43 protein-coding genes are annotated in these 44077 nt (G+C 59.5%); 20 read left to right on the top strand and 23 right to left on the bottom strand.

Annotated features, from left to right (window positions below):
* The 4 genes from GRI89_RS14100 to GRI89_RS14085 all read left to right on the top strand — a co-directional run.
* Positions 1 to 729 (top strand): 4-hydroxybenzoate 3-monooxygenase (locus GRI89_RS14100; protein WP_159796968.1); only part of this gene is annotated, 729 nt, incomplete at its 5' end.
* A gap of 132 nt (positions 730 to 861) precedes the next feature.
* Positions 862 to 1230 carry a cupin domain-containing protein gene (locus GRI89_RS14095; RefSeq protein ID WP_159796965.1) on the top strand — a complete coding sequence of 123 codons (369 nt, stop codon included), beginning with the start codon at positions 862 to 864 and terminating at the stop codon, positions 1228 to 1230.
* 1 nt (position 1231) lies between these two features.
* Positions 1232 to 1666 (top strand): nuclear transport factor 2 family protein, encoded by a 435-nt coding sequence (locus GRI89_RS14090; protein WP_159796962.1) that lies wholly within the window; start codon positions 1232 to 1234, stop codon positions 1664 to 1666.
* Between the two features lie 23 nt (positions 1667 to 1689).
* On the top strand, positions 1690 to 2436 hold the full coding sequence (locus tag GRI89_RS14085; RefSeq protein ID WP_159796959.1) for an SDR family NAD(P)-dependent oxidoreductase: 747 nt from the start codon (positions 1690 to 1692) through the stop codon (positions 2434 to 2436).
* Positions 2437 to 2524: 88 nt separating this feature from the next.
* Here the strand turns inward: GRI89_RS14085 and GRI89_RS14080 are convergent, their stop codons facing one another.
* The 6 genes from GRI89_RS14080 to GRI89_RS14055 all read right to left on the bottom strand — a co-directional run bounded on the left by GRI89_RS14080 (position 2525) and on the right by GRI89_RS14055 (position 8069).
* Positions 2525 to 3583: an aromatic ring-hydroxylating oxygenase subunit alpha gene (locus tag GRI89_RS14080; RefSeq protein WP_159796956.1), complete on the bottom strand. Its 1059-nt coding sequence runs from the start codon at positions 3581 to 3583 to the stop codon at positions 2525 to 2527.
* Entirely contained in the window at positions 3580 to 4170 is a 591-nt protein-coding gene (locus tag GRI89_RS14075; RefSeq protein WP_159796953.1) for a malonic semialdehyde reductase, read from the bottom strand. The genes GRI89_RS14080 and GRI89_RS14075 overlap by 4 nt, the downstream gene beginning before the upstream one ends.
* Positions 4171 to 4248: 78 nt before the next feature.
* On the bottom strand, positions 4249 to 5403 hold the full coding sequence (ribB, locus tag GRI89_RS14070) for a 3,4-dihydroxy-2-butanone-4-phosphate synthase (RefSeq protein WP_159796950.1): 1155 nt from the start codon (positions 5401 to 5403) through the stop codon (positions 4249 to 4251).
* Positions 5404 to 5408: 5 nt separating this feature from the next.
* Positions 5409 to 5885: a flavin reductase family protein gene (locus GRI89_RS18395; protein WP_159796946.1), complete on the bottom strand. Its 477-nt coding sequence runs from the start codon at positions 5883 to 5885 to the stop codon at positions 5409 to 5411.
* A 128-nt stretch (positions 5886 to 6013) separates the two neighbouring features.
* On the bottom strand, positions 6014 to 6805 hold the full coding sequence (locus GRI89_RS14060) for an alpha/beta fold hydrolase (protein WP_159796943.1): 792 nt from the start codon (positions 6803 to 6805) through the stop codon (positions 6014 to 6016).
* A 94-nt stretch (positions 6806 to 6899) separates the two neighbouring features.
* Positions 6900 to 8069, bottom strand: a complete 1170-nt coding sequence (locus GRI89_RS14055) for an LLM class flavin-dependent oxidoreductase (RefSeq protein ID WP_159796940.1) — start codon at positions 8067 to 8069, stop codon at positions 6900 to 6902.
* 121 nt (positions 8070 to 8190) lie between these two features.
* Between GRI89_RS14055 and GRI89_RS14050 the strand changes: the two genes are divergently transcribed.
* From GRI89_RS14050 to GRI89_RS14035, 4 genes are all read left to right on the top strand, one after another.
* Positions 8191 to 9369 (top strand): serine hydrolase domain-containing protein, encoded by a 1179-nt coding sequence (locus tag GRI89_RS14050; RefSeq protein WP_159796937.1) that lies wholly within the window; start codon positions 8191 to 8193, stop codon positions 9367 to 9369.
* Between the two features lie 125 nt (positions 9370 to 9494).
* Complete coding sequence (locus GRI89_RS14045) at positions 9495 to 10193, top strand: GntR family transcriptional regulator (RefSeq protein ID WP_159796934.1); 699 nt, start codon at positions 9495 to 9497, stop codon at positions 10191 to 10193.
* Between the two features lie 50 nt (positions 10194 to 10243).
* Positions 10244 to 10783: an SDR family oxidoreductase gene (locus GRI89_RS14040; protein ID WP_201290941.1), complete on the top strand. Its 540-nt coding sequence runs from the start codon at positions 10244 to 10246 to the stop codon at positions 10781 to 10783.
* 17 nt (positions 10784 to 10800) lie between these two features.
* Positions 10801 to 11661, top strand: coding sequence for a MaoC/PaaZ C-terminal domain-containing protein (locus GRI89_RS14035; RefSeq protein ID WP_159796931.1), 861 nt, complete (start codon positions 10801 to 10803; stop codon positions 11659 to 11661).
* 16 nt (positions 11662 to 11677) lie between these two features.
* Here GRI89_RS14035 and GRI89_RS14030 read toward each other — a convergent pair whose 3' ends face one another.
* The 3 genes from GRI89_RS14030 to GRI89_RS14020 are packed head-to-tail and all read right to left on the bottom strand — an operon-like array spanning position 11678 to position 14783.
* Complete coding sequence (locus GRI89_RS14030) at positions 11678 to 12775, bottom strand: MBL fold metallo-hydrolase (RefSeq protein WP_159796928.1); 1098 nt, start codon at positions 12773 to 12775, stop codon at positions 11678 to 11680.
* A 15-nt stretch (positions 12776 to 12790) separates the two neighbouring features.
* Positions 12791 to 13564 (bottom strand): enoyl-CoA hydratase-related protein, encoded by a 774-nt coding sequence (locus GRI89_RS14025; protein WP_159796925.1) that lies wholly within the window; start codon positions 13562 to 13564, stop codon positions 12791 to 12793.
* Between the two features lie 10 nt (positions 13565 to 13574).
* Positions 13575 to 14783, bottom strand: a complete 1209-nt coding sequence (locus GRI89_RS14020) for an acetyl-CoA C-acyltransferase (RefSeq protein WP_159796922.1) — start codon at positions 14781 to 14783, stop codon at positions 13575 to 13577.
* Between GRI89_RS14020 and GRI89_RS14015 the strand changes: the two genes are divergently transcribed.
* From GRI89_RS14015 to GRI89_RS13985, 7 genes are all read left to right on the top strand, one after another.
* Entirely contained in the window at positions 14782 to 15723 is a 942-nt protein-coding gene (locus GRI89_RS14015) for a 3-hydroxyacyl-CoA dehydrogenase family protein (RefSeq protein WP_201290940.1), read from the top strand. The genes GRI89_RS14020 and GRI89_RS14015 overlap by 2 nt on opposite strands.
* 95 nt (positions 15724 to 15818) lie before the next feature.
* Positions 15819 to 16562, top strand: a complete 744-nt coding sequence (locus GRI89_RS14010; RefSeq protein WP_159796919.1) for a GntR family transcriptional regulator — start codon at positions 15819 to 15821, stop codon at positions 16560 to 16562.
* A gap of 208 nt (positions 16563 to 16770) precedes the next feature.
* Positions 16771 to 17604, top strand: coding sequence for a fumarylacetoacetate hydrolase family protein (locus GRI89_RS14005; RefSeq protein WP_159796916.1), 834 nt, complete (start codon positions 16771 to 16773; stop codon positions 17602 to 17604).
* Between the two features lie 90 nt (positions 17605 to 17694).
* Entirely contained in the window at positions 17695 to 21165 is a 3471-nt protein-coding gene (locus GRI89_RS14000; protein WP_159796913.1) for an indolepyruvate ferredoxin oxidoreductase family protein, read from the top strand.
* A gap of 78 nt (positions 21166 to 21243) precedes the next feature.
* A complete protein-coding gene (locus tag GRI89_RS13995) occupies positions 21244 to 22224 on the top strand; it encodes an alpha/beta fold hydrolase (protein WP_159796910.1) in 981 nt (326 codons plus the stop codon).
* 109 nt (positions 22225 to 22333) lie between these two features.
* Positions 22334 to 22834: a nuclear transport factor 2 family protein gene (locus GRI89_RS13990; RefSeq protein ID WP_159796907.1), complete on the top strand. Its 501-nt coding sequence runs from the start codon at positions 22334 to 22336 to the stop codon at positions 22832 to 22834.
* 17 nt (positions 22835 to 22851) lie between these two features.
* Positions 22852 to 23286 (top strand): VOC family protein, encoded by a 435-nt coding sequence (locus tag GRI89_RS13985; RefSeq protein ID WP_159796904.1) that lies wholly within the window; start codon positions 22852 to 22854, stop codon positions 23284 to 23286.
* Positions 23287 to 23401: 115 nt separating this feature from the next.
* Here the strand turns inward: GRI89_RS13985 and GRI89_RS13980 are convergent, their stop codons facing one another.
* From GRI89_RS13980 to GRI89_RS13965, 4 genes are all read right to left on the bottom strand, one after another.
* Positions 23402 to 24532 carry a cupin domain-containing protein gene (locus GRI89_RS13980; RefSeq protein WP_159796901.1) on the bottom strand — a complete coding sequence of 377 codons (1131 nt, stop codon included), beginning with the start codon at positions 24530 to 24532 and terminating at the stop codon, positions 23402 to 23404.
* A gap of 323 nt (positions 24533 to 24855) precedes the next feature.
* Complete coding sequence (locus GRI89_RS13975; protein ID WP_159796898.1) at positions 24856 to 26595, bottom strand: CocE/NonD family hydrolase; 1740 nt, start codon at positions 26593 to 26595, stop codon at positions 24856 to 24858.
* A 9-nt stretch (positions 26596 to 26604) separates the two neighbouring features.
* Positions 26605 to 27099, bottom strand: a complete 495-nt coding sequence (locus GRI89_RS13970) for a cupin domain-containing protein (RefSeq protein ID WP_159796895.1) — start codon at positions 27097 to 27099, stop codon at positions 26605 to 26607.
* 155 nt (positions 27100 to 27254) lie between these two features.
* Entirely contained in the window at positions 27255 to 28004 is a 750-nt protein-coding gene (locus tag GRI89_RS13965; RefSeq protein WP_159796892.1) for an NAD(P)-dependent oxidoreductase, read from the bottom strand.
* A 345-nt stretch (positions 28005 to 28349) separates the two neighbouring features.
* On the opposite strand from GRI89_RS13965, the gene GRI89_RS13960 reads away from it, so the two are divergent.
* The 3 genes from GRI89_RS13960 (at position 28350) to GRI89_RS13950 (ending at position 31153) form a co-directional block, all read left to right on the top strand.
* Positions 28350 to 28934, top strand: a complete 585-nt coding sequence (locus tag GRI89_RS13960; protein ID WP_159796977.1) for a TetR/AcrR family transcriptional regulator C-terminal domain-containing protein — start codon at positions 28350 to 28352, stop codon at positions 28932 to 28934.
* A gap of 181 nt (positions 28935 to 29115) precedes the next feature.
* Positions 29116 to 30093 carry a quinone oxidoreductase family protein gene (locus tag GRI89_RS13955; RefSeq protein ID WP_159796889.1) on the top strand — a complete coding sequence of 326 codons (978 nt, stop codon included), beginning with the start codon at positions 29116 to 29118 and terminating at the stop codon, positions 30091 to 30093.
* Between the two features lie 49 nt (positions 30094 to 30142).
* Positions 30143 to 31153, top strand: a complete 1011-nt coding sequence (locus tag GRI89_RS13950; RefSeq protein WP_235913392.1) for an NADPH:quinone oxidoreductase family protein — start codon at positions 30143 to 30145, stop codon at positions 31151 to 31153.
* 9 nt (positions 31154 to 31162) lie between these two features.
* On the opposite strand, the gene GRI89_RS13945 is transcribed toward GRI89_RS13950, so the two are convergent.
* From GRI89_RS13945 to GRI89_RS13915, 7 genes are all read right to left on the bottom strand, one after another.
* The gene (locus GRI89_RS13945) at positions 31163 to 32005 is read right to left on the bottom strand and encodes an SDR family oxidoreductase (protein ID WP_159796886.1); all 843 of its coding nucleotides are present in this window, start codon (positions 32003 to 32005) and stop codon (positions 31163 to 31165) included.
* A gap of 11 nt (positions 32006 to 32016) precedes the next feature.
* Entirely contained in the window at positions 32017 to 33828 is a 1812-nt protein-coding gene (locus tag GRI89_RS13940; RefSeq protein WP_201290938.1) for an acyl-CoA dehydrogenase, read from the bottom strand.
* A 51-nt stretch (positions 33829 to 33879) separates the two neighbouring features.
* Positions 33880 to 35550: a class I adenylate-forming enzyme family protein gene (locus GRI89_RS13935; RefSeq protein ID WP_159796883.1), complete on the bottom strand. Its 1671-nt coding sequence runs from the start codon at positions 35548 to 35550 to the stop codon at positions 33880 to 33882.
* A 171-nt stretch (positions 35551 to 35721) separates the two neighbouring features.
* Positions 35722 to 36387 carry a GntR family transcriptional regulator gene (locus tag GRI89_RS13930; protein WP_159796880.1) on the bottom strand — a complete coding sequence of 222 codons (666 nt, stop codon included), beginning with the start codon at positions 36385 to 36387 and terminating at the stop codon, positions 35722 to 35724.
* 1 nt (position 36388) lies between these two features.
* Positions 36389 to 37168: an SDR family NAD(P)-dependent oxidoreductase gene (locus GRI89_RS13925; RefSeq protein WP_159796877.1), complete on the bottom strand. Its 780-nt coding sequence runs from the start codon at positions 37166 to 37168 to the stop codon at positions 36389 to 36391.
* 46 nt (positions 37169 to 37214) lie between these two features.
* Positions 37215 to 37991: an SDR family oxidoreductase gene (locus GRI89_RS13920; protein WP_328598269.1), complete on the bottom strand. Its 777-nt coding sequence runs from the start codon at positions 37989 to 37991 to the stop codon at positions 37215 to 37217.
* Positions 37988 to 39295: an acyl-CoA dehydrogenase family protein gene (locus GRI89_RS13915; protein ID WP_159796874.1), complete on the bottom strand. Its 1308-nt coding sequence runs from the start codon at positions 39293 to 39295 to the stop codon at positions 37988 to 37990. The genes GRI89_RS13920 and GRI89_RS13915 overlap by 4 nt, the downstream gene beginning before the upstream one ends.
* Before the next feature lie 235 nt (positions 39296 to 39530).
* On the opposite strand from GRI89_RS13915, the gene GRI89_RS13910 reads away from it, so the two are divergent.
* A complete protein-coding gene (locus GRI89_RS13910) occupies positions 39531 to 40466 on the top strand; it encodes a phosphotransferase (protein ID WP_159796871.1) in 936 nt (311 codons plus the stop codon).
* Between the two features lie 10 nt (positions 40467 to 40476).
* Here the strand turns inward: GRI89_RS13910 and GRI89_RS13905 are convergent, their stop codons facing one another.
* Positions 40477 to 41052 (bottom strand): hypothetical protein, encoded by a 576-nt coding sequence (locus GRI89_RS13905; protein ID WP_159796868.1) that lies wholly within the window; start codon positions 41050 to 41052, stop codon positions 40477 to 40479.
* A gap of 109 nt (positions 41053 to 41161) precedes the next feature.
* Here GRI89_RS13905 and GRI89_RS13900 point away from each other — a divergent pair, with 109 nt between their 5' ends.
* Positions 41162 to 42322: an ABC transporter substrate-binding protein gene (locus tag GRI89_RS13900; protein WP_159796865.1), complete on the top strand. Its 1161-nt coding sequence runs from the start codon at positions 41162 to 41164 to the stop codon at positions 42320 to 42322.
* Positions 42323 to 42449: 127 nt separating this feature from the next.
* Here GRI89_RS13900 and GRI89_RS13895 read toward each other — a convergent pair whose 3' ends face one another.
* Together GRI89_RS13895 and GRI89_RS13890 are read right to left on the bottom strand one after the other, a co-directional pair.
* Positions 42450 to 43379, bottom strand: a complete 930-nt coding sequence (locus GRI89_RS13895; protein WP_159796862.1) for an electron transfer flavoprotein subunit alpha/FixB family protein — start codon at positions 43377 to 43379, stop codon at positions 42450 to 42452.
* Positions 43379 to 44077 (bottom strand): electron transfer flavoprotein subunit beta/FixA family protein (locus GRI89_RS13890; protein ID WP_159796770.1); only part of this gene is annotated, 699 nt, incomplete at its 5' end. The genes GRI89_RS13890 and GRI89_RS13895, both read right to left, overlap by 1 nt.

Raw genomic sequence — 44077 nt, 5'->3', positions numbered from 1 at the left:
CGCATCGACTGCCGGATCATCGCCGGGTGCGACGGGTTCCACGGGCCGAGCCGCAAGGCGATCCCGGCATCGGTCGGCAAGGAGTACCTGCGCGAGTATCCGTTCGGCTGGCTCGGCATCATGGCCGACGTGCCGCCGTGCAACCACGAGCTGATCTACGCCAACCACGAACGCGGCTTCGCGCTCGCCAGCATGCGCAGCCCGACGCGCAGCCGCTATTATGTCGACGTCCCGCTGACCGAGAAGGTCGAGGACTGGAGCGACGAGCGGGTGTGGGACGAACTGGCCATCCGCCTTGGCCCCGAGGCGGCCGCGCACATGACCCGCGGGCCTTCGATCGAAAAGTCGATCGCCCCGCTCAGGAGCTTCGTCTTCGCGCCGATGCGCCACGGCAGCCTGCTGCTGTGCGGCGATGCCGCCCACATCGTTCCGCCGACCGGCGCCAAGGGCCTCAATCTCGCTGCCAGCGACGTGCACTATGCCGCCGAGGCGTTGGTCCGGTTCTTCAGGGCGAACGATGCCGATGCCGTCGCCGGCTATTCGGACAAGGCGCTGGCACGGGTGTGGAAGTCGGAGCGGTTCAGCTGGTCGTTGACCCGGCTCATGCACCGCTTCCCCGAGGACGGGCCGTTCGAGCGGGCGATGCAGGTCGCCGAACTCGACTACATCGCTTCGAGCCGCGCGGCGCAGACCGCCATCGCCGAGAATTACGTTGGGTTGGCAGTTTGATATGGCCAAATCCATTGATCACCCGTAAATCTGTGATATATCAGAATGAGCGATTGCTAGGGCGTGAACCGCTTATGGGCGCATTCAGGCCCATCACCCTATTTATCACCCTTCAGAATTGGGCACCGAATAATGGAACAATTGGTTGAGGTAATAAATCTCTGGGCGGATGAGGAAGGTGTCTCTCACTTCCGTGACATCAAGATTCCACTAAATGCCCACCCGATGGGTGGTGCGCTCTCGGAGCCTCTGAAGACGTCTGGCTTGTGGTTTCGGCAGACCGAAGAAAACCAGGATCTTGGCTGGCATCCAGCTCCGCGACGCCAGCTCGTCGTTACCCTGAGCGGTGGGGTCGCCGAGTTGACCGCAAGCGATGGCGAAGCGCGTCTCATCCACCCAGGCGACATCGTGCTGGTCGAGGACACCTTTGGACAGGGCCACAAGTCAAAGGCGTTCGATGGCCTCCCACGCAACAGCATCTTCATCGCGCTGGAGGACTGAAATGACCACGATCGACGATCTGGCCTGTAAGATCGAATGTTCGGACCTTCTGGTGCGGCTATGCTCCGCCCTCGATGAGGGGCGCAACCAGGATGCTGCGGGCATGTTTACTGTCGATGCTTGCATCCATACTCCCGGAGGCGAGGTCCTTGAAGGTTCCGCCGCGCATGGATTCCTGGAGAGACGTCCGGCGTCAATCGCCACGCGCCATATCATGTCTAACCTGCTGGTAACGCCCACTGGTGTCGGCGCGGCGACGGCTACAGCCTACATTTTGGTTTACCGGGTTCCGAGGAGCGAGGGCGATACCTTGCCTCGCGTCCTTCCGGGGACCCCCCAGGCAGCCGGAGACTGGAGCATCGACCTGACGAAGACTGCGTCTGGTTGGAAGATCTCGCGTTACGCGGCCAGTCCCGTGCTCGAGCCCGCCAAGTAACCGCAGGAAAACTGGAGTTGAAAATGGGCAGATTCACAGATCGCTCCTATGTCGTGACCGGCGGATCAAATGGCATCGGTAAGGCAACCGCTTTGCGGATTGCAGAGGAAGGCGGCAAGGTTCTGGTCACCGGCTTGAACCCAGAGCGTCTCGCTGCCGTATCCAACCTGCATCCAAATATCACAGGGGTTCGCAACAACGCCCGGGAGCAAGCTGAGGCGGATGCGCTGGCAGAAAAGGTCAAACAGCAATTCGGGAAGATCGACGGGGTGTTTCTGAATGCAGGCATCGGTATTCCTTCACCTCTTGGCTCGATAACCCTGGACAGCTTCCGGGAGACTTTCGAACTAAACGTTGCTGGCGTGCTTTTCGGTGCGCAGTCGCTGGCACCGCTGATGAAGAGTGGCAGCTCGATGCTGCTTACCTGTTCAGGCGCCAAGTTGAAGGGAACGCCGGAAGCGGCGCTCTATGCCGGTTCGAAAGGTGCAATCCGTTCCATTGCTCTGGTTCTTGCGCGCGCATTGCTTGCTCAGGGCATAAGGGTGAACACGATCAGTCCTGGCCCGATCGCCACGGATTTCCACGGCGGTGGTGCGCTTCCGGCTGAACAGCAGGCCGAGATGGAGGCAGTGCTCAAAAAGATGATACCGTTGGGACGAGTCGGCGGGGTCGAGGAGGCGGTTGCTGTGGCCACCTTCCTGCTGTCGCCGGAATCCAGCTTTGTGACCGGGGCCGATTACCCCGTCGATGGCGGCGAGGCGCAGCTCTGATCGCGGATGAATAGTGCCCGCCTTCGGCCTCGTCGTTCTACGGACGATCGCTGCAACCGGGAGCAATGTCCGCCTTCTGTGTATGTGATCAGCCGCGTTCGGCCTTCAACAGCTTATCGACCAACTTGCGCATCAGGAACGGCCCCTTGTCTTGCGGCAAGAAGTGTTTCGTGTGGTCAGCCGACGTCAAATTCCAGATCTGCTGCTGCGCCTCGATCATTTGCCGGTCTTCCTCGAATGCGGCGTTGACCACTGCCATTCTTCGAGTCACGTGAGCGTCAGTTTCGGACGTGTTCCCGGACAGGCCGGTTGCGTAGAAATATGCGGTTCTGTTTGCACCTACCGGGGTGACGGCTTGCTGCTCGAAATTGCGCATCAGCGGTTCAATGCCGAGTGGGCGCTGTCGATTGCAGGCTGCGGCGGTTCCCGCCGCGTGCCGTTCGCCTTGCATGACGAATATTCCCGGAAAGGTGAAATCGATCTCGATCCAGGTATCCACCTTTAGCTCTGGCTTGCCGGGCAGCTCGGCTTCCTCGAACCAGCGCTCGAACCTGAGTCCCCGATCGCGGTGCGTTATTCGCGGCGCAGTTTCCGCCCAATCTGCGCCCGTCGCCCGCTTCAGGGATTCCCTATGCACGAAATCGACATGTGAAAGATCGCACAGGTTGTCGTGCAACAGTTGGTAGTGGGCATCGTACTCGATTTGAGATGCCATCATCGGGCGTCCAGGGGCGTTAATGCCGATGGCTCGCGGAACTTCGATGGCCGCTTCTCCACCCGGCTCGCCGGTCCAAACCCAAATCCAATCGTCCCGCTCAGTAACGGGATACGTCCGAAGCCTGCAGTCGGGGGCCGGCTGCACCAATGGCATGTCAACGCACTCACCTCGGGTACTGAATGTCATTCCGTGGTACATGCAGCGGATTGTGTCGCCGTGCACCTTTCCCCTGGACATTGGTGCATGACGATGCGGACATCGATCCTCCATTGCGTGCAGGACGCCTTCCCCATCGCGCCAAACGACAATTGGCTGCCCGATGATGACGCGGCCAAGCAACCCTTTCGGCTCCGCTACTTCGTGGCTCCAGCCAAAGACATACCAGCTGTTCTGAACAAACATGGATCTTGGTCTCGCGCTGAAACTCATGCTTCAATGCAGGCTTGGTCGAAGTCCAGGCGCGGGTTTCTGGGAAACAGCTTTTCGGGATCGCCGTATCCCAGATTGCACAGGAAGTTGGAACGCCAGCGCCCGTCAGGGAAGAACTCCCGGTCCAGTGCAGCATTGTCGAAACCGGAGATCGGCCCCGCATCGAGACCAATCGCACGGGCGGCAAGGATCAGGTAAGCGCCTTGCAACGAGGAATTGCGGAACGCGGTCTCCTCTATCAGGTCCGGTTTGCCACGATAGATTGCCTGTGCGTCAGCATGGGGAACCAGTTTCGGCAGGAACTCCGGAAAGTCGGTATCCCACGCGATAATCGCGCAGCATGCAGATCCAAGGACTTTGGCCTGGTTCGTTGGTACGCAGCAATTGGCTATGCGTGCCTTGGCGGTGTCACTCTTGGCGAAGACAAACCTGCCTGGATTGGCGTTGGTACTTGTGGGTGCCCACTTGAGGAGATCGTAGAGCTGCCTCAGGTCCGTATTCGCGATTGGGCGCTCCGACCAGATATAATGCGTTCGGGCAGTTCGGAACAAGCGATTGAGAGCCTCATCATTCACCGGTGACGACATTCCGATTTCCTGTCCCCTCGTAATTGCCTCTGCCCAGACATCTGATCAGGTAATCTGGCATCGACAGGGAATTCACGTTTATTCCGCTGCTTCTAGGTCAGCAGGGAAATGAAGAGGCGGGATTGGTCTCTGCCCCACGATCGACAAACCGTAGCCTGCGAGAGCAATCGGGCTCGTCGGGGAATTCGAAAGCGAGATCATCTCGTGGACGCCTAGCTCAGCGAGCACCTGCGCGCCCATGCCGTAGTCGCGCAAGGCATGCATTTCCACTGGATCCAATCCCTCTTGCCGTGCTTGCATGACCGTTGAGATATAGTCGGGTGTGGCTCGGTTCAGGACGACGATGACGCCCGATCCCGCTTCTGCGATTATTTCCATTGATCTCAGCAGCAAGCCCTCGCGGTCGCCTTTTCCGCCGAGACAATCCGAGATCAAGCTCATCTGGTGCATCCGCACCAACGTTGGACTTGTTGCGTCCAGTTTGCCTTTGACGAGCGCAAGCGTCTGGGCCTTGGTTGCCTTGTTGGAGAATCCGATGGCGTTCCAACTGCCGCCAAAATGGGACTCGAAAGCAAACTCGGATATCTTCTCGATATTGCTGTCAAATTTCCGGCGATAGGCAATCAGATCGCGAATTGTGCCAATACGAAGGCCATGACGCTCGCTGAACTGGATGAGATCCGGCATTCTGGCCATCGTCCCATCGTCTTTCAGAATCTCACATATGACGCCTGAGTGATCAAGTCCCGCGAGCCTAGCGACATCGACTGCCGCCTCAGTATGTCCCGCGCGCGTGAGCACCCCGCCGGCTCGTGCCGCAAGTGGAAATACGTGACCAGGTGTGACGATATCATCAGGTCCCATCGCCGAATTGACTGCGACGGCAATGGTGCGTGCACGATCTGCCGCAGAAATTCCAGTAGTCACGCCCGCTCGCGCTTCGATCGAGACCGTGAAGGCTGTTTCATGCCGGGTCCCGTTCATAGGACTCATGGGCCTGAGGCCGAGTTGCTCAACTCGCTCCGTTGTCAGGGCGAGACAAATCAGTCCGCGGCCATAGGTGGCCATGAAGTTTATAGCATCAGGCGTTGCCATTTGCCCAGGTATGACGAGATCTCCCTCGTTCTCCCGATCTTCGTCGTCCACCAGGATGAACATGCGGCCGTTGCGAGCTTCGTTGATTATCTCCTCGGGAGTCGACAATTCGAATTTCGCTTTGGTTGGGGCTGTCATGTCACCTACGCCTGTAGTTCTTGTGGGGACCGCGAGGAAAAGCTGCCGTAATTCCCATGCGAGTAGAGGAGTGATGCACGCTCCTCATCTCCCAATGAAATTGCCTCAATACTGCCGACAATCATCCAGTGGCTCCCGGCGCTGACAATGTCTTCGACGGAACATGCAAACGACACCAATGCGGATGACAGCAGGGGAGCCCCGTTAGGAGCAGCCAACCATTCACCTCGAGCGAACTTCTCAGCAGACGATGCCCGGCTGGCAAAGTGGGCTGCCACGGCCCGATCGTCCGAGGCCAAGACATTCACAGCAAAACGTCCGCTTGCCTTGATACCGGATGCCGTCTGACTCTTCTGGTTCAGGCAAACAAGTAGTGAGGGAGGCTGATCTGACAACGAACAGACTGCGGTCGCAGTACAACCGAGCCGATCGCCTGCGTGGTCACACGTAACGACATGGACCGACGCTGCAAGTCGCCTCATGCCTTCTCGAAAGAGACTAGAATCGACCACTTCGCACTCCCTTGCTCGCACGGAGAACGTCAATTTCTGCACGCGGCTGCGTTGGTATTGCGACGCCGAACGAACTGCCGATCCTGCGTGGTCCAGCCCTAGCCGCATACCTGTGCTTGCATTGCGGCGACAAACGCCTCCGGAGCGGTGTTTTGGATATCGTGCGTTGCCCCCTCGATGCGCACGACATGCGCATGGGGCACCGTAACCTGGAATTGATCGGCAAAGCTTTGCTTCAGGATTTCGTCTTCGGATCCAATCAGCAAGGTGGTTGGGACTTTGCCTCGGTGCGCAAATTCCTCGAGCGCGGAATTGTCGCCGGGGTAATCGGTCTTGGCCATCATCTTGAACCGCTTTCGCATTTGGTCGCGGAAGAAGTTGGCATCGGCCCAGGGCTTGCGCGGGTGTGGGGGAGGGGCAGGGTAGCCAGAAACGTCGGGGGCAGGGGCACCCGCTCGCAGGGCCTGAATGAACCCCTCGTCTGGATTGTGCAGATCCTCCTGCCGGTGGAAGACCATCGGTGCTTCCAGCGTAAGGGATTTGACCCGCTCGGGAAATTGTGCAGCGAGCCAGTAGGCATTTGCCCCGCCCATCGACGTGCCAATGAGATGGTAGCGAGCGATCCCAAGATCGGCGATTACCTCGGCAAGCACGATTGCCAGATGCCGCTGCTTCATTTCGGCTGCAAGCGCGGGGGTATCCCCCCAACCTGGAGGGTCCAATTCGATAACCCGATAGCTTTCGGCAAGGATATCCTTCGCCGTTGACATCTCCAAACCAGCGGATCCCGGCAGGCTGACGATTACATCGCCACTGCCTGCTTCGGCATAGGGAATGTCATATCCGAAGCACGCAACGCTATGCCGGGTGAACTTGCTGCCTGGAGCCATTGTTTGTCCTCTCATTCTCTTTGCGGGAGCTCGGATGGCCCGGTCAGACCTGGCCAACATGAGAGACCCGCCGAAGGTTGCACCGCCTCTGTGTTTAGGCGGCGGCTGGAGCCTTCAAGACGTCGGCCTTGTTCACGATCGGAATGACCTTTTCCCAAAGGGCATAGTTCCGCGCGATCTGCGCCTCGTCCATTGTCGGCGCGTGATAGGCCATAATGTTGCCCGCGCCGAGCCGACGGCACTGATCGATGATCTGCTCGGCAACGCTTTCAGGCGAACCGGTGATATATTCGTCGGGGCTGACCTGGAGCGCGCCGGTGGGGTCAACCTTTGGCGCTCCCGGGGTCAGATTTTTTTCCGCACGCGGAACCGCGGCGGCGTCCATGACCCCTGAATCCTTTACCGAACCTGCCGGTTTCATGGCGTCCTGTATGGCGACGCCTTCTTTTGCCAAGCGTGCGAACATGTCCTGGAATATAGACGCCATGCGCGCCTTGTTGCTCGCTTCGAGCTCTGCGGCCAATGCCTCGGCATCCGCCTGGGTATCCCAGATCAAGACCTGCCTGCGGACCCCGATATCGTCCGGCCCCACAGACCTGCCATGTTGGGCAGCCTCCTCACGATAGGCATCGAACGCGATCGCAGCAGTTTCAACCGGCTGATACCCCGTGCAGACCTTAAAGTTCCGCTGCGCAGCATCCCGGCAGGACCTTTCAGAGTAGATCGTCATCCAATGCCGGCGGCGTTGCTCCTTGCGTGGGCGGGGCATGACCGGAACGGCCTCGAGGTCAAAGAACTTGCCCTTGAGAGTGACGAACTTCCGCTCGTATGCGGACTGCAGGAAATCGAGTACTTCGATGTACATCGGACGGACGTCCTCTACCGGGATGCCCACGAAGCGGAATTCAGGCGGCACCCCACTCGCCACACCGACCTCAAGCCGGCCATGCGTAAGGTAGTCGAGCATGTTGAGTTCTTCCGCAAGCCGCCAGGGCTGGTGGAATGCCAGAACATTACCCATGACGCCGATCTTCATCTTTTCGGTCTTTGCCGCCAATGCAGCGATCAACAGGTTCGGACAGGGGCTCATTGCAGCTATGAAATGGTGTTCGCTGTAGAACACGCCTTCGAAGCCGCGCCCTTCGAGGCTGACCATAAGATCCAGGTTGTGATCGAAGGCCCGTTGGACCACCTCGTGGTCATCATAGTCAGGGGCGGCTTTGCCTGGCACCTGATTGAAATCGAAATCCCAAACCTTGATCACGACGAACTCTCCTGCTCCAACTCTCGATTCTGCCATTGATATATCAGTTGCAGCCACTCGCGCAAGGTCCTATTCGACCGAAGCGTACCAGAAGAAGCGGAGCGGGGGGGGGGGGAGTCGAATGCGGGCACTAGGTCAGGAAGTCGCTGGGATCATCGCTCGTCACGTCGACAAAGGAAGTATCAGCGGCGCGATCACCCTGTTTATGCGAAACGGGGTAGAGGAATTGATCGATGTGCAAGGCACAGCCGATGTCGATCCATCCTTCCAGCTTGAAGCCGACAGCATCTTTCCGATTTTCTCGCTGACAAAGGTTGTGACAGCAGCCTGCGTTGCCCAGCTCGTTGCCGAGGGGCGCCTCTCCGTCGATGATCCCGTTTCGCGCTGGATTCCATCCTTTTCGTCCACTCGCAGGGTTCGCTACTTGGTAGAGGGTGAGGCTCCTCCGGAATTCTATCCCGGATTCGGCCCACTGCCGGCGCAGCCCCAATATCTTTTCATTGACGCCAGCGAGGAGATCAGAGTCCACCACCTCCTAACCATGACGTCTGGACTGCAAACGATCGGGATATTCAATCCCGATCTGCCCGCGATCGAACCGGAAGACGACCTCGCTTCGTGGGTCAAAAAGCTTGGCTCCGTGAGTCTGGATTATGAGCCAGGATCTCGTTGGAGCTATAGCAACGCAGCCGGGTTCGACATTCTTGGCCGCATCGTCGAGCTTGTCAGCGGGTCAAGCTTCGCCGACTTTGCCACGAAGCAATTCTTCGATCCCCTCGACATGCGGGACACCATGTTTGGCTTGGGACATGCCGATCAAGAACGCATTTTGCCCTGCGGGTCGCTCATGCATGTTCCGGTATTGCGCCCTGGATATCTTTCGGGATCGGCGGGCTTGATCTCAACCGCGCGGGATTATGCGCAATTCGTTGATTTGCTTCTGTCTGGTGATCGCCATGCGGCATCAATCCTGGCTCCCGAAGCGCGCAAGATGATCAGGCGCAATCAGATCGGAGCGCTTGGTTTTCCTGGTGTCCGGGCGGGGCAGTACGCAACCCTCGATCCAAAAACAGTTCCCGGGCTAACCTATGGATACGGGGTGGCAATCGTCGAAGCCGCTGTGGCCGACATTTCGCTTCCGATCGGCAGCTTCGGTTGGGACGGGATTGGCACCCGTCGCGCCTGGGCCATACCGCAGCTGGACGCGGTACTCGTCATGTTGGTGCCCGGCATTGGCGCAGTCGCAGACGAGACACATGCAGAAATTGAAGCTGCTGTCTGTAAATTTCGCAGCGGCTGAAAAGAGGCATGATATATCAAATTTGATTGTCTTTCGTGGTGAAGGGTGCTGGCAGATTGCATGACCGTGTGGCCAGTTGATGGAATTTGGTGGCTCCAGTAGTTGTGGACCTTGAAGGAGCGATTATGGCAGTTGGATCCCGGGCACGAGGTAGCAAGCAGGCGTCCGATCAAGGCGAGCGTCTGAGCCTTGCAGACGAATGCTACCTGGCTTTGCGCAAACTGATTGTGCATTGCGATCTCGCCCCAGGCGTACGCATCACCGAGAAGGAATTGGTGGCCCGAACAGAATTTGGGCGCACGCCGGTGCGCGAGGCTCTTGCCCGTCTCGACCTTGAAGGCCTTGTCGAAACCCTGCCGCGAAGCGGTTATCGAGTCACCGAAGTCACGCCGAAGACAGTGCGCGATCTTTACGACGTCTTTAAGCTGGTTGGGCCACTAATGGTTCGCCGTGCTGCCGAGAATTTTACCGAAGAACATTGGCAACGGCTCAAGAAGATCGTCCAGTCGAGGAATGTTCATAACGATGTCGACGCGATCATGGACCAGTCAAATGCTGCCTTTGGCCTTTTCGCCGAAGCATCCGACAACCGCGACCTGATCTTTCTCAACAAGCGCCTGATGAGCGAGCAGCACCGAATATTCACCCTTTATCTGCTGACGGAGCGGGGCAAGGAATGGTCGGATGCGCAGCTGGAATTCTGGAACGACCTGTCATGGCTCCGCGACCCGGATACCGCGGAGGCACGCATTTCTCTTGGTATTACGACCTCGTATTCCGGCATCCTGAGCGAGATTTCCGACCAGAAAGCCGTCACGCTCTGAGGCTTGCGGTCATTCGATCGGCCGAGCGCGCCGCCTGAACCGACGATCCGGTGTCCGAATGCGAATGCAATGCCGCAAATGATAAGGGGCCGGTCGATATCCTGGTCAACAATGCCGGGTTAACCCGCGACAGCCACATCGGCAAGATGGATGAGGACGATTGGGATGCCGTCGTCGACGTCGTGCTGAAAGGCGCCTTCCTGTGCACGAAGGCCGTCCTGCCTTTCATGATTGAGCGTCAATGGGGACGGATTATCAACATTGCCTCACGCGCGTATCTGGGCAATCCGGGACAGGCCAACTACTCGTCGGCCAAGGCGGGGTTACTTGGCCTCACGCGCTCGATGGCCCTGGAAAACGGACGTCACAACATCACTGTGAATGCGGTGGCTCCCGGAATTGTCGATACTCCGGCGGTCAGGGGCCTAAGACATTTCGAAAAGATAAAGGCGAATGCAGAGGCCAGCTTGCCGCTGCCTCGCCTAGGCCGGGTGGAAGACGTAGCTGCTGCCATAACGTTCTTGGCTTCGGAGGCTGCCGGGTACATCACCGGCGACGTCCTGCATGTCACCGGTGGTCGTTACGGTTAGGTACTGAGGAACTTCGAATGATCGATCCGCACCACCTGGTCGGCCTGCCTCCAGAAACCATCCGCCATCGTTTCGAGCGCCGCGATACGATCCTCTATGCTCTGGGTGTCGGCGCCGGTCAGCAGGGTGACGAGCGCGAACTATTCTACGTTTGCGAAGACCGCCTCGTCGCATTGCCGACGATGGCGGTCGTCCTTGCCTATCCGGGCTTCTGGCAAATGGAACCACGCTACAGCATCGACTGGAAGCAGATCCTGCATGCGGAACAATCGTGTGATTTCTATGCGCCTTTGCCGATTGAAGGTCATGTTCGGGGTGAGCTTCGCATTGATGCGATTGTCGACAAGGGAGCGAACAAAGGAGCTTTCCTGCGCGCCGAACGGCTCATTTACAGTGAGCCAGACAATCGGTTGATCGCGCGGGTCCGGCAAATTTCCTATCTTCGTGGAGATGGCGGCTGCGGGTCGGCGGGGCAGCAACTTGAAATCCTGCCGATAGTCCCGGACGGGCCACCGGACGTGCAGGTCACGCTTGCGACCCGGCCCGAACAGGCCCTGTTGTATCGGCTTTCGGGGGACGGCAATCCGCTGCATTACGATCCCGAGGTTGCGAAGGCGGCAGGATTTCCCTCGCCGATCCTGCACGGGCTGTGCACCTATGGCTATGCCTGTCGAGCAATTCTCCAGGCGGCCTTGCCGGATAACGGGTTCAACTTGCGCAAGTTGCAATGCCGCTTCACCGCACCGGTATATCCTGGCGACCGTCTTGAGGTGGAGATCTGGAAAACCAGCGACAGCGCGCGCGCCTTCAGGGTAAGTGTTCCCGCGCGGAAGACGATCGTACTTGATCGTGGCGTGGCAGTCTTTGCTGAACCCTGAAACGGCTGCTTCGCACCTACTGATTGCCTCGATCATCGGAACCTGCCGATGATGGGCAGGTCGTCAGAGTACTTATCCCTTCCGTGGGTGACCGCCGCAGGCAATACTGCGCCAGATCTTCGCTGACCTCGATTTGTCCCAGGTATGCGCGACGCACCTGCGCCACGTTCTGGTCGGTGCCGACGATGTCGGTCTCCGGTCCGAAATGATTGAGAATCAATGCACGAACGCCCATTCCCTGCGCCAACTCGCCGAGTTGGTCGGCGGGAATGTGCTGCCGGGTCGAATGGTTGATCAGCAATTCGAGACGCGCCTGGTTGGCGTTTGCAATGACAGGATCGACGTCAGCGGACACTGATGCCGCCCGCGCCATCATTGCGCGAATGGCCTCCACATTCGAAGATTCCGCCACGACGACGTCCGCGTTCCGCAGTATTTCGGTCCATGCCCCGTCGGGGCCGGTGTCGCCCGTGAACACGATGACGCCGGCATCGGTCTGGAGGCGATAGCTATAGGACTTCTGCGTCTCCCGCTGGTTGGCGGGGAGAAGCTGGTAATGTGAGTTCTCGATCGCTTCGACAGTCAGGCCATCTGTGTCCAGTATCACACCGTCTGTGGAAATCTCGTACACTTCGAAAGTGCCGGCAGGATCCGGGATTTCGCCCGTGAAAAGTTGGAAATTCTCGAGCGGGCCAGCAAGCGCATAGGCCACGGCTTCATCGACCATGGCCCGGATGCCGGGAGGACCGTAGATCGCAAGGGGCTCTTCCCGACGGGCCTCACCCATTCGTGCTAGCAGTCGTGCCCCGACGATGTTGACGAGGTCCTGGCTGTGGTCGGCATGATTGTGCGTGATGAAGACGGCATTGAGCATCTGTGCCTGTACACCGGCAAGCGTCATCTGGCGCGATGTACCGATCCCTGCATCCATGAGGTAATATGCTTCGCCAACGCGCACGAGCGAAGCGGCCTGGCTGCGGTTGGCGCGGAGTGTCGGGCCTCCTCCTGTGCCAAGGGTAACTATCTCGACAGTGGCGGTGTCTTCCTGTGCAGCAACAGTCGAACTGGCCAGCGAGGTGGCTATTGCGGCGGCAATGATCGCCTTCTTTAGCATCGAATATCCTCTCAACTATCGGCCCGTCCAAATCGGAGCCCGCTTCTCCACGAAGGCTCGCGGGCCTTCCTTGAAGTCTACGGTTGTCCGGACATTGTCTTGGGCGGCCAGCCCACGCTCGAACAGCTCGTCATCGTCAAGATCGAGCGCCATTCGAGCAACATTGAGGCTCTCTCGGACCGCGATCGGCGCGTTGGCGCAAATGCGCTCCGCCAGCGTCAGCGCGCCTGCAAGCGCGTCACCCGCCGGCGTGACGGCATTTATTAGTCCGAGATCGGCGGCGCGTTGGGCCGATATCCTGTCGCCGGTTGCAATAAGCTCCAGCGCGAGCGCCTTCGGTATGGCGCGTACTAGACGATATACACCGCCGGCCGCGGCAACCAGTCCGCGAGTAACCTCGGGAAGCGCGAATGACGATGGCTCCGATGCGACAATCATGTCGCAGGCTAGTGCCAGCTCGCAGCCACCGGCGAGCGCGAAACCCTCCACCGCGGCGATCCAGGCCTTTTCGCGCTTGTGTTTAACGAATCCGGCAAATTGTCCTTCAGGCGTGTACAATCCGTCGATGTTACCGTTAGCGACCTCTTTCAGGTCTGCTCCGGCTGAGAATGCCACCCCTCCGGCACCTGTCAGTACGACGGCCCAGACATCCGGATCCCGCTCGGCACGCTTGACCGCTGCATCGAGCTCGATCGCTACTTGCGAGTTCACCGCGTTGCGCGCGTCTGGCCTGTTGATAGTCACCAGCGCGACATGCGGGCGCGCGATTTCATAAAGTACGGTGTCCATCGCACTTTCCTCAGTAGATTTCGAAAAGGCCCGCGGCCCCCATTCCGCCGCCGACACACATGGTCACGACCCCGTAGCGCGCGCCGCGACGTTTGCCTTCGAGCAGGACGTGACCGACCATGCGTGCGCCGCTCATGCCGTAGGGATGCCCGATTGCGATGGCTCCGCCCGAGACGTTCAGCCGGTGATCTGGAATGCCGAGGCGGTCGCGGCAGTAGATCACCTGGCTCGCAAATGCTTCGTTCAGCTCCCAAATTCCTATGTCATCGACCGTGAGACCGTGACGATCTAGCAGGCGCGGTACTGCGAATACCGGGCCGATGCCCATTTCATCGGGAGCGCAGCCGGCAACGGCAATCCCGCGATAGGCGCCCAGCGGCGTAAGGTTGCGTCGGGTAGCTTCTTGTGCGCTCATTAGCACCAACGCCGCAGCTCCATCGGACAGCTGGCTGCTGTTGCCAGCGGTTACCGAACCACCCCCTTCAAGAACATGGCCGCCCTTGTACGCCGGAGGAAGCTGCCCAATCGATTCCTTGGTCGTGCCTTCGCGCAAACCCTCGTCCACGCCCACAGTTACTTCCTTGCGGGAGGATTGACCTGTCGCCTTGTCGGTTACGACCATGGTTACTGTCATCGGAGAGATTTCTTCGGCCAGGGTGCCGGCACTGGTCGCGGCTATTGCACGCGCTTGTGATTGAGCACCCAGTTCGTCTTGAGCATCGCGGCTGACACCGTAGCGGCGGGCCACCATTTCGGCCGTCTCCAGCATGCTCATGTAAAGATCGGGCTGCCGCTCGATGAGCCACGGATCCTGGGCCCTGTAGAGGTTCATCTTGTCGTTCTGGACCAGCGAAATGGATTCCACGCCGCCGCCTACGACGACGCCCATGCCGTCATGAATAATCTGCTTAGCGGCGGTAGCAACGGCCATCAGGCCCGACGCACATTGGCGATCGATGCTCATGCCCGCGACTGAAACCGGCAGGTCTGCGCGCAACGCCGATTGACGCGCGATATTGGAGCCGGTGGAACCTTGCTGCATGGCGCAGCCCAGGATCACATCCTCGACCTCGGCCGGATTCACGCCAGCGCGTGCGAGCGCGTGCCGGATGGCATGACCCGCAAGGGCTTGCGGCTGGGTATCGTTGAACGCGCCGCGGTAGGCCTTGCCGATCGGGGTGCGTGCGGCAGACACGATGACAGCTTCAGTGTTGGACATGATCTGGCTGAGTCCGGTTTGCTACGGTTGCCCGTTTCTGCGAATCGTCATACAAGACCGTCATACTGAAATTCAAGTCCGAGGTGACGATATGCAAGGAATTCGCGTTGGAGTTGTAGGTGCAGGTTTGATGGGAGCGGAGATTGCACTGGTCTTTGCGTTGGCCGGATCGCGTGTAATCATTTCCGATCGTTGCGACGAGGCGCTGGAAAAGGCTCGCAAACGTGTGGCGACAATCGTCGACAAGGGGATCGCTGCCGGCCGCTACGACGAGTCCGCGAAGCTGGCGCTGGATCGCCTGAGCTATTGCACCGGGTGTACGGACCTGGCCGGCAGCGAAGTGCTTACCGAAGCAGTGTTCGAAGATCAGGCGGTCAAGTTCGATGTTTTGCAGGCGCTAGCTGAAATCAGCAATCCGGACACCTTGATCGCGACAAACACTTCTACCATCCCGATTTCTACGCTGGCGGCGGCGTTGCCGCCGGATCGGCGTGGACGCTTTATCGGAACACACTACTTTTCGCCGGTATCGCGGATGCCTCTGGTCGAGGTCATTCCCGGTTTCGAGACCCTGCCGGAGACTGTGGCAGAGACCCGGTCGCTGATGGAGAGCATCGGCAAGAGCGCAATTGACGTAAAGGATGTGCCCGGTTTTGCCGTAAACCGCATGCTGCACGCCATGATCATCGAGGCGGTCCGATTGGTCGAAGAGGGAGTAGCGACGCCAGAGGATATCGACATGGCCGCTAAGCTCGGTCTCGGTCACGCTATCGGACCGTTCGCGCTGATGGACGCGGTTACCTCGACGCTCTGCGTCCAAGCACAGGAGATCATGCAGGAAGCCTACGGCGAGCGCTTCCGCCCTCCTGCATTGCTGAAGCAACGCGTCCGTGCTGGCTTTGGAGGAGGCAAAGGCAAGCCCGGCTGGCTGGCTTCCTGACTTGCCGGCCGCACTTCCGGTAGCAGAGTGAGCGGTTTGCTTCACAAGCTAGATTGTGCATTGAAGCATCCATACCCGGCCATTGAAACCGAGTGGTGCCGGACAACAACAAAAGGCCGATTATGTCCGTTGCCCATGACACCGACGTCCTAGCCACCATCGGTCGTGATGAGGAACGCGAGAAGCAACACTCTCCCTTTGAACGAGTGCATCGCGGCATTCTCCGCGGACTATATGAGGGCAGGTTTGTTCCCGGCCAGCGGCTGGTGGCGCCCGACCTGATGCGGCAATTCGATGTTGGGCGCGGGACGATCCGCGAAGTGCTGCAGCGCCTGGCTTCGACGGGGGTTATCCGCATCCTTCCGCAAAAGGGCGCGCAGGTTCGACGAATGACCCGCCGCGAAGTAGTGGAGATCCTGGACCTGGTCGAGGTCATGCTGGGGTTGGGCGCCCGTGGTAGCGCTGGTGCAATGGCCGACCCTGAGCGCCGCGCGCAGCTGCAGAGGGAATACGAGATACTGATGGCGTGCAAGTTCGATGAGGATTTTGCCGGGTTTCTTGCGGCGCGCGAAGCCTATTATCGCTCCGTGATTGCGATGGGCGGCAACCGCGAGTTGCAAAGGATCTTTCCCGCGATCCAAGTACACATCATGCGGGTGCAATTGCGAGCCTTTGATCATGCGGCCGACGCCGCGAATCCGGCAGACTACCGTTTGCTCCACGAAGCGATCGTGTCGGGCGATGCCCATGCGGCCGAGCATGCTGGGCGGCAGCACGTCCAGCGAACCATCGGACGTATCGCCCAGCTTCCCGATCGCGCATTCGAACCAGGCGAATAGGACGTCCTGCACTTGGTCGTTGTAGGCTAGGCGTGGATCCTGCCGCTTCGATTCCCCTGCTGCCAGATCAATGCCAGTTTTGCGTCTCCTGACCTCAATCGATCTGATATATCACCTTGCAAGAGTCTGGTGGCGCGTTGTATGAGACCCTAGGAGGGGAAGGGATCTCCTGTTCCCCACGCCATGCCGGCGGCTTTGGGAGAGTACGATGAAATTTGCGCGGGTTTCCAACGGTTACGGGTACGCGACCGCGAGAATTCAGGGCGGAGTCGCGTATCCCTGCGAAGATTGGCGCACAGGCGATCCAGCGCGTGATAGCTTTGTGCCGCCGACCCTCGACCCCGCCAGCGCGCAGAACGCTGCCGCAATTCCGCTTTCTGAACTGAGCTTCCTTCCGCCGATTGGTGGCAGCAACAAGCTGATCTGCCTCGGTCTCAATTATCGTGATCACGTTTCGGAAGTCGGGAACGAAAATGTCTCGCCCTATCCTTCGCTCTTCACGAAGTTCCCCGACACCATGGTCGGCGCCGGATCGCCCATTGTAAGGCCGACCGTTTCCGATGCTTTCGATTACGAAGGCGAAATTGCCATCGTGATCGGCAAGGGCGGTCGGCACATCCGGAAGTCGGAGGCGCTGAGCCATCTCTTTGGGTTCACCATCCTCATGGATGGCAGCGTGCGCGATTACCAGGGGCATTCGGTAACGGCGGGTAAGTGCTTCTATGCCTCGGGCTCGGTGGGGCCGTGGATTGTGACTTCCGACGAAATCCCAGACTACCGCAAGCTGACTCTGAAGACGCGCCTGAACGGCGAAGAGGTCCAGTCGTCGGTTGTGGAAAACATGATCTACGATATCCCAACCGCCATCGAGTATATTTCGCGGTGGACGCCATTGGCACCCGGCGACGTGATCTCTACGGGCACTCCGGCTGGTGTCGGCTTCGCCCGGACTCCGCAACTCTACATAAAGCCGGGCGACCTGGTGGAAGTGGAGGTGTCCAGCATCGGCGTACTGGCCAACACGGCGGTGGCTGAAGCTTGAGGGAGTCATGGCGCGTCACCGCACAACCATCAGGGCGGTGCCAGGTCGCTGGCCAGTCGCAGCCGTTCTACCGCAGTCCTCTCTCGTTCCATGGAAAACAGGCGCGCAATCGACTGGAGTTTGCAAGCAATGACCGTCCAGCTAAACGACCGCTATACAAGGCGCGACGGTTCAATCCTGATTACCGGGGTTCAGGCACTTGTTCGGTTGATGATCCTGCAGGCCGAGCGTGACAAGGCAGCTGGTATCAAATCCGGCGGCTTCGTCAGCGGTTATCGTGGCTCACCCTTGGGCACGCTGGATACAGCTTTCCAGGGTGCCAGGGACAGCATGGCAGGCCTCGACATAAAGGTCATGCCGGCCGTCAACGAGGAACTCGGGGCCACCGCCATTGCAGGCACCCAGCAAATAGAACAGTCGCCCGGTGCGCGTGTCCAGGGAGTTTACTCGCTCTGGTACGGCAAGGGGCCGGGATTCGACCGTGCTTCGGATGCGATCCGGCATGGCAATTATCAGGGTAGTTCACCCTTTGGCGGGGTGGTGCTGGCTGTCGGCGATGATCACCTCGCGAAGTCGTCCTCCATAATCTGCTACAGTGACGACACTGTCGCCAGCGTCCAGGTGCCGCTTTTCTATCCCGCAGATCCTCGAGAGATCGTGGAGTTTGGCCTGCATGGATTCGCATGTTCGCGCCACACCGGTTCTTGGATCGCGCTCAAGATCCTGACTGAGGTCGCGGATTCCACACGCGCAGTTGACGGTAGTGAACTTGCTGACGATCCTGTCCTGCCTCCGGTTGTGGCTCCTCCGGGGGGGCTGCACAATCGTTGGCCGATGACTCCGCAGGATCAGGAAATGCTACAGCAGGCCTATCGCCTGCCAGCTGTACTGGAATATGTCCGGGCGAACCGGCTCGATCGAAGCATATTGCGTGACGACGGCTCGCGCATCGGCATTGTCGCTGCCGGCAAGTCTTGGCTCGACGTACGGGAAGCGATGCGCTTGCTCGGGCTGGACGAGGCTGCGCAAAGGAAGCTGGGCATTGCCTTCTACAAGCCGGCCCTGATCTGGCCGCTCGAGCCGGAGGGAATGCGGACATTCGCACTTGGACTTGAGCAGCTCGTGGTCGTCGAAGAGAAGACCGGTCTGATCGAGCAGCAGGCCAAGGCCATTTGCTACGGTCGTGACGGTGCGCCAGAGATTGTTGGCAAGCGCCACAGCGACGGAACGGTGCTATTCCCGACAACACTGGATTTGACGCCGGAAAAGATTGCCTGCGAACTTGGTCGACTGCTCGGGGCGCTAGGTGCCGGGCTGGAGGATCGGGTTGATGAACTGGCAGGGCTTCTTGCAGCACAGGCGGAGTTTGCGATTCCGCCAGCCATTCGAAAACCGTTCTTCTGTTCTGGCTGCCCGCACAACCGCTCAACCGTGGTGCCTGAAGGAAGTCGTGGCACTGCCGGTATCGGCTGCCACGGGCTGGCAGCCTATAACCGGCCACGTACGACCAGCTTTGCCCAGATGGGGGGCGAGGGCGTGCACTGGGTTGGACTTTCGCAGTTCACCGACGAGAAGCACATGTTCGCCAACATGGGAGACGGCACATATTTCCATTCGGGGCTTCTGGCGATTCGGCAGGCCGTGGCCGCAAATATCAATCTTACGCTCAAGATCTTGTACAACAGTGCCGTCGCCATGACCGGAGGGCAGGCTGTCGATGGCGAGTTGTCGGTTGCTCAACTCCTCCAGCAGTTGCGTGCGGAAGGGGTCAAGACGATCATCGTATCGACGGACGATCCGGATCGTTATACTGCGGGTGATCCGGTGCGGGGCCTGGCTGATCGCATAGAGCATCGTGACGATCTCGATGCGGTGCAATTGGAACTGCGCGATACGCCGGGTGTCAGCGTGCTGGTCTACGAACAGATGTGCGCCACCGAAAAGCGGCGCTTGCGCAAGCGGGGCAAGCTGGCCGAGCCTGCGCAGCGAGTGTTCATCAATGAACTCGTTTGCGAGGGCTGCGGCGACTGCTCGGCAAAGTCGAATTGCCTGTCGGTAGAGCCGGTCCAGACCGGGTTCGGCACCAAGCGGCGCATCAATCAGTCAAGTTGCAACAAGGATTTCAGTTGCCTCAACGGCTTCTGCCCCAGTTTCGTCACCGTCGAGGGTGGGCAGGTGCGCAAGCCCAAGGCGATTGCGCCTATCCCGGATTTACCGCTGCTCGTTGAGCCGGGAATACCCATGCCTGCCCACCAACGGCTGCTTGTGGCGGGTGTCGGCGGTACAGGCGTGGTCACAATCGGTGCCTTGCTGTCGATGGCTGGGCACATGGGCGGGCGCAAGGTCGCAGTTCTTGACCAGGTCGGCATGGCCCAAAAGGGCGGGGCCGTGACAAGCCACGTGCATATCGGCGGAGATGAGATCACCGCGCTGCGCATTCCTCCCGGAGAGGCTGACCTCGTCGTCGTCTGTGATGAGATCGTCGGCAATGCACGGGACGTGATTGCCGCCATCAACCCCGTTAGCACCAACGTCTTGGTAAACTCCGACGTCGCCATCACAGGAGACTTTACGCAGGATCCATCGGCTATCCCCGACGGTACATTTCTGGCGCGGCGCATTGCCAAGGTCGCCGGAGAAGGGCGGTTCGTGGCGTTTCCCTTCACACGACTTGCTGAAAGGTTGCTGGGTGATGCCATCGGGTCAAATCTGATGATGGTAGGCTTTGCTTTCCAGAAGGGCTGGATGGTATTGGACCTCACGGACTTTGCCGCCGCAGTACAGCTTAATGGCGTCGGGGTAGGCATGAACATGGCGGCGTTCGAGTGGGGCCGGCGGCTCGCTGTCGACACTGCATCAGTCTTGCGTGCAGCTGGCCTTGGCGAACCCGAACCCGAAGTGCCGGAACAGGTCGTCGAACAGCGGGCCCTGTTCCTCACCGACTATCAGGACAGGTCTTATGCGGATCGATACCGCGCCCTGATCGCCAAGGTTGCCGCCAAGGATCAGGAACTGGGCGGCGATGGTTCGCTGACGATTGCTGCCGCCCGCTCCCTTTTCAAGCTGATGGCCTACAAGGACGAATACGAAGTTGCTCGGCTTCAGCATTCTGCCGCGTTCGATGACTCACTCAAGACGCAGTTCGATGGCGATTACAAGCTGTACTTTCACCTTGCTCCGCCCCTCTTCGCTCGGCGCGACAAGGCAACCGGACATCTCCGCAAAGCCCGGTTCGGGCCATGGATGATGCACGCATTTGGACTGCTAGCCCGGCTCAAGGGTCTGCGCGGGACAGCATTAGATCCCTTTGGTCGCACGGCTGAGAGGAGGATGGAGCGTGCCCTGATCGTAGAATACGAAAAGCTTCTTGATGCGATGATGCGGCGGGTCGGGCTGGACAACCTTGCGGCTATCACCGAAGTCTTGGCCTTGCCTATGACGATCCGTGGCTTCGGGCATGTCAAGGAAGCTGCGGTCGCAGCCTATCGATCAAGGCTGGCTGCGGCCCTTGACGAGCTGGACAGCCAGTCAGGTCCCCTGAACATGTCGCAAGTGGCCTAGGGTGGGTTTCTCGCGCGACACCCTTACGGCGGAAGGCCGCGCAACGTTGACCTGCACTGGCCGTGAGGCTTGGCGCTTGTGATCAAGAAGAAGGTCGACGCAAACAACCTTTCTATCGCCTATTTCGAGGCGGGGAGGGGGGCACCGGTTGTTCTCCTGCACGGATTCCCCGAGCTGGCCTATTCCTGGCGTTCGCAGATCGCTGCACTGGCCGCCAAGGGCTGGCAAACGATTGCTCCGGACCTGCGCGGATACGGCGACACTGGGCCTGTCGGAGATCTGGCCGCTTACTCCATGCGGAATCTTGCCCTCGATGTGATCGGGCTGCTGGACTCGCTGGAGATCGCACAGGCCGTGATCGTGGGGCATGACTTCGGCGGCATGCTTGCCTGGTGGATCGCACGAGAACATTCCGATCGCGTACTTGGCGTAGCCAGCCTCAATACCCCCTATACCCATCGCGGCACGGTCGATCTGGCCGAGACGATGCGCCGGTACCGGGGCGAGGACAACTACATGGTTCGCTTCCAGGTGCCAGGCGAGGGAGAACGCCTGCTTGAGGCCGACGTGGCGGCGACCTTTCGTGGACTGATGCGCCGATCATCCCTCACATTGGCAGAATTCGATAGCGCCCCCGCTCATCTGCGATGCTTGCCGATGACGCTGTTTGTCGGCGAACCAGAGGTCATGGGTGAGCCGATCATGAGCGAAGCAGAATTGCAGGTCTACATCGATGCGTTCAGTCGGAACGGGTTTGCCGGGCCGCTGAACTGGTATCGAAACCTGCATCGCAATTGGCTCGACAGCGAAGGCACGACCGATCTCATCGATGTGCCCGCGTTGATGATCTCTGCCGCCGACGATTTCTTTCTGCCACCCGCCACGACGATTGGCATGGAACGGTATGTTAGAAGACTGGAACGGCATGTGATCGCCGATTGCGGTCACTGGACGCAACACGAGCGTCCCGGCGAACTCAACGCCCTTTTGCTCGGTTGGCTGGATCGTTCGGGTTGGCAGTCGCTTGACCCGAGTCCCCGTCCGCTTGATTTATTTTAATCATATCAAATTACGTGTTCCCCATTCGCTCCTCGCGCGCTAGAATTTGCCTGAAAGGCAGATGACGTTTTCGTACGGGAGACGCCGCTATCTCGGGGAGGTTCGCCAAATGCGCATGATCGATGAAAGAACCGTGCGGTTCGCAGCAGAGATACAGCTTTTTATTGCGGACTACTGGGCAGATGTTGATCGCAACCGCGGGCAAGGGGCGCCTCAATTCTACACCGAGGACTGCGTGCTCAACGTCGGGTCTGACAAGACTTTCAAAGGCCATGCGGGGATTGTGGATTTCTATCGCTATCGTGCGGAACGCGGAGTTCGCACGACCTGCCACATGACGTCGAACTTGCAGGTTTGGCCGCATGGTGAAGATCGTGCCCGTACTTGCTTCGTGGTGACGAACTATGCTTCGGATGGGCCGCCACCGATCACCGGACTTGGTGGGCCCAGCCTGGTTTCACGCGTGGAATGTGATCTTGTGCGCAGCTCGGAAGGGCGTTGGAGCATCAAGACGCTGTCAGCTGAGCCCTTGTTCATTGGCAACGAGCCCTACACGGTAGCAGTCCTGGTGGAAGGCCGGCACGATGACAAGGTAGCAAGCGACGCTTGATCGAGAGGAGACGGCGCATGGCGGCTAAGGTACACCACGTGGGGATTTCGGTGCCGGATCTCGATCGTGCGGTGAAATTCTTTGCCGATGTATTCGGCGTGACATCGGCAAAGGTCGAATCCGATGAAGTGCGCAATCTCTACCTCGAGTTCGAGAACTTCACGCTTCAGATTACCGAGGACCCGGGGCGACTTTACGGAGAGACTTTTGGCCGTCTCGATCATATTGCGATCACGGTGGATGACCTAGATACGACGGTCCAGCGATTGCAGGACCACGATGTCGCGATGGTCTGGGAAAAGCCAGTGCGGGTGGGGGATGTGCGCTGCAACTTCACCCGTCGTCAGGGTGGTGTAGGAGTCGTCTTCCAGCTGTCAGACGAACACGGAGCAACCCACCCGTCGCAGGAATTCCATCCCGGGATGATGACCGATCTGATCGAAGAGCCTTGATGCGCTGGGTTTCGAGGCCGCAGCATCGAAGTCGATGACTAGGGTTCACCTCAGCAGTGCTCTGATAGGCCGCCGCCCGCAGGGACGGCGGCCGATCTGATCGGAGTGCTCCAGGCTAATGGCCTGGTCCGTGGAAGGTGAAGCCGTGAGCTTCTATGATTTGCGGGAATTCGGGCTTGCCACCCTCGGTCAGGCCGATTTCAAACCCGCGATCGTGTCCACCCGGCGTGTTGATGGAGAACACGAAGCTCTCGCCTTCGCCCAGATGAGTAAAGGCATGGGTCCCAAAGCGCGGCGCAAATCCAAAGGCTCCCGGGCTCACTCGTTCGGCAGTCTGGTTGCCGATCCTTAGCCGAATATCACCCCGCAGGATGATGAAGGTCTCTTCCTCAGTTGGCTGATGGTGTGCCGGGACGTCGACGCCGCCATGGATAATATTGCAGAATGCGGACGCCGCGCCGCGCGATTCCTCTGGCGAAAGCAGGAGGCGCGCTTCTTGCCCCATCGCAGCGATATTGCGGCATTCCCGTGGATCCACGACCAGCTTCGGGATGGGCTCTAGCTGCGCCCAATCTGCACGCAGCGCGACAAGGTCATCCAACGTCGAAATCTTCCGGTCAACACGGTGCTGTTGGCAATTCACGCGATCATCGTTGGCGAGTGGTTGGCTGTCTGTCAGCTTGAGCCCAAGTGGCTCGAGCAATGCCCATGCCTCACGCACGGTATCAGCGCCGCTTTCGGCATATTTCGCCTTAGCCAATGCGAAGCCTCGTTCGATGCCGGCTGGCAAGTGGATCACAAATACTTCGGCGGGGGCATTCGACCGGTTCGCGACTGCTTGCGTTGTATGCGGGGGGGCAAAACCAAAGCCCGCATTGCCAAGCACTGCTGTTTTCGAACCGATTGTCAGTTCTACCTCTCCGCCGGCGACAACCCAGTAAGCATCGCCATGATCAAGTCCGTGCGCGGGAATTTCCGCTCCAGGCGCAAGCACGATGTTGTGGACGCTGTTGCGGCCACTGCTTTCTTCACCGCGCAGAACGCATTTGATGTCCAGGCCGGAGAAGCTCAAATCTTCGCAACCGGCCGTGGAAGCGAGGATCTTTGGGTTGCCATCGGTTCCGGCCCAGGCGTCACGCAGTGCTTCGAGATCCTTCTTCGTCCTGACTGTAATGCTCGACAACGCGACCGGGGCATTCGTCCGCCTTTCAGTGCGCTCAACTACCGCTTGATCCGGATAACCCATCGAACTCTCCATCTTTCATCTCTCTCTCGAGTCTGATATATTAGACGACGCAAAATTGCGCAAGCGCATCGGCCTTCACCGCGCCCCCGCCAGTTACGATGCGATGCGCGCCATCGCCGATCCGATGCGCGTAAGGTCCACGCGAGCGTTCCGGTCACGCCCGGTGAGGTTAGAAACCGAGAGACCGGTAAAAATCGGCGTTGGCGAACTCAGGTGCCGTTATGGGGCCGGCCACCGCTACGATCTTTGCGCCGGGTCCACGCGCTTCCTGCAGAGGTCTATCAGGTCCAGCAGTTGTTCGTCGGCGTAATCGTTAGCCATCGTTATCGCTCTCGTTGCGGGATGACCGGAAGCAGAATGTGTGAGCGATGCTCCGCATCGCCGTAGATGATCTGGACCGCCGACTTTAGTTGGGCCGCATCAAGACCAAGCTCGCCTGTACCGGGATTGCGATCGTATCGCGGGAAATCGCTCGAGGTGACGAGCACTTGCATTCGGTGTCCGGGCAGGAAGACCATCGAGGTCGCCGCGAGGTCTATTTCGTATTCGACAATATCATGCGGTGTCAGCGGGCGCGGTTCACGCCAGTCACGAGACCTCCGACTGGCGCGCACGATGCCGTCACAGACGCTGAAGCTGCGCCCTTCGGGGTGGACGTCGCAAAGTTTGATAACCCAGTCAGCATCCCGCGCGCTGGTTGAAGCCCAGAGCCTGACGCTTATCGGACCGGTCACCTCGAGTGGCTCATCCAACGGAGCAGAAGTGTAGAGCAGCAGATCGGATCGGCCATGCAACTGGTTCTGGGCTATCGCACCCTTGGGATAGATGGTCGGCATGAGCGTTGCCCCGCCGAGCGTCGGGAGAGGGTCTGCCGGATCGAATTCGAATGACCTCGGTTCGCTGCCGACTGTCGGGGATTCGGGCGACAAGCTTCCATCGCCATGAAAAAACCACGGTGTGAGCTTGGCCCTTTCAAGCGGCCATTCCTGTTCATCGCGCCAGTGGTTGATTCCCATGACGAAGATTCTCACCGGTGCTGTCGCCGGGTGTTCCTTGTCCTTCAGCCACCGGTCAAACCAGCGCAGATGATAGGTGGTGAGATCCTCGGTCAGATCCATTGAAAGGCCCGAAGCGCGATAGCCATAGTCGACTTCGCCACCCGCCGAGAGGTGCATTCCCTGGCCATGCACCCATGGGCCGATGGTCAGCTGGACTGGAAGTTTCGTTTCCGTCCCAGCCACACGTGTCGCCATTGCCGAATAGTGCGCCAGGTCAGAGCGCAGGAGGACGTCGTGCCACCCTGCCGTGATCATCACCGGAACCTGGACCTCGGCATGGCGTCCAGAGACCGAACGGTCTGACAGGAAGTCGTCAGGTGTCCTGTGTTCAAGCGTGTCCGCAATAAATGAGAAGTAGGGTTCATGAGAGGCACAGGGTGCCATCGCACAAAGCGGCAGCGATCGAACCAGCTCCTCGTATTTGTCGAGTTCGTCGATCAGACGAAGGAATTCGGCACCGCGCTCCTCAGCGGGCGAGCTTCTGCGAGCTCGCAACAACTCGGTTGGCCCCATGACGCGTAGCGCCCATTGCGTAAACGTCCCCAATTCGAAGGCACCTTGCCGCCAGAATGCATCAAACAGGTCACATGGTGCTTGCGACGGAGCGATCGCGCGCAAGGAGGGGGGGGCCATTACCGCAGCTGCCCATGCGGTGAGCCCATGGTAGGAAATGCCATAGGCTCCCACCTTGCCATTCGCCCACGGCTGGCTTGCCGCCCATTCAACGCTGTCGTAGCCGTCCTCGAATTCATCGAGCCACGGTGTATGCACTCCCTCGGAAGTGCCACGTCCGCGCGTATCCTGCTGCACCACGACGTACCCGGCTTCCACCGCCCGCATCGGGTCCAGTGCCATGTAGGTTATGGCGCCTGCGTTCTTGTCGTAGGGCGTGCGGAACAAGAGCACTGGTGCCGGTCCGGCCTGTGGGTCGCGAAAGACGTTTGCGCGCAGGACGGTGCCATCGCGCATTTCGCAGGTAACGTCGCGTTCGATCAGGATGGCCACGGCAGGCCCTTAGTCCTGCGGCTGAAGTAACGAGTCTCCCATGTCAGCTGCAGCTTCCAGCACGCTGCGGGTATCGACGCGTGAACCGTCGGGATTGCGGGGCGCCTGCTTGTAGCCGAGCTGGTGCTCGCAGATGTAGAGGTAATCAGTGCGCAGCGGTGCGAACATCTCCATGAGATGGACGGGCTTGTGGTCTGCTGGGCGGCCGCCGTGAGGGACGTCACGTGGCACGTAGATGAAGTCGCCTCCAGCGAGGTAATGATCCTTGTCGCCGGCCCGGAAACGCAAATTGCCTTCGAGGACATAGATCATCATGTCGAATGGGTGCGAATGACAAGGAGCGGTTCCGTCCGCCGCCGCAACCTCGGCAAATGCATCGGGATCGAGCCAGACGAAGCAGACGTTGGCTGCGTCCATCGCTAGACCTGTGCGATGATACTTGTTTCCGAACCGGCTTTCGCGGGGAAGGTCGGCGACCGTACCGGAGTAGACTTGACCTGGCATGCTAGGCTCCTCTTGAAAGGTGTGGCGGCGATGTCAGCACCGAACTGATATATTTTTAGATAGCATTAAAAAAATATCAAGCGACGTAGGGGTTGTGTCAGCGCCACATTAACATGCGAGATCACCGACTCCTTCAACCACCAGCAGAACTTGGGTCAGGACGACAGGAAAGCCGTCCAGTGCTCATGGTTGTGGGCTTTGGCCTCGACTTCATCGACGATGGCCAATGCAGCGTCGTCCAGAGATAATCCGGCATAACTGGAACCATCCATCGGCACCTGATTGGTGCCGACTTGATAGCTTCCCCGCGGTGCTCCGGGATGGAGACCTGCGGGCGGCGAAAAGAATGACCAGTCGTAAGTGCGGTCATGTTCGAAAAACATCAGCGCGTGGACCAAAGGCTGGATGTGCTCATGCCTGGTTTCGTCAGGCATGATCTCGTCCCAGAGCGCGAATTCAGGCGGCATCATGCTCGAAAGATCTTCCGGCCATTCGTGTCCGCTGACTTCGCCATCGCCAATGCCCGGGAAGATGTCGATCAACTGCACGCCCGGCTCGATGTACAAGGCGCCGGCGCCGCCCACGAACAGGAGCCGATTCACTCCAGCAGCCTTGGTTGCCTTGATTATGTTGACCACGCCGTTGATCGTGTCCTTGTATACGTTTTGCCCGGGGGAGGGATGGTGCCCCGCGTTGAAGCAACTGACCACAATATCGTGATCCTTGAACGCACTCACGGCTTGCGAACGCGACTGGATGTCGGCCTGGCAAGCGGTCACACCTGGCAGTCGCGGGACATTGTCGGAGTTGCGGGTAATGGCGGTTACTGTGTGTTTCCGTCGGGATGCCTCCGTGAGCACCTTTGAACCTATGAAGCCGGTCGCCCCAACCAGTGCGATCCTCATCTACCTTGCTCCTGTTTGCAGTTTCGGCTGATCTGTCGGTCTGGACTGTCGCCAATGTCGATCCCTGAGAGCGTGCCACGCCTGGCGGCTGGTTGACCATCCGCAGACAACTGTGGTTTCGTGACTAGCAACCGATTGCGTTGAACAGCCTGAGTCCTCCTTGATCTGGGTACGATGGCTATTTTTTGTAATGCAGTCAAATTAAGTTTATGACCCTGTGGTGAGCGCTGCGTACGGAGAGCTCGTCCTTGAATGCATGGGAGTATTAGGTTGACTTCACCAAAGGCGCGTCGCGGTCGACCGCAGAAGATTACAAGGGAGAAGCTTGCCGAAGTTGCGTCCGAGATGGGCTTCACGAATCTGAGGCTTGGAGAAATCGCCCAGCGCCTGAACGTCTCGCTTCAGACCCTGTACAACCACGTCAAGGATCGCGACGAACTCTTGCATCTCGCGGCGGAAGTGCTCGAACAGGCTGACCCCAAGGCCATGATCGAGGATTGCAGCTGGGAGCAGTGGTGGCGAAGCCGCGCCCGCGTGCTGCTGGAACAATATCGGCGAACGCCGGGACTGGCGACCATTCTGATGAACCGGCCGCTATCGAATGCGCCGCCGTTGATCGAACAATGGGAGGTCGCGCAGGTCATGGCCGAGCGTGAGGGTTTCGAACCGCTGAAAGCATTGTGGGCCAATCTGGCAGTGCACGAATTCGTTTATGCCTGGGCAAGCCGCGAAGAGCAGGGCCGCAATCCAGAGCGATTGGCCGGACCGCAGGCAGTGCCGAGCGGTGATTTCAAGGAACTGGCCCCGCGTTTTTCCTATGCGTTTGCACTGGCAATGTCAGAGCCATACGAGGCGCGCTTCGAGTTTAGCCTCAATGCGATGCTGGCTGGACTGCGGCAAGGGATAGGTGGCGATCCCGACCTGGGCTAAACGTCGCGGGTGCTGTGGGATGGCCAAAGCGCACATGCGAACTTTGATGTTAAACCCGTCGATGCTCGTCTGCTATTGCCATTTCGATTTTCTTGATGGACTTAAAGAAAAGTGTCACCATATGGCGTTCCCGCTTGTCGTGGGTGTCTAGTGCTTGCCAGCACGCTTTGTGGGGCTTCTCATGGCGAAGATCGTTCGGTTTTACAAAACCGGTGGGCCCGATGTTCTCAAGCTGGAGGACATCGTGATGCCTGCCCCTGCTGCTGGAGAGGTCCTTGTTCGGCAACAAGCGATCGGCGTCAATTTCGTTGATATCACATTGCGCAAGGGAGGTATTCCTGCTCCCTTGCCGAGCAGCTTGGGCTCGGAAGCGGCAGGAATTGTCGAGGCCGTGGGGGAGGGAGTAGCGGTCTTCGCTCCCGGCGATCGCGTTGCCTACGGTGGTAGTCCGAATGGATCTTATGCAAGCGAGCGGATTGTGCCAGCCGCCCTGCTTTCGAAGTTGCCGCCATCGATCGACGTGGAAACGGCAGCAGGGATGATGTCGGCCGGGCTGACGGCTGGTTACCTTATCCGGCGTATCTGGCCTTTCCTGTCCGAAGGTGATCCGATTCTGTTCCACGCGGCAGCGGGGGGTGTGGGTCAAATCGCGGTGCAATGGGCCAAGGCCATCGGCTTGAAGGTCATCGGCACCGTCGGGAGCGAGGGAAAGATCGCGACAGCACTTGGGGCTGGCTGTGACCACGTCCTGGTCAACGGACGGGACGATATCGCCGCACGAGTGAAGGAATTGACAGGTGGTGCCGGGGTCGCCGTGGCCTACGACAGTATCGGCAAGGATACCGTGGAAGGTTCGCTCAATGCCCTGCGGCGGCGAGGATTGCTGGTCATCTTTGGTGCTGCTTCCGGGCCGGCTCCCGATATCAGCCCGCCGGCGCTCGCCATGAGGGGGTCCCTTTACATGACGCGTCCATCGCTGTTCGACTATCTCGCTGATCCTGACGAGCGGGCATCGCTGGTTGCCGAAATGTTCGATCTGGTCGTGACTGGCAAGATCTCCATCTCGATCAATCACAAGTACGCTCTCGACGACGTGGCAAGCGCCCACCGCGACATCGAGGCTCGCGCTACCACCGGATCGGTGATCCTCATTCCTTGACGTTGTCCACGTCACGTACCCTGCCAGGTGAGAGTATCAATTGACCGAAATGACGCCGAATCGTTCGCCTTCCATCATGCGCCTTCTGGCTAGCCTCGTGCCGGGCGATGCGTCCAGCCTTTCGCTGGTCACAGCCCCGGTGCCGGATCCGGAGGCAGGCCAGGTAAGGGTCACGGTTGCCGCCTGCGGGATCAACTATCCGGACGTCCTGATGATCGAGGACCGCTACCAGTTCACGATCGAAAGACCTTTTGCACCGGGGATCGAGATTGCGGGAACGATCGATGCCGTGGGTGACGGCGTGGTCGGCTGGAGCTTGGGAATGCGCGTGGTCTTGCAAGTAGACCACGGCGGACTGGCAGACTTTGTGGTCGCGGACGCTTCCGCACTGATTGAATTGCCAGCCAATGTTGCCTTCGAAACTGCGGCTGCCTCGTTGCTCACGTACGGCACGAGCTATCACGCGCTTCGGGACAGGGCGGCGCTGCGGGCCGGGGAGACACTTTTCGTCCTCGGCGCCGGGGGTGGCGTCGGCTTGGCTGCCGTCGAACTGGGAAAGATGCTGGGTGCGCGGGTTGTGGCGGGCGTCTCAAGTTCGGCCAAGGCCGGTATCGCCCGCAAGGCGGGCGCCGATGTCGTGTTCGAGTATCCTACGAACGTCGAAGACCAAGCTGTACTTGCCAGGCTGTTTGCGACCCAATGTCCCGATGGAGTGGATGTCGCCTACGATCCTGTTGGCGGCATGTACGCAGAACCTCTGATCAGACGGATGCGCCAGGGCGGGCGTTACCTGGTGGTGGGCTTCGCGGGTGGGATACCACGGGTCCCATTGAATCTTGTTTTGCTCAAGCAATGCGCTTTGGTGGGAGTCTTCTGGGGTGCTGCCATGAAAGCCGATCCCGATGGATCGAAAGCCATGTTGCGCGAACTCTTGCAGCTCCTTGGTGACGGACAGATCGCCCCTCCGGCACCCACGATTTTCCCACTGGAGCGCGGCGGCCTGGCAATTGCTGCGCTGAAGAACCGCACTGCCGTGGGCAAGCTCGTTGTGCGGCCTTGAACTTACTTGTCAGGTGGGTAACGGCTCTTCGGGAGCGACGAAAATGTCGATCTCAAGCGCAGATTCCGGATCGTAGCGATAAGCTGAGAAATCCGTTACGCCTTCTTCGCGCAGCACGTCTTCATCGAGCACAAAGTTGCCAGTGAACGTGCGGGCATCCCTTTGAAAAATTGCATAGGCCGCATCGGCCATGATCTCCGGGCGGCGCGATCGACGCATGAGTTCCTCTCCGCCGAGCGCATGTTCTACTGCCGCAGTGGCAATGGTGGTGCGTGGCCACAGGCCGTTGAATGCGATCCCGTCAGCGGCAAATTCCGCCGCCATGCCATAGGCTACCATTGACATGCCGTATTTCGACAAGGTGTAGGGCAGGTGCTGCGCAAACCAGTCCGCTCGCATCGTGAGCGGCGGCGACAGGTTGAGGACGTGCGCATTGGTCGATTGGCGCAGGTGCGGAACACAAGCGCGTGACACCAGGAAGGTCCCACGCATGTTTATCTGCTGGATCAGGTCGAACCGCTTTGCCTCGATGTCTTCACTCTTGGAAAGATTGATGGCGGAAGCATTGTTTACGCAGATGTCGATTCCGCCAAAGTGCCTTGCCGCCTCATTGACGGCAGTCTCCACTGCATCACCATCGCGCACATCGAGCAACAGCGGGAGCGCATTGCCGCCCGCCTCCTCAATCGCCTGCGCTGCCGAATAGATCGTACCCTCTAGTTTCGGGTGAGGCTCTGCCGTCTTGGCGGCGATGACGACGTTGGCTCCATCTCGGGCAGCGCGAAGGGCTATGGCGAGGCCGATCCCGCGGCTCCCCCCGGTGATGAACAGCGTTCTTCCGGCGAGTGACATCATTTCTCCGTTCAGAATTCTTCAGGCGACATGTCGAGCACCAGACTGGAGCCCTTGATGAGCGGCTCGAGCCATATGTCCACTCTCGGCAGTTCGACTTCTGCAAAATAGCGGCAGGCGTGCATGCGCCCCCTGACAAATAGCAAGTCAGCTTCTGCAGTCGGATCGCACAACGAAGCTTCGGCAGCCAGTGCCTGATCGAGCCACAGCCAGCCCACTACGAGATGGCCAAAGGCGAACAGGAACGGTGTCGCATGTGCGAGGGCGCGCTTTTCATCCGTTTCGGCAAGCAGGACTTCTACGGCAGCTTCAACTGCGCCAAGCGCGGTGTGAAGTGCGCTGGCCACTGCTTCGAAAGGCGAACCAGGCGGGACATCACCCAAGGTTGTGCGAATATCTGTGGCGAGAACGCGGAAGGTTTCACCGTCCTCACGGCGGATCTTGCGACCGACAAGGTCAATCCCCTGGATGCCAGTCGTGCCTTCGTGAATCGGGTTGAGACGGTTGTCGCGATAAAGCAGCTCGATCTCGAAATCCCGCGTATAGCCGGAGCCGCCATGGATCTGGAGTGCGTGGTCAAGCGAAACCTGCGCCTGCTCAGCTGGCCATGACTTGGTTGCTGGCGTTAGCAAGGCCAGCAATGCTGCGGCCTTCTTCCTTTCAGCGAGCGATGGTGCGGTCTTCTCCTCGTCAAGCAATCGTGCGGAGAACAGGACGAGCGCGAGCGCACCCTGCGATATCGCTTTCTGCGCCAGCAACATGCGCCTGACGTCGGCATGTTCGATAATCGGCACCTGGTCTTCGCTCGCTATGCCGACGGTCCGTCCCTGCTTTCGCTCGCGAGCATATTCGAGCGACATCTGGTAGCCGCGACAAGCCAACATTGCTCCTGCCAAGCCAACCGACGTGCGCGCTTCGTTCATCATCTGGAACATTTGCGGTAGCCCTTGACCGATCTCTCCGACCAACCAGCCGACCGCACCTGCCGAACCTGCAGGCTGCTGCTGGCCTTCGCCGAAATTCAGCGCGCAATTGGGCAAGCCGCGATAGCCCATCTTGTGGTTCAGCCCGGCTACCGCGACATCGTTGCGCTCACCCCCAGGCAAGATTTTGGGAACGACGAATAGCGAGATGCCTCGGGATCCCGGAAGTGGTTGACCATCGTCGGCGAGCGTCTTGGCCAGGACCAGGTGAACAATGTTGTCCGAGAAGTCCTGATCTCCGCCCGAGATCCACATCTTGTTGCCGGTGATCCGGTAGCGAGCTCCCAATTCATCCTGGCCTTCGAGAATTGCCCGCGTGCGGATGTCGCCGAGCGACGAACCCGCATGCGGTTCCGACAAGCACATGGTGCCCATCGACTCACCGGCAATCTGGGGCAGGGCGAAAGCCTCAATCTGTGCGGGGCTGCCGTAGGTCGTCAGGAGGCGCGCATTGCCGACCGTAAGCAACGGGAAGGAGGCGGTCGACAGATTGCCGCTCATCAGAATGCCAAGCGCAGCAGCATGAACCAGATGGGGCAGTTGCAAACCACCATGCTCGGATGGAAATACGGTGCTGAACATCCCGGCTTCCGCCATTAACCGGACGGCAGCGCCTACTTCGGGCAATACGGCAACACTACCGTCCGCGCGAAGACTCGGTTCCATGGTATCTGCCGCGCGCAGATGTGACGCGAGCTCGCGCTCGCTTATCCGTTCGGCCAGATCCAGTATAGCCTCGACATCGTCCATCGTGTGTCCGGAGAATTCCGGACGCTCAAGGAGCTGGTCCAGTTCAAGCCAGCGAAACAGAAAGCGGATATCACGAAGGTCAATCAGCAATGGTCATACCCCAAAATCGTCATACCATTTGGCATGACGAATGAGTGGTTGTCAATTGCCCGCGAATTCCTGGCGTAGCGCCAGTCGTTGAATCTTTCCTGTGACGGTCTTGGGAAGTTCGCCTCTGATCTCGACGCAGCTTGGAGCCTTGTATGCGGCCAACCGATCGCGACAGTGGTTCACCAGGTCTTGTGGTTCAACTGTGGTGCCGGGAACTAACGAAACAAATGCCCTAACCGTCTCGCCACGATAGGCATCCGGTGCGCCGACGACAGCCGCCTCGCGAACGGCTGGGTGTTCGTAGAGAACGTCCTCCACTTCGCGCGGCCAGACCTTGAATCCGCTGGCGATAATGACATCCTTGATCCGGTCGACGAGGTAGTACCAGCCGTCCGCATCAACGAAGGCCACATCGCCTGTATGCATCCATCCGTCCTGAAGGGCTGAGGCCGTCTCATCGGGTCGACGCCAGTAGCCGGCCATGACTTGTGGTCCTTTGAGCAGCAACTCGCCAACCTCACCACATGGAAGTTCCAATCCGTCATCGCCGATGACTCGCGCTGCAGTGCAGGGCATCACCTTGCCGATCGACAAGGCGCCCGACGTCGGATCGACGGGAATGTCAGCACCGAATGGTGAGATGTGGGTATGCGCTGTGGATTCGGTCATGCCGTAAGCGGAATGGATGGAGATATGCAGCTTGTCCTTGATTGCCTTTAGCAGGCTCGGAGGAATCGGCGCCCCGCCGGAATAGACCCTGTCGAACGAGGACACGTCTTCCGGCATGATGCCAGGTACGTTCATGAGGGCGTTGAAAGCGGTAATTGCCCCAATGGTATAGGTCGGCCGGTGCTCCTTGATGGTGTCGAGCAGCAACGATGGCTCGACCCGGTATTGCAGGATCATTGCAGCGCGGGCGCACAAGCTGGCGGCAAAATGGCAGGACATTCCCGTGATGTGGAAGAGCGGGGCTAGAGCGAGGATTCGGCTGCCTGCATCGAGATGACAATAGGTGTCCAGCGCCTCCCCATTGAAGGCAAGGTTGTGGTGGGTAATCATGGCTCCCTTGGGAACGCCAGTCGTGCCGGAGGTGTAGAGGATCAGGCCCAGATCGGCAGGTTCGTAGGCGATCTCGGGGAGCGGTTTCGAGTTGGGTATTGCGAGGACATCTTCGAACCACACGGCTTCGTTGATCTGGATTTGCGCCGGTATCACCCGTTCGTCGTTGCGAGACTGGTATGCGCGCGACGACGTAACAAGCAGACAGGCCGGAACTTCTGCAATGTCGAGGGCTGCGGCCATTTCTGAGTGGCAGGTGTCGAGACACAGCACGACGGATGGTTCGCAATCGGCAAAGATCCGGGCCATCTCGGCCCCCTTGTACATCGGGTTGCCAGGGACGGGGATGGCGCCAATTCGCCATGCTGCAATCGTCATGACAACGAACTGGGGCATGTTCTGCAATACGATGCTGACCCGGTCGCCGCGTTTGACTCCAGCATCGATGAGCCAGTGTGCCGCCGTGCGCGATTGCTGCTCAAGTTCGGCGTAGGTGAAGGATCGGTCGAAATAATAGACGGCAATACCGTCTGGACGCTCCCTTACGCAGGCCTCGAACGCGGCAAGCATGTCTGTAAATTCCGAGTTGCAGGCTACCCGTTCGGATTGCTGCTGCGACGTTGCTTCACCTGAAGGATCTGCCGGGGCCTGATGCTTGGCCAAGATTCTCTCTCCAATTCGGCTCTTGGAACGCATGCGCACGGCGAATCTCCGCTTCGCCAGAATCGCCATACCAATAGGTATGACGATCTTTGGAAATTTGAAAGGGGAGGGGATCGGGCGATGGCCGCCTTGCGACCTACAGTTGATCGTCGAGATTTCGAAGGGCAAGCTCTACAACAGAGCTCGTAACCTTCTGATTGCTCGTCCAATATGAGCACATGCGGCCCCTTCAGCTTGCTTCTTGTTCCCGGCTGCAATGGCATCCGCGATGTCTTGGTAATCATGATACCAATCGGGGTCGTCGGCACGCAGGATCGAGGCAAACTGGACCCTGATTAGGTGAACACGGAGGAGTGGCAGTAACCTGCTGAGCTCGGCGTTCCCGGCCATCGTTGTAAGCGCCCCGTAGAAGCGATCGCGTGCCTCAGCGTAATCGGCTTCGCTGGTTTGTTGCGAGCACGACTGTAGCACCTCGGATGCATTCTTGAGCTTCGCCAGTGCCGTTTCGCTTTTGTCACATTCCGCGGCAAGTCTGGCGGCGAGCCCGATCAAGCTCTGCGCCACGATAAGAGTGTCGATCGCCTCGGGTATGGTCAGCGTCCGCACCACTGCCCCTCGTTGCGGGATCAGCGTTAAGATGTTCATCGCCGCCAGAGCATTGAGGGCCTCCCTGGCCGGTCCCCGACTAATCTTGTAGGCGGCGGTGAGTTGCGACTCCCTAATTCTTTGTCCGGGTTTGAACTGTCCGTCGTAAAGACCGCGAATGATCTCCCGCATAACGTGCTCGCGCGTTTGGCCAAGCGGGATTTTCTCTCCGGTATGTTTGCCGGGGGGCATTTCAGATGCCTGCCGCCGTAATCAGTGAACCACCATCGATTACAATCGCCTGGCCCGTCATATAGCGAGACGCGTCGGCAGCGAGGAATACGGCAGCTCCGGCAATTTCCTCAGGCTCGCCAATCCGGCCCATCGGAGTGCCGGTCAAGGCCCGGGCGAGATTTGCTTCGTCCTCCCAAAGCGCACGGGCGAAATCGGTCCTGATCAGGCCCGGAGCGATGCAATTAACACGCACTCCGCTGGGACCGTAGTCGATCGCCAGATTGCGGGCGAGTGCGAGGTCTGCTGCCTTGGAGATGTTGTAGGCTCCGATGACGCCGGAACCGCGAAAGCCGCCGATCGACGAGACGAGGATGATTGAACCGCTACGCCGCTTGATCATCGCCGGGGAGACTAACTTGGCGAGCTTGTGCGAAGAGAGTAGATTGTTCTGTAATACCTTTTCGAATTGCGCGTCGGATATGTCAGCCATGGGCCCGTAATACGGATTGGACGCTGCATTACAGACAAGTATGTCGATCTGGCCGAGGCAATCTTGCGCCCCATGCACCAAGGCACCTAGATCGTCGTCCGAGCCGACATTTGCCGGAATCGAGAAGGCGCTTCCTTTCCCCCTGAGGTTTATCTGCTCGGCGACCAGGTCGCAGCCATCCTTCTTGCGCGAGGAAATGACCACGTTTGCTCCGTGAGCGGCCAGTGCCTCAGCGATCGACTTGCCGATCCCGCGCGAGGATCCGGTGACGATGGCCCCTTTCCCGGTAAGATTGAAATTCGCTGTCATGTTCGCCCCTCAGGATGAGTTGGAAGATTCTTGCTGTCGGCTTGGGTCACATCGCGGATATTCCACCGTCCAGCTTGATTTCGGCCCCGGTCATGAAACGGCTTTCATCTGATGCAAGGTAAACGACCGCGTGGGCGACATCTTCTGCCTCTCCCAGCCTGCCAAGAGGAACCTGCCGGGCGAGCTTGGCGAGTACGGTGGACTCATCCTTGTCGCCGACCAGATCTGCCAGGATGGGGGTACGAATGAATGTTGGGTGGATGGAGTTGCAGCGAATGTCCCAGCCCAGTCTTGCGCAGTGCAAAGCGATCGACTTGCTAAGCATCCAGACAGCAGCCTTGGAAGCGTTGTAATTCGCGAAGTTGTGCGCTGCGATCAATCCTGCGATCGAGGAAATATTCACGATCGATCCGGGCTGGTACTCCCGCATCAGTCGCAGGGCATGCTTTGTTCCGAGGAACACGCTGTCGGTGTTTACGGCGAGGCCACGCTGCCACTCGCTGAGGGAGATATCCTCGACCGAACCCATCACGACAATCCCGGCGTTGTTTACCAGTACCGACAATCCGCCAAGGTCTTGTTCCGCCTGCGCGATCACCGAGATCCAATCGTGTTCGCTCGCGACGTCGTGACACGCGTAAAACGCCGTGCCTGCTCCGTATGCGCGGTTGATTTCCGCGGTAACGGATGAAACCCCTTCCAAGTTCAGGTCGGTAAGCAGAACGCGTCCGCCTTCCCGCGCAATCGCTTTTGCCGTTGCCGCTCCAAGGCCCTGCGCTGCACCGGTAACAAGTGCGCGCTTGCCTGCGAGGCGCCCGGTCACTCTGTGAACTCCGCAGGGCGCGGCCACAGCCCTTCATTGGTCTGATATTCGGCCTCATCGATGGACAGGACTTCTGCATGGCCGCCAGTTGCTGCCGGATCGGTACCCCGATGGCGTTTGATCTCGAGCCGGCCGATCTGGTTCCGGTGAACCTCATCCGGTCCATCGGCCAAGCGCAGCAACCGCGCTGTGGCAAATGCTGCGGGCAGGAGGTGATCGTTGCTGGTGCCGCCTCCGCCAAACAGTTGGATTGCCCAATCGATCACCTGCTGCGCCATCCGCGGGGCAGTCACCTTAATCATGGCGATTTCCCGACGGGCTTCCTTGTTGCCGACGGTATCCATCATCGACGCTGCCTTCATTGTCAGCAAGCGTGCCTGGTCAATCATGATGCGGGATTCCGCGATGCGTTCGAGCGTTACAGTCTGATCCGCCAGTGGACGACCGAATGGGCTGCGCAGTTCAGCCCTGCGGCACATGCGTTCGAGGATCCTTTCGCACAGTCCGATCAGGCGCATGCAGTGGTGGATCCGGCCCGGTCCAAGCCGCCCCTGCGCAATCTCGAAGCCGCACCCTTCACCCAGCAGCATATTGTCAGCCGGAACTCGAACATTGTCGAACAGGACTTCGGAAGCCCGGTCCGGCACGCCATAAAAGCCCATCACCGGTAGCGAGCGCACGACACGGACACCCGGCGTGTTGCGAGGAACGAGGATCATCGATTGGCGTCGATAGGGATCGTCGCCGTCAGGTGCACTTTTCCCCATGAGGATGATAATCTTGCACGCGGGGTTGGTGGCATTGGTGGTGTACCACTTCCGACCGTTGATGACGTAGTCACCGCCGTCGCGCAGGATCGAAGTGCCGATATTGGTTGCGTCGGAAGAAGCCTCGTCGGGTTCGGTCATGGCGAAGGCAGACCGGATATCTCCATTGAGGAGCGGGGTTAGCCATTGCTCCTTCTGCGCCGGCGTGCCGTAACGCAGGATCGTTTCCATGTTTCCGGTATCCGGAGCAGAACAATTGAAAACTTCCGGCGCGAACAATGATCGGCCCATGATTTCGCACAGCGGCGCGTAGTCGACGTTCGACAATCCCTCAGGACATTCCTTCACCGGAAGGAAGAGGTTCCACAGCCCCGCTGCCTTGGCCAATGGCTTGAGCTCCTCGACGACGGGATAGGTGGACCATGGCCCCAGCCGCTCCGCTTCGAGGTAGTAGCGCCGTTCATTCGGGTAGATATGCTCTGCCATGAACGCATTTATTTTGGCTGCCAGTTCAACACTTCGGGTACTGGGTTCCATTGAGCTTTCCCTTCATGACGCCCATAATGTCCTACAATCTGTTAGCAATTGTGCAAGCAGCTTCTATATGGCAACTAGGTGATTGTGCTGCTACGGTGCCTCTTCGTAGGACATTGTTCAGGAATCTTGTTGTGGACGGAGGATTTTGGTGACCGGTCGATGCGAAGAGCCAGTGCCACCCGCACTACAAGATTGGCTGGCGCGCCAGGTGCCCGGCTTCTGCGGGCCGGCGACCATGGAGAAGTTCGGATTCGGCCAATCCAACCCAACCTATCGCGTGCGCTCCGAAGCCGGGGACTTCGTTCTCCGGCGCAAACCGTTCGGTGAGCTTTTGCCGAAAGCCCATGCGATCGAACGTGAATTCCAGGTGCTGCACGCGCTGGCCCAGAGTGACGTTCCGGTGCCGAGGGTCCACGCCCTTTGTGAAGACCCGCAGGTTCTGGGTGCCGCATTCTATGTCATGGACTTCGTGGACGGTCGGATATTCTACGATCAGCGGCTCCCCGGGTTGTCGGCGCACCAGCGGGCGGAGATCTTCGATGCCATGAACGTCGCTGTTTCTTCGTTGCACAACGTCGATCCCTTGTCCGTTGGGTTGGATTCATTCGGCCGCAGCGACGGTTTCCTCGAGCGGCAAGTGTCGTTGTGGACGAGACAGTACCGTGCAAGCGAAGGCGCGCGGTGCGAGGCCATGGATGAACTGATTGCCTGGCTTCCGGAAAACCTTCCTACGCCGCAGACTGGCCGGATCTTCCACGGGGATCTCCGGCTCGACAACATGATCTTTCATCCGACCGAGCCACGGGTGGTTGCGTTTCTGGACTGGGAACTGTCGACACTAGGCGATCCGTTGGCCGATTTTGCCTATCATGCCATGGTGTGGCGCGTCGGCGCAGAATTGTTTCGGGGTTTCGCCGATCTTGATCGTGCCGCCATGGGCATCCCCGAGGAGAGCGAATACGTCCAGCGCTATTGCAAGCGGACGGGCCGCAGCGGCATTCCCCATTGGGACTTCTACCTGGCGTTCAGCCTCTTTCGTGTTGCAGCCATCCTGCAAGGTGTCTGGAAGCGGGCACAGCTGGGACAGGCCAGCGCGGAGGATGCAGAAGTCGTTGGCGCGAAAGCGCGCCCACTTGCTCAAATAGGTGCCCGCATAGCACTGGGGACATGAGCAGCTTGGCCTAGTCGCGACCGTGGTGCGAGTATTCCCGCGGCATGTTGCGGGCAGGATGGTTTTCGGCGACGAACACTGGCTGCATGTGCAGCGATGCCAGCAACCAGGCGCCCTCAGGCTGGAGGTCTGCCGTGATCGTGACGTCGTAAATCGCCAGTGCCGCTTCCAGCTTCAGAGGTGGATTACCCGTCCCGCCGAAATGGGTCATAACCGCTCGTACAATGGCCTTGCCCTCTGTGGCTAGCGCGCCAAGATCGAAATCGAAATTGGACATGAGATGGCGCGAATGGCGTGCCCCGTTCTGTTGCCGTCCCAGCTCTTGCCGGTAAGCGCCTACCTTGCGGATGGCCTCGCGACCCAGCGCCTCCACCATTCCGTCGATGATGAACTTGCCCTCTTCGACAAAGCACAGATCGGCGCGACCACCTGTGCTTTTCTCGGCTTCTCGCCAAAACCGCGCGATCAGACACTGCAGCGTCAGGCCGACGGCCGCTTCTTCGAGCGCGACGGTTGCCGTTGTCTTCGACTGGTCTGAACACATGGCATCGATTCCCATCTTTGGCGGGGGCAGCTTGAATCCCAAGGGGGCTTCTTTCTGCAGTCGCTGGCAAGGGTATGTAAGAAATGGATAACCTGCTCCTAGCTTAGGCGCTCCACTGGCTCGAAAATATTTTATTGACGCATTACAAAAAATGCAAGACTGCGACGAACAGGAGGTGTGCGCGCTGGTGTCGAATGTCGAAGGATCGTCGATCAAGGTCGGCATAGTCGCGCCCTTCTCAGGGCTGCCGGCGCTGCGGGAATACGGTGGCAAGATCCATGCGGGTACCGCAGCTTGGATCAACGCCTACAATGCGCAAGGCGGGCACCAGGGCAGGTCGATCGAACTGCTCGTCGAGGATAGCAACTACGATATCGTCGTCACCCGGGAGGCCATCCGCAAGCTCGACATAGAAGATGGGATTGTGGCGTTGCTGAACACCAATGGCACACCGCAGCTGACAGCTGCGCTACCTTACTTGAAGGCGCGTCGGCTGCCCTTACTGTTACCCTTTGCAGGTGCGCGAGAATGGTATGATCCGCCGCATTGGGGGGTCTTCGGCGTGCAGCCGCCTTTCAACGAATCAGGCTTCCTGCTGGGACAATGGGCGGCGTTGGAAGGGCATCGCAAGGCCGTGATCTTCTATCCCGATTACCCCGAGATCTCGGTCGAGATGGCCGAATTTGCCCAGCGGGGCTTTCAATCCTGCTGCCTTCCGGGGGCGCAGGCAATCGGTGTTGGTGTGCCACTGGGGTCGACCGATGGCGACAACATGGCCGATGCAATCGCGGCCCACCAACCCGACGCCATCGTCGTCCTCGTCAACTGGCCGGAGCTGTTGGCGACGCTCTCAAGCCTTAAGGCAAGGGGGATGGAGCTTCCGCTGTATAGCTGGGCGGCAAATGTGAACAGCCAGATTGCCCAAGCGGGCGGGGCGATGGTCGAGGGTATGAAGGGACACGCCGCAATAGCCACGACTCCGGCCGCCGAATTGCCCTCGGCGCGGGAATATCGCGAACGGCTGGCAAAGGATTTTCCGGACCAGACACCGGATTTCCTGTCGTTGACTGCCTACGCCCACGCCCAGATTTTTACCGCCGCGCTCGATTCAATTGCAGGTGAAGTGACGCGTGAGAATATCGTGGGGGCGTTCGAACGATTGGGCACGATCACGACCAACATACTCCCACCAGTCCGGTTTGCGTCAGATAGACATTTGGGGGCAACGGCAATCCAGCCAATGCAGCTGCGGAATGGGTCATGGGGCGCGACAGGCCGGCCCGTCGAACTGCCGAATCTGGATCAGTTTTAGTTTTGGCCAAAATTGCGAGCACCCGATGCCAAAAGTGTGTCCTGGCTCCGTGATCCGCAATGCCAGATGTCATCCGTATAGGCATTCCAATGAATCGTGGGTCGCTACTCTTCGCGTGAATACCCGCTCACAGTTTGCTGGTCAGCTCCGGCACGGCCTGGAACAGGTCGGCGACGAGACCGATGTCGGCGACCTGGAAGATCGGGGCGTCCTCGTCCTTGTTGATCGCGACGATGGTCTTGGAGTCCTTCATGCCGGCGAGGTGCTGGATCGCGCCCGATATGCCGACGGCGATGTAGACTTCGGGGGCGACGATCTTGCCGGTCTGGCCGACCTGGTAGTCGTTGGGGACATAGCCCGCATCGACCGCCGCGCGGCTCGCCCCGACCGCCGCGCCGAGCTTGTCGGCAAGCGGGATGATGACCTGCTGGAAGGTCTCGGCGTCCTTGAGCGCGCGGCCGCCTGAGACGATCACCTTGGCGCTGGTCAGCTCGGGCCGCTCGCTGGCGGCGACTTCGGCGCCGACGAAGCTGGAGAGACCGGCGTCGCCCGGGCCGGAGACGTTCTCGATACTTGCCGAGCCGCCTTCCGCGGCGGCCTTGTCGAAGGCGGTGCCGCGGACGGTGATGACCAGCTTGGCATCGCTCGATTCGACCGTGGCGATGGCGTTGCCGGCGTAGATCGGGCGCACGAAGGTCTTGTCGCCCTCGATGCCGATGATGTCGGAGACCTGCATCACGTCGAGCATGGCCGCGACGCGCGGGGCGATGTTCTTGCCGGTCGTGGTGGCGGGGGAGAGGAAGGCGTCATGGCCGTCCATCAAGCCGGCGACGAGCGGCGCGACGTTCTCGGCCAGCTGGTGCTCGTAGGCGGCATCGTCGGCGAGCAGGACCTTGCCGACACCGGCGATCTTGCTCGCGGCATCGGCCACGGCCTTGCAGCCGCTGCCCGCGACCAGCAGATCGACATCGCCGAGCTTGGCCGCGGCGGTGACGGTCGCGAGCGTCGCGTCCTTGAGGTGCTGGTTGTCGTGTTCGACGTAAACGAGGGTCTTCATCAGGCGACTCCCAGGGCTTTGAGCTTGGCGACCAGTTCGTCGACGTTGGCGACCTTCACGCCGGCCTGGCGCACGGGCGGTTCGGAGACCTTGGTCACCTTGAGGCGCGGGGTGGTGTCGACGCCGTAGTCGGCCGGGCTCTTGGTCGCGAGCGGCTTGGACTTGGCCTTCATGATGTTGGGCAGCGAGGCGTAGCGCGGCTCGTTGAGGCGCAGGTCGGTGGTCACCACCGCCGGCAGCTTCAGGCTCTCGGTTTCGAGCCCGCCATCGACCTCGCGGGTCACGGTGACGCTGTCGCCCGAGACCTCGACCTTGCTGGCGAAGGTGCCCTGCGGCCGCCCCATCAGCGCGGCGAGCATCTGGCCGGTCTGGTTGGAATCGTCGTCGATCGCCTGCTTGCCGAGCATGACGATGCCCGGCGCTTCCTCGTCGGCGATGGCCTTGAGGATCTTGGCCACGGCGAGCGGCTCGACTTGGTCATCGGTCTGCACCAGGATCGCCCGGTCGGCGCCCATGGCGAGCGCGGTGCGCAGCGTTTCCTGCGCCTTGGCCGGGCCGATCGAAACCGCGATGATTTCCTCGGCCGCGCCCTTTTCCTTGAGGCGGATGGCTTCCTCGACCGCGATCTCGTCGAACGGGTTCATGCTCATCTTGACGTTGGCGAGATCGACCCCGCTGCCGTCCGCCTTCACGCGGGG

Origin of the sequence: Croceibacterium salegens (genome assembly GCF_009827435.1) — a bacterium.
Classification (GTDB): domain Bacteria; phylum Pseudomonadota; class Alphaproteobacteria; order Sphingomonadales; family Sphingomonadaceae; genus Croceibacterium_B; species Croceibacterium_B salegens.
The sequence above is the reverse complement of the archived record's forward strand: the minus strand, read 5'-3'. Positions and strand labels throughout refer to the sequence as shown.

Bases quoted from the DNA above. Each gene is read 5' to 3' on its own strand.
- GRI89_RS14045 (WP_159796934.1), top strand. From the start codon at position 9,495: ATGGCAGTTGGATCCCGGGCACGAGGTAGCAAGCAGGCGTCCGATCAA.
- GRI89_RS13990 (WP_159796907.1), top strand. From the start codon at position 22,334: ATGCGCATGATCGATGAAAGAACCGTGCGGTTCGCAGCAGAGATACAG.
- GRI89_RS13925 (WP_159796877.1), bottom strand. From the start codon at position 37,168: ATGACAGCGAATTTCAATCTTACCGGGAAAGGGGCCATCGTCACCGGA.
- GRI89_RS14030 (WP_159796928.1), bottom strand. From the start codon at position 12,775: ATGCTAAAGAAGGCGATCATTGCCGCCGCAATAGCCACCTCGCTGGCC.
- GRI89_RS14035 (WP_159796931.1), top strand. From the start codon at position 10,801: ATGATCGATCCGCACCACCTGGTCGGCCTGCCTCCAGAAACCATCCGC.
- GRI89_RS18395 (WP_159796946.1), bottom strand. From the start codon at position 5,885: ATGAGGCGACTTGCAGCGTCGGTCCATGTCGTTACGTGTGACCACGCA.
- GRI89_RS13910 (WP_159796871.1), top strand. From the start codon at position 39,531: ATGGAGAAGTTCGGATTCGGCCAATCCAACCCAACCTATCGCGTGCGC.
- GRI89_RS14005 (WP_159796916.1), top strand. From the start codon at position 16,771: ATGAAATTTGCGCGGGTTTCCAACGGTTACGGGTACGCGACCGCGAGA.
- GRI89_RS14075 (WP_159796953.1), bottom strand. From the start codon at position 4,170: ATGTCGTCACCGGTGAATGATGAGGCTCTCAATCGCTTGTTCCGAACT.
- GRI89_RS13930 (WP_159796880.1), bottom strand. From the start codon at position 36,387: ATGCCCCCCGGCAAACATACCGGAGAGAAAATCCCGCTTGGCCAAACG.
- GRI89_RS14050 (WP_159796937.1), top strand. From the start codon at position 8,191: ATGCGGGCACTAGGTCAGGAAGTCGCTGGGATCATCGCTCGTCACGTC.
- GRI89_RS14085 (WP_159796959.1), top strand. From the start codon at position 1,690: ATGGGCAGATTCACAGATCGCTCCTATGTCGTGACCGGCGGATCAAAT.
- GRI89_RS13945 (WP_159796886.1), bottom strand. From the start codon at position 32,005: ATGTCACTCGCCGGAAGAACGCTGTTCATCACCGGGGGGAGCCGCGGG.
- ribB (WP_159796950.1), bottom strand. From the start codon at position 5,403: ATGACAGCCCCAACCAAAGCGAAATTCGAATTGTCGACTCCCGAGGAG.
- GRI89_RS13915 (WP_159796874.1), bottom strand. From the start codon at position 39,295: ATGGAACCCAGTACCCGAAGTGTTGAACTGGCAGCCAAAATAAATGCG.
- GRI89_RS13955 (WP_159796889.1), top strand. From the start codon at position 29,116: ATGGCGAAGATCGTTCGGTTTTACAAAACCGGTGGGCCCGATGTTCTC.
- GRI89_RS13985 (WP_159796904.1), top strand. From the start codon at position 22,852: ATGGCGGCTAAGGTACACCACGTGGGGATTTCGGTGCCGGATCTCGAT.
- GRI89_RS13960 (WP_159796977.1), top strand. From the start codon at position 28,350: ATGGGCTTCACGAATCTGAGGCTTGGAGAAATCGCCCAGCGCCTGAAC.
- GRI89_RS14095 (WP_159796965.1), top strand. From the start codon at position 862: ATGGAACAATTGGTTGAGGTAATAAATCTCTGGGCGGATGAGGAAGGT.
- GRI89_RS13900 (WP_159796865.1), top strand. From the start codon at position 41,162: ATGCAAGACTGCGACGAACAGGAGGTGTGCGCGCTGGTGTCGAATGTC.
- GRI89_RS13965 (WP_159796892.1), bottom strand. From the start codon at position 28,004: ATGAGGATCGCACTGGTTGGGGCGACCGGCTTCATAGGTTCAAAGGTG.
- GRI89_RS13895 (WP_159796862.1), bottom strand. From the start codon at position 43,379: ATGAAGACCCTCGTTTACGTCGAACACGACAACCAGCACCTCAAGGAC.
- GRI89_RS13970 (WP_159796895.1), bottom strand. From the start codon at position 27,099: ATGCCAGGTCAAGTCTACTCCGGTACGGTCGCCGACCTTCCCCGCGAA.
- GRI89_RS14020 (WP_159796922.1), bottom strand. From the start codon at position 14,783: ATGTCCAACACTGAAGCTGTCATCGTGTCTGCCGCACGCACCCCGATC.
- GRI89_RS14060 (WP_159796943.1), bottom strand. From the start codon at position 6,805: ATGGCTCCAGGCAGCAAGTTCACCCGGCATAGCGTTGCGTGCTTCGGA.
- GRI89_RS14090 (WP_159796962.1), top strand. From the start codon at position 1,232: ATGACCACGATCGACGATCTGGCCTGTAAGATCGAATGTTCGGACCTT.
- GRI89_RS14080 (WP_159796956.1), bottom strand. From the start codon at position 3,583: ATGAGTTTCAGCGCGAGACCAAGATCCATGTTTGTTCAGAACAGCTGG.
- GRI89_RS13980 (WP_159796901.1), bottom strand. From the start codon at position 24,532: ATGGGTTATCCGGATCAAGCGGTAGTTGAGCGCACTGAAAGGCGGACG.
- GRI89_RS13950 (WP_235913392.1), top strand. From the start codon at position 30,143: ATGACGCCGAATCGTTCGCCTTCCATCATGCGCCTTCTGGCTAGCCTC.
- GRI89_RS14025 (WP_159796925.1), bottom strand. From the start codon at position 13,564: ATGGACACCGTACTTTATGAAATCGCGCGCCCGCATGTCGCGCTGGTG.
- GRI89_RS14000 (WP_159796913.1), top strand. From the start codon at position 17,695: ATGGAAAACAGGCGCGCAATCGACTGGAGTTTGCAAGCAATGACCGTC.
- GRI89_RS14015 (WP_201290940.1), top strand. From the start codon at position 14,782: ATGATCTGGCTGAGTCCGGTTTGCTACGGTTGCCCGTTTCTGCGAATC.